This window comes from Acinetobacter sp. PW68, assembly GCF_020982655.1.
In the GTDB taxonomy this organism is placed as follows: domain Bacteria; phylum Pseudomonadota; class Gammaproteobacteria; order Pseudomonadales; family Moraxellaceae; genus Acinetobacter; species Acinetobacter towneri_A.
Genome location: NZ_JAHZSX010000001.1, coordinates 576,714 through 634,384, shown reverse-complemented (window position 1 = coordinate 634,384; position 57,671 = coordinate 576,714). Strand labels below are relative to the sequence as shown.

Below are 57,671 nucleotides of genomic sequence, written 5' to 3'. Positions count from 1 at the left end.
CTGCATAAGATGCCAATTCATACAAGGGATAGACAAAGACCAAACCATTGGCACCATAATAAAAATTATCGCTCAGTTTAAATTTTTCAAGGGAAATATCATGTTCGTCTAGCCAGTTATAATTATGGTTAAACAATTCTTCGGTCATTTTAGCTTCCGTATTGGGCAGCATAATATCTTGCAGCGCCAAACGCTTTTTCTGTTTTAAATCAAGAGTCACAAATTCTTGGTGATGAATACCATGTGCTGCACCCGCAGGGTAACTGTAGCTTTGCAAACTAAACGTCGCTAAATTGGCATGTTGCCCGATATAACGCACATAGCTTGAACTCTGACTCAGCCGCATAGGATCAGTTTCTTCTACTTTTGGCGTTTCAGTTGATGCTGCAGCCTTGGAAAATGCAATTGGGTCTGCCTTTTGCAGGCGCTGCATAAAATATTCATCAATCCACGCTACATTGGTTTTTACCGTCTGAATATCGTAAGCAGTACAACCTTCTTCATCACAAATTTGCTGCTGTGGCAATTTTAGTGCCACCACTTTAGCTTGAATCAGAGGAATATCGGCTGTGACAGATGCAGACGCAGCTTGCTCTGTTTCGGCTTTAGAAGTTGCCTCACTCTTTGGCTGACATGCAGTCAACAACAATACTGAACTTAAAGTGACAGCACCCAAAAACACCTGTGATTTTAAATATTGCATTAAATTCCCCCTCAGCCACGATTCACATAGTCTAATGATTAGAAATGCAAACATACATAAATTTTACGATAAAATTTCTTCAATTGAATTAGTCAAGACTATAGATAACTCATACTGTTCAATCCTAGAGCAGTTGTGTAACGGAATAATCGGGTGATAAAGTTGCTTAAAATTTCTGATCAGATTTTTGCGTAATTATTTTTATTTTTTATTATAAATCAAAATGCTATCAGCACTTCATTAATGCATAATAATGATCTTTGATGACTCAGTCTATATCCTGCTTACAGCAAAATGTGAATTATCCCAAGATTTATCCACAGAAATTGTGGATTTCTTCGAGAAGCTGCTCAAATAAATTTCCGCTATGCTGAAGCTGTAAACCTTCTCCCTGTGGAAGAAGGCTAGAAAGGGATAGCAAATTATGCTTTAAAAGAACGTATAAAAACATTCAGTTATTGATCAATAATGTCCGTGCCTTTTGGCGGCGTGAAGTTAAAGGTCGATGCAGGAATATTGGCATTGACTTTCACATTGTTAAAACGCACATGCGTGGTTTGACCCAATGAATCCTGCAGAATCATTAAAGTTGGCGCGTTACGTGCACCAAAACTAATGGTTAAACTCTGAAATACACCATCATCACTTTTTGGGTATAAAGTGTAATAGGTTTTTGACTTATTCGGCTGGGTCACACGATACGACTGCATGATTTGATTGGTATTGCCCGAAAGCAACAATGCAGGTGTATTTGCCACTTGATCATCTAGGCTTTGACGTACCGCTTGCTGTAAGTCTGGATCATAAATCCATACGGTTTTACCTGTGGTCACAATTGTCTGTTTGGCTGGACTGGTGGTTTCCCAAAAGAATTTACCCGGACGTTCAACTTTCATAACCCCTTTAAAATTCTGGTTCATGTGTTGTGCCGATAAACCACGGTTTGGCAAAGCCTTACCATTGTTGCTAACTTTTGTAGTTTGCTCAAAGTTGGCAGTAAAACTTTTAATGCCATTCAATTGTTTAACAAGATTTGCTGTCGCTTGTTGCTCCGATGCTGCCACTGGCGCAGCAAACACTGTAGTACTCATGATTGGCGCTAAAGTGGTTGCACCCAATGCCACAGCACACATCGTTTTACGAAGCATATTCATAGATTCACCTTTTTATATTTGCTCAATCGCAATGTTTTGGATGTCCCATCTTAAACCAATTTCTGGCGCTAATATGATAGAAAATAAGAAGTTTTGTATGCTTATTAATATAAAATGTAGAAATTTATCCATCATGATGAAGAACTAAAATTTATCTTTTGACCCTAACTCTCCATCGTATAGACATAAAAAAACCCACAATCACTTGTGGGTTTTTTCACTATTTCAGCTTACGCTTCAACAGATACGTAGCGACGGCCAAATTGACCTTTCACTTCGAATTTTACTACGCCGTCAGCAGTAGCAAATAAAGTATGGTCGCGGCCCATACCTACGTTTGCACCAGCGTGGAATTCTGTACCACGTTGACGAACGATGATGTTACCAGCAGTTACAGTTTGACCACCGTAAACTTTAACACCTAACATCTTAGGATTCGAATCACGACCGTTCTTAGTCGATCCACCGGCTTTTTTAGTTGCCATGTCTATTTACTCCTAGTGATTAGCCTGCAATACCAGTAATTTTCAACTCGGTAAACCATTGACGGTGACCTTGTTGCTTACGGTAGTGTTTACGACGACGCATTTTAACAATACGGATTTTGTCGTGACGACCATGACCAACCACTTCTGCAGTTACTTTAGCGCCAGCAACAACTGGAGCACCGATTTGAACGTTGTCACCGTTTACAACCATTAATACGTCATCAAACGTAATAGTTGCGCCAGTTTCAGCTTTCAATAATTCAACTTTAAGGGTTTCACCCTCAACAACACGGTGCTGTTTACCACCGCTTTGGATTACTGCGTACATAATGTACTCCAAACATGCCCGTGTCGTCGTGCCGATAAAGGGATATATCGATCTTAAAACGAACGCCACTGGGGGTTATTCAAGGGCAAGGATTTTAAGCCATATTGACACAAACAACAAGCCATTTAACGGCAATTATCGCACAACAAGGTTGATTATTTAATACCCAGCCACGTTAATGACTTTTGCCGCCTTATTCATCTTCAAAGGATCAATTAATATAGACAGATTGTGTTGGCGTAAACTGCCTGGCTTGTTAAAATCATACCAAGTTAAGCAAACATCTGAATTTACCCATAAAGTTATTGACTTCGTTTTCAAGTAGAATTAACAATTACAGCATTTGACAGTTGACTAACTATTGCATTCATTGTGTTATTTTCGCAGACTTAAGCAGTTTTCTTAACCCTAAGATACGTTACAACTGATTCAATTACGTTGTCATTCAATATTATTGAGGTTTCTCTTCACATGACCATCGACTTTAAGCAAGACATTCTCGCCCCTGTTGCTTCTGATTTTGCTGCGATGGATACATTTATTAATGAAGGGATTACCTCTAAAGTCGCGTTGGTGATGGCAGTCAGCAAGCATGTGGTCGAAGCTGGCGGTAAGCGGATGCGTCCAATTATGTGTCTACTTGCGGCCAAAGCTTGTGGCGCAGAAGATTTAGAACGTCAACGCAAACTGGCTGCGATCATTGAAATGCTGCATACAGCAACTTTGGTACATGATGATGTGGTGGATGAGTCTGGCTTACGTCGTGGTCGGCCTACTGCCAATGCAACTTGGAATAACCAAACAGCAGTTTTAGTCGGTGACTTTTTAATTTCCCGCGCCTTTGACCTATTGGTCGACTTAAACGATTTGGTGTTGCTGAAAGACTTTTCAACAGGCACTTGTCAAATTGCCGAAGGTGAAGTTATGCAATTACAGGCACAGCATCAACCTGACACCACAGAACAAATTTATTTAGACATTATTCACGGCAAAACTTCACGTTTATTTGAACTTGCCACCGAAGGTGCAGCAATTTTAACAGGCACGCCACAGTACCGTGAGCCGTTGCGCTTATTTGCAGGACACTTTGGCAATGCCTTCCAAATTATTGATGATATTTTAGATTACACGTCAGACGCTGAAACATTAGGTAAAAATATTGGCGATGATTTAATGGAAGGCAAACCCACTTTGCCTTTAATCTCTGCATTAAGAAATACCACTGGCGAACAACATCAAATTATTCGTCGCAGTATTGCGACAGGTGGTACTTCAGACCTCGATCAGGTCATTGCCATTGTGCAGTCCTCTGGCGCTCTCGATTATTGCCGCCAACGTGCCACAGAAGAAACTAAAGCCGCAATTAACGCTTTAGAAGCATTGCCAGATTCAGAGTCTCGTCAGGCTTTAAAGAATTTAGCCTTAATGGCTTTACATCGCATTCAATAATTTAAGCAGCTTATGCATATAAAACTCAACGATTTACTTAGAAAAATGCAAGAACAGCTAGATACACCCAAAGCTGTTCTGGATGAAAGTCTGCTGATTGAACTGGTCAATCGTATCCGTCCAACTGACACTCAAGATTTAGAAGAAACCCATGAAAAGTTTCAGGCTTTTTTGCAAGCACTTCTGCTAACGCCTGATGCCAGCTCAACCTTGCAACATTTTGTTTTACGTCTAATCAATCAATACAAACAAACCAGTTTATTTGCCGACACGGGTATTTTATCGCTCGATGGCTTTTGGAATCAGTTATTTCAACGTTTAGGCGCACATTTTTTACCGCTGATTCATGATGAAAGCCAACTGCAAGATTTAGTCCGTCGGGTTTTTCCACTACGCAGTGACAAATACTGGCTCGACAATATTGAAGATGCCGAATGGCAGCAATTGTTTACTTTGCTGAATCGCGGACATGGTGGACAAACGCAAAAACGCCTGATCCGCAGTGAAATTATTAAAGCCCTGACAGTGTTGTCGTATCGGGTCAGTGGCATTGGTTTGTATCCTGAATTTATTAATGCCTACCCTGAACTGAGTGAATATGATTCACCTTTTTTGGCACAAAACCGTGAAATCAACGAATTTATTCAGCTTTATAAAGTTGCCGATCAGCAACACGATCAAATCAGTGCCATTCAACCACCCGATGCCTCTCAAGCTTTGGTAATGATTGACCAATGTCATGATGTCAGCAGTAAAATTCGTCGTGCGACTAAACGTACTGGCGTCAGTATCAGCCTGACCTATTTATTGTCTTTACTGGAACAATGTTTAGAGCGCATTGAGCTGTTGCTAAATTTAATCGTGGCGCAAGACAATGTCGCTTATGTTTCCGCAGGACAGTTACTTGTAGATGTAACTTCGGCGTTGTATAGCGAACGCAGTGTACGTTCCTTGCTTGCAGAAAATAGTGAGTTAATTGCCTTACAAGTTACTGAAAATGCCAGTAAAACGGGTGAGCATTATGTTAGTACCGATAAAGATGGCTTTTGGGGCATGTATAAAGCTGCAGCAGGTGCAGGTGTTTTAATTGCCATAATGGCGACTTTAAAAACCCTCGCCTCGCGTTTAGTCCTTGCCCCGATGATGCAGGCTATCATCAACAGCATGATTTATTCATTTGGTTTTATGCTAATTCATGTCTTGCACTTTACCGTTGCCACTAAACAACCCGCAATGACAGCAGCAGCACTCGCCTCGACGGTTCAACACCGCAAAGGCTCTAAGATGGCGCAAATCGCCGAACTTGCAGCCTTAATTATTAATATTATCCGTACGCAATTCGTCGCTATTTTGGGCAATATTTCGATTGCAATTCCAGTTGCAGCCTTAATTGCGTTTAGTTGGGATGCCATGTTAAATGAACCGTTGATGTCACACGCCAAAGCATCCCATTTGCTACACGACTTAAATCCGTTTACGTCACTTGCCATTCCGCATGCAGCCATTGCCGGGGTATTTTTATTTCTGTCTGGTTTGATTGCGGGTTATTTCGATAACATGGCCGTATACCGTAAAGTCGGGCCACGCCTAAAAGCTCATCTGCATTTAAAAAAGTTACTCGGACAAGAACGTCTCAATACATTTGCCACCTATATAGAACGAAACTTAGGGGCTTTAGCAGGTAACTTCCTGTTCGGGATTATGCTCGGTAGTACCGCTACACTGGGATATATTTTGGGTTTACCTATTGATATTCGCCATATTGCCTTCGCTTCTGCCAACTTTATTCAGGGTTTAATGAATATTAATGGCTCACCTGAAATTGGCCTGATTATTGTGTCATTCTTAGGGGTGCTGCTGATTGGTTTAACAAACTTATTTGTCAGTTTTAGTTTAACCATTATCGTGGCATTACGTGCACGTCGGGTGCGTTTTGAACAGTGGAAACCTCTGGCAAAATTAGTGATGACTCACTTTTTAACCCGTCCGAGTGATTTCTTTTGGCCACCGAAACAACCCTTAACTGTAGATGATGATTCATCCTCAAATACTGATCAGAATGATAAAATTTAGTGTAGATTTAAGCTGCGCAACAAGTAAAAAAATCTTCTTGTTTATATTGGCTTGAAATAAAGTGTACTGACTAGTACACTTTATTCCATTCATGAACCGTGCGTAAATCGGTTAAACTTTCAGGGATTTCAGCATGCCCAAAATACTGCTTTATCTCGGTGGTTTACTATTTATAATCAGTGTTTTAGTGCTAAATATTCCAAGTTGGCAACAGGTTGATTTTGCCATTGTGGAGTTTGTAAGTACTCAACGCACCGCACATTTGAATCAATTGGCAATCACACTTTCTGTATTAGGGGGCTTGCCATTTGTATTATTTTTAACATGCCTATGCTTTTTCTATTTGGCATGGTATAAAAAATACGCAAAAATTGTTTTTATCAGTGTAGGACTGGTCGTAAGTATTGCGCTGTCGTGGCTGCTCAAATACCTATTCGCGCGACCCCGCCCGCCTGAAGCATTGCATTTGGTGGAAACTTTTGGCGATTCATTTCCTAGTGGCCATAGTTTTTATGCTGCAACTTTAGGTTGTTTGGTGATTTACCTGAGTTTGCAACATCCAGCACATAAAAATTTATCTGTGTGTGCATGGTTATGGATGTTGCTGATGGGCATTTCCCGTGTGTATTTGGGAGTGCACTATCCTTCAGATGTCCTCTCCGGTTGGAGCATAAGTTTTATTTGGATCACATTATGGTATCTGTTTTGCGCTCATTATCTGCAAGACAAACCAATACATAAGTTTAGATAAAAATCTAATAGAGGTGAAAGAATGATGTCTGCAAAGCTTTGGGCACCCGCCCTGACTGCTTGCGCATTAGCCACAAGTTTAGCGCTTGTGGGTTGTAGCAAAGATCCAAAAGATGCACAGCAAACAGGTGCAGCTCAGCAAATGCCACCGACTGAGGTTGGTGTACTAGTGGCACAGCCACAAAGTGTGGAACAGTCTGTAGAACTGTCAGGACGTACCACAGCCTTTGAAATTTCAGAAGTTCGCCCACAAACGAGTGGTGTGGTTCTGAAACGCTTATTTACTGAAGGCAGCTACGTACGCGAAGGTCAGGCACTTTATGAAATTGACTCGCGCACCAACCGTGCCAGTTTAGACAGTAGCCGTGCAGCACTCACCCGTCAACAAGCACAACTGAATGTGTTGCGGGTTAAAGAAGGTCGTTACCGCCAACTGGTGGGTAGCAATGCCATTTCTAAACAAGAATATGATGACATTGTGGCACAGGTCAAACTTGCCGAAGCCGATGTTGCTGCGACTCAAGCAGAAGTACGAAATGCCGAAATTAACTTAGGTTATTCGACTGTACGCGCACCAATTTCAGGGCAAACTAACCGCTCTACGGTAACTGCAGGTGCACTGGTTACGGCGAGTCAAGCGGAACCCTTAGTGACTATTCAGCGCTTAGATCCAATTTATGTAGACATCAATCAGTCTAGTGCAGAATTACTTCGCTTACGTCAGCAACTGAGTCAGGGCAGTTTAAACAGCAGCAACAACACCAAAGTGAAGTTAAAACTTGAAGATGGTAGCTACTACCCTGTTGAAGGTCGTTTGGCTTTTTCTGATGCCAGTGTGAACCCAGAAACAGGCACGGTGACATTACGCGCCGTGTTCCCTAATTCAAATCACTTATTGTTGCCTGGTATGTTTGCCACTGCGCAAATTGTGCAAGGTGTAATTCCTAACGCGATCTTAATTCCACAAGCTGCGATTAGCCGTACACCTACTGGTCAGGCAATGGCGATGATTGTGAATGCTAAAGGTATCGTTGAACCGCGCCCTGTAACCACAGTTGGTACGCAAGGCAGCAACTGGATTGTGACTGAAGGTCTGCAAACCGGCGATAAAGTGATTGTAGACGGTGTTGCTAAAGTAAAAGCTGATCAGCAAGTGGTTGCTAAGCCGTATCAACCTCAAGGCGCTGCTCCACAAGCCGCACCTGCTGCACCAGCAAAATCGGGTGATGCAAAACCAGCCTCAGAAGCCCAAGCCACTGAACCAAAAACTACTTCAAATACATAAGGAGTAGACGTTAATGGCTCACTTTTTTATTCATCGCCCCATTTTTGCATGGGTGATTTCATTGGTGATCATGTTGGCGGGGATTATTACCCTCACCAATATGCCAATTGCCCAATATCCGACCATTGCACCGCCAACGGTCACCATTGCTGCAACCTATCCGGGTGCATCTGCTGAAACTGTGGAAAACACGGTAACACAAATCATTGAACAGCAAATGAACGGCTTGGATGGACTGCGCTATATTTCATCCAACAGTGCGGGTAATGGTTCTGCATCGATTACATTAAACTTTGAACAAGGCATCGACCCAGATATTGCACAGGTTCAAGTACAGAATAAATTACAATCTGCTACGGCGCTGTTGCCTGATGATGTGCAACGTCAGGGCGTAAAAGTCACCAAATCAGGCGCAAGCTTCTTACAGGTTCTCGCTTTTTACTCACCTGATGAAAGCCTTTCTGCCGATGACATTAAAGACTATGTTAACTCTAACATTTCTGAACCGCTGAGCCGTGTTGCAGGTGTGGGTGAAGTGCAAGTCTTTGGTGGCTCATACGCTATGCGTATTTGGATGGATCCTGCCAAAATGGCAAGTTTGCAAGTCACACCAAGTGATATTGCTCAAGCCATTCGCACCCAAAACGCACAGGTTGCGGTAGGTCAATTGGGCGGCGCACCTTCAATTCAAGGTCAAGCTTTGAATGCGACGGTTACTGCGCAAAGCTTGCTGCAAACACCTGAACAATTTAGCAATATTTTCCTAAAAAATACCGCTTCGGGCGCTCAAGTGCGCTTGGGTGATGTCGCACGAATTGAACTTGGTGCAGACAACTATCAGTTTATTTCTAAATACAACGGTAAGCCTGCAGGCGGTGTCGCAATTAAATTGTCTACAGGTGCTAACGCCCTCGATACTGCTGCAGCTGTCGAAGAACGCCTCAAACAATTACGTCCAAACTACCCTACAGGTTTAAAGGATGAATTGGCCTTTGATACCACACCATTCATTGAACTTTCGATTAAGAGTGTTGTTAAAACTTTAATTGAAGCGATCATTTTGGTCTTTATTGTGATGTTCCTATTCTTACAGAATTGGCGTGCCACAATTATTCCAACTATGGCCGTACCTGTGGTAGTACTGGGTACTTTTGCCGTGATCAATATGTTTGGCTTCACGATTAACACTCTGACCATGTTTGCCATGGTACTGGCGATTGGTTTATTGGTTGATGACGCAATTGTTGTGGTGGAAAACGTAGAACGTGTCATGGTCGAAGAACATCTTGACCCTGTAGCGGCGACTGAAAAGTCAATGAAACAGATTTCAGGCGCACTGATCGGGATTACATCGGTATTGTCTGCAGTATTTATACCTATGGCATTCTTTGGTGGAACAACAGGCGTTATTTATCGTCAATTCTCTATTACTCTTGTGACTGCAATGGTGTTGTCACTGGTGGTGGCGTTGACCTTTACCCCTGCCCTGTGTGCCACGATTCTCAAACAGCACGATCCAAACAAACCTGAAAGCAACGGTATTTTTGCGCGTTTCTTCCGCTGGTTTAACCGCAGTTTTGATAAGCTCTCGGTTAAGTATCAAGGCGGTGTTAACCGCATGACGCATCATAAAATCTTCTCGGGGGTTTTATATGCAGTGGTACTGGGCATTATTGTGTTATTGTTCCAAAAACTACCATCATCATTCTTACCTGATGAAGATCAGGGGGTGGTGATGACATTGGTACAACTCCCGCCAAATGCAACTCTGGAACGTACTGAAGCCACCATGACCAGCATGAGCAACTTTTTCAGAGAAAATGAAAAAGAGCATGTGGAGTCGGTATTTAGTGTTTCGGGCTTCTCTTTTACAGGGATTGGTCAAAACGCAGGTATGGCATTCATTAAGCTAAAAGACTGGAGTGAGCGTACGAGCCCTGAATCACAAGTCGGTGCAATCATCCAGCGTGGTATGGCACTGAACATGATTGTGAAAGATGCCACTTACATCATGCCATTACAGCTTCCTGCGATGCCAGAATTAGGGGTCAGCTCAGGCTTTAACTTACAACTGAAAGATGCTGCGGGCAATGGTCACGAAAAACTCACCATGGCACGTAATATTGTCTTGGGTGAAGCAGCGAAAGACCCACGCTTAATGGGGGTGCGTCCAAATGGTCAGGAAGATACGCCACAGTACCGTATTATTATTGACCAAGCGCAAGCAGGTGCGGCAGGTGTCAGCATTGCTGAAATCAACAGCACCATGAGCATGGCTTGGGGTGGTTCGTACATCAATGATTTTATTGACCGTGGTCGTGTGAAAAAAGTCTATGTTCAAGCTGAATCAGACTCACGCATGATGCCTGAAGACCTGAACAAGTGGTATGTCCGCAACAATAGTGGTGATATGGTGCCATTCTCTGCCTTTGCAACAGGTGAATGGACTTATGGTTCACCGCGTTTGGAACGCTATAACGGCGTATCTGCCAAGAACATTCAGGGTTCACCTGCGCCAGGTGTCAGCTCTGGTGAAGCCATGCAAGCAATGGAAGAAATTGTCGCAAAACTACCTTCTATGGGCTTAAACGGCTTTGATTATGAATGGACAGGTTTATCGCTTGAAGAACGTGAATCGGGCGATCAGGCACCATTCCTCTATGCACTGTCATTACTGATTGTATTCTTATGTTTGGCAGCCTTGTATGAAAGTTGGTCTATTCCATTTTCGGTGCTGTTGGTGGTACCGTTGGGTATTGTCGGAGCATTATTGCTCACCTTCAGTGGTATGATTTTGTTCAAAAACCCGAACCTATCCAACAACATTTACTTCCAAGTGGCAATTATTGCCGTGATTGGTTTATCTGCTAAAAACGCGATTTTGATTGTGGAATTTGCCAAAGAGCTACAAGAAAAAGGTGAAGACCTGTTTGAAGCCACTTTGCATGCTGCAAAAATGCGTTTACGTCCAATCATTATGACCACGTTGGCCTTTGGTTTTGGTGTATTGCCGCTTGCACTTTCATCAGGTGCGGGTGCAGGTAGCCAACACTCGGTCGGTTATGGTGTTTTAGGTGGTGTGATTAGCTCAACCTTGTTAGGTATCTTCTTTATTCCTGTATTCTATGTCTGGATTAGAAGTATCTTTAAATACAAACCAAAACAACAAAATCATCAGGAGCATGTATCGTGATGCAAAACTTATGGTCGCATACAGGCCGTGGTATTGCGGTTTCTGCCCTCGCGCTTGCTTTGACAGCTTGTCAAAGTATGCGTGGGCCAGAGCCCGTCGCTCAGGCAAGTATTCCAAGCAGCTATACTGCTGCTGCATCGGGTATTTCTGTGGCTGAACAAGGTTATAAAGATTTCTTTGCCGATCAACGCTTATTACAAGTCTTAGATATGGCATTAAACAATAACCGTGATTTACGCACAGCGACGCTGAATATCCAACGTGCCCAACAAGCCTATCAAATTACCGAAAACAACCAGTTACCCACAATTGGTGCTAGCGGTGGCGTACTACGTCAAGATCAAGGTACTGCTTTAGGAACTCACACACGCTATAACGTTGGTTTAGGTGTGACTGCCTACGAACTGGATTTTTGGGGTCGTGTACGCAGCCTAAAAGACAATGCCTTAGATAATTTCTTGGCAACTCAAAGCTCGCGTGATGCCACACAAATTTCTCTGATTGGTCAGGTCGCACAAGCATGGCTCAACTACTCGTTTGCCAATGCCAATTTGAAACTGGCAGATCAAACTTTAAAAGCTCAGCTTGAATCTTACAATCTGAACAAAAAGCGTTTTGATGTGGGTATCGACAGCGAAGTACCTGTGCGCCAAGCACAAATTTCGGTAGAAACAGCACGTAATGACGTTGCCAACTATAAAACCCAAGTGGCTCAGGCACAGAACTTACTAAACTTGTTGGTGGGCGAACAAGTTCCAAGTACGTTATTGCCAACGCAGCGTGTAACACGTATTACTAACAATACCGCAATTGGCGCAGGCTTACCTAGTGACTTGCTAAATAACCGTCCTGATATTCGTACTGCAGAATATCGACTATCGGCTGCGGGTGCCAATATCGGCGCAGCAAAAGCTCGTTTATTCCCAAGCATTAGCCTTACGGGCAATGCAGGCTATGCGTCAACTGACTTGAGTGATTTGTTTAAATCAGGCAGTTTTGTTTGGGCAGTGGGCCCGAGCATCGACTTGCCAATTTTTGATTGGGGCACACGCCAAGCCAACATCAAAATTTCTGAAACGGATCAGCAAATTGCTTTGGCAGACTATGAAAAATCAATTCAGTCTGCGTTCCGTGAAGTAAATGATGCCTTAGCAGTTCGTCAAAATATTGGTGATCGTTTAGCGGCACAAAAACGCTTGGTTGATGCGACCAATACTACTTACAAATTGTCTAATGCACGTTTCCGCGCAGGCATAGATAACTATTTAACCGTGTTGGATGCACAGCGTACATCTTATGCAGCAGAACAAGGTTTATTGTTGTTGGAACAAGCCAATTTGAACAATCAGGTGGAGTTGTATAAATCTTTGGGTGGCGGTGTAAAAGCCAATACTTCAGATGCCACTTCGCAACCTGCATCATCGGCAGAACGTAAAGCGCAATAAGCCTTTGCGTCTACCTAAATTTGCTGCTTAACAGCTCAGACACAAAGACTAAATCAGCTCACTTCGGTGGGCTTTTTTTATTGCTTTTTGCCAATACATTTCATATCTTCAATACGTCTTGTTTTTAAATATTAGAATCTTATGTTGCTCAGTAATCTTGAATCTGTACCGGGTCATCGTATTTCACGGCAAATTGATGTGGTCTATGGCAGCACCGTACGCAGTAAGCATGTGGGGCGTGACTTGTTGGCAGGACTCAAAAATATTGTCGGTGGTGAATTAACGGCTTATACCGAATTACTAGAAGAATCACGCCAAGAAGCAATGGATCGTATGATTGCTAAAGCACGTGGTTTAGGTGCCAATGCCATTGTCGGGATTCGCTTTTCTACCTCAAATATTGCCCAAGGTGCTTCGGAATTATTTGTTTATGGTACAGCGGTGGTGGTCGAAGCAGATATTCCTAAACTTCCAGACCCATTTCCAGCATCACATTAAAGCAAAGATTATTGGACAGGAATAACATCACATGGATAATTTAATTCTGCAAATTGTTGTCTTTGCGATTTTATTTGCCGTAGGTTTTGGTTTTGGCCGACACAACGAACGCAAGCATTTCAAATATTTAGCCGAACAAGAACTGCGTTTAAGCTATATTCAAATTGATAATAACCGCTTCCAGACCAGTCCCAATTTTGGGCAATTGATACATAGTAATGTGGTCATTTCTCACGATTATTTTAAGTTTGTGATTGCCAATATTCAGAACTTCTTTGGCGGGCGTTTGAGCAGTTATGAAAGTATTGTCGAGCGTGCGCGTCGAGAAGCAATCGTCCGTTTAAAATTAGAAGCTGAAAAAAAGGGCGCAAATCATATTATGGGGCTGCGTTTAAGCACCACAGAATTGAGTATGCAAGGCGGTATGGTCGAAGTTTTTGCTTATGGAACGGCGGTTCAGAAATAATGTTATCCCTCTCCTTAGAAAGTGACACTTCTTATCTTACGGATGAGAAGAAGTATCATGTACTTTTGTGGATGAGGAAGTCTAACAATCAAAATTCCCTCTCCTGAGCAAGTTTTAAAATACTGGTTAAAACAAAGCGCAGATGAGGGTTAGGCAGAAACACTTCTTTAATTTCACATATCAATAAACAAGTTACTTCACTTTAGTTTTACGAATCATTTTATATAAAACACTTGGCGATAAACGCGACACCCACACGCCCAATTTTTCTTTAGCGCCCCCGACCACAATATATTCATCGCCTGCCATGAGTGCTTTAACAGTGTCTTTAGCAAAAACATCGGCATCTAAACCATTTTCAATGGCTTCATCTTGATGTCCTTGTGGTTTGCCTTCACCATTCAACGCATTAAAAGACACATTGGTATTTACAAAACCAGGGAATACAACTGAAACCTGTACGCCCTGCTCTGCTACTTCTGCGCGCAAACTATTCGCCCACATGTGAATGGCACTTTTCGCTGCAGAATATGACGCGCGATATTGCGTGCCCAATAAGGCCGCAACACTAGACACAAAAATAATGCGGCCATGTTTTTGCTGCAAAAAGGTCGGCAATACAGTTTTGGTCAGAAAGACCTGAGAAAAATAGTCCACTTCCATAATGGTGCGTTCGGTTTGCATAGAGGTATCAGCAATTAAAGCGCGCTGACTTAAACCTGCATTATTGATTAGCCAGTCAATGCGTCCTTTACGTGCCAAAACTTGCTCATAGGCATGTAACACCTGACTTTCATTGGTAATGTCTGCACGTATAGAAAGATGACGTTCAGGATTCAGCAAACTCATGCGTACTTTTTCAAGTTCTTCATAACGACGTGCGGTTAAAATCACTTGGGCTCCTTGTAAAGCACACTCTTTTGCCAATGCCTTACCAATGCCAGAAGATGCACCAGTAATCCACACCACTTTATGTTCCAAGTTTTCCCGTTTTGCCATACCCTTTGTCCGCGTTATTGAAAAATTTATGTCATCAACATTTAAGTCTTAGGCTTTTCAGGATGCTGTAAAAACCCAAGAAAATGGTTTAAATATATTTCTGCACTTTCTAAATCGAATTGCGCACCCATTTTTTCTAAGCGTTTATACCCCAGTTGTGTAGTCAAATGAATCACACCGTTTAAAGTTTTATCGACCACTACATTAAATTTCAGCATTTTTTTCGGATCGCGAATTAAATAACCTACGCCCTGATCAATAATTTGAGCAAACCCTTTAAATGCAGGCGCAATGCATGCACTGTTGCCCTGCCGAATTTGCTCAATGCAACCCAAAGTTTCTTTCATAACAATACTATCGACAGGATAAGTCACAAAAGCTTGCTCTTCCTGCTGATCCATCATGCTTGCCAGATAATTCACCATAGGTGTTAAACGTTGATTGCCAAAAAACGATACCGACCATGGCATATATTTTTGCATGGTTTGTATGACTTGCTGAATAATTTTTTCAGACTCACCATCTAGTGAATGGCTAGAACGTGACATTTCACCAAAAAGCTGCTCAATAATTTCACAAGAAATATCGGTCAGTACCGCCCCCAAAGCTTTAGATAAACTCTCCAATTCACCCGCATTGAGTTGTTGATGAATGCGTTGAAATCTTTGATATGTGTCTGGTTTTAATTCTAAAGATACAGCATAAGTCATAACTGAACTTGCCTATTTTGACCGTATTGATGTGTTTTCATCTATTTCTAAAAACCGTTGCTTAAACCTAGTTTAAAACAGTGTTGCAGGCAACGGAGAACTTGCAGTTTTTATCATACTTGACGTCCATCATACGATGAGTTTACCGACATGCCAATTGCGATAAGTTTGGCTGAGTTGAATCTCGCTTAGCGGGCCATTTTTTTGCTACAATAGTTGCAATTTTTTATTCACTTTTAACCTGTTCTTACTATGACTGATTCAGCGCAAAATATTGCTACAACCTACGATCCTACCGAGATCGAGAAAAAATGGTACAAGACTTGGGAAGACAACGGCTATTTCAAGCCGTCAGAAAAAGGCGAATCATTCTGTATCATGATTCCGCCGCCAAACGTCACAGGTAGCTTGCACATGGGTCATGGTTTTAACAACGCCATTATGGATGCCCTTACACGCTTTAACCGTATGTCAGGCAAAAATACCTTATGGCAACCGGGTACAGACCACGCGGGTATTGCCACACAAATGGTAGTAGAGCGTCAATTGGGCGCGCAAAATATCAGCCGCCATGACTTAGGTCGTGAAAAATTCATCGAAAAAGTCTGGGAATGGAAAGAACAATCTGGCGGTAACATCACTCGTCAAATCCGTCGTTTAGGTTCCTCAGTAGATTGGTCACGTGAACGCTTCACCATGGATGAAGGCTTATCGAATGCAGTGAAAGAAGTTTTCGTGAAACTGCATGAAGAAGGTTTAATTTACCGTGGTAAACGCCTTGTAAACTGGGATCCAAAATTACAAACTGCCCTTTCTGACCTAGAAGTTGAGTCTGATAAAGAAGAACAAGGTTCATTGTGGCACTTCAAATATTTCTTTGAAGATAAATCGCTTCGCACACACGATGGTAAAGATCATATTGTGGTGGCAACCACTCGTCCTGAAACATTGTTAGGTGATACAGCGGTTGCGGTTGCGCTTGATGATGAGCGTTACTCGCACCTTGTTGGTCAAAACATCATCCTGCCAATTACAGGTCGTGCCATTCCAATCGTTAAAGATGAATATGTGGATAAAGAATTTGGTACTGGCTGTGTGAAAATCACGCCTGCACACGACTTCAATGACTATGAAGTGGGTAAACGCTGCGAATTGCCAATCATCAACATCTTCAATAAAAATGCGGAAGTATTGGCTGAGTTTGAGTACATCGCAAAAGCGGGCGAGCAAATTTCTAAAACCATTGCTGCACCTGCAGACTACATTGGTTTAGAGCGTTTTGAAGCACGTAAGAAACTGATTGAGCAAGCGGAAGCTGAAGGCTGGTTAGATCAGATCCAACCATACACGCTAAAACCACCTCGCGGTGACCGTTCAGGCGTGATTGTTGAGCCATTATTGACCGACCAATGGTATGTCAAAATTGCACCGTTGGCGCAGCCTGCAATTGAAGCAGTGAAAGATGGTCGCATCAAGTTCGTGCCTGAGCAGTACAGCAATATGTACATGGCGTGGATGAACAACATTCAAGATTGGTGTATTTCGCGTCAATTGTGGTGGGGGCACCGTATTCCCGCTTGGTATGATGCTGAAGGTAATGTATTCGTTGGTCGTGACGAAGCAGAAGTTCGTGCGAAAAACAACATCCCCGCTGACGTTGAATTGAACCAAGACGAAGACGTACTCGATACATGGTTCTCATCAGGTCTGTGGACATTCTCAACTTTAGGCTGGACAGGCGATGCTGAAAAAGACAAAGCCAACTACTTCTTAAACACCTTCCATCCAACAGATGTATTGGTCACGGGTTTTGACATCATCTTTTTCTGGGTTGCCCGCATGATCATGCTGACCATGCACTTCATGAAAAATGAAGATGGTACGCCACAAGTGCCGTTCAAAACTGTGTATGTACATGGTTTGGTACGTGACAGCGAAGGTCAAAAAATGTCGAAGTCTAAGGGCAACGTACTTGACCCATTAGACTTGATTGATGGTGTTGATCTTGAAACTTTAGTACAAAAACGTACCACAGGTTTGATGAACCCGAAACAAGCGGCAAAAATTGAAAAATCGACCCGCAAAGAATTCCCAGAAGGAATTCAGGCTTACGGTACAGACGCGGTTCGTTTTACCTTCTGTGCATTGGCAAACACGGGTCGTGACATCAAGTTTGATATGAAACGGGTGGAAGGTTACCGTAACTTTGCCAACAAAATTTGGAATGCAACTCGTTTTGTATTGATGAATGTTGAAGGTCAAACGGTTGGTCAAGAAGCACGTCAAGACCTTTGGGAATTGCCTGAGCAGTGGATTGTGAGCCGTTTACAAAAGGCAGAACAAGCTGTTCATCAAGCGTTTGCAACGTATCGTTTAGACTTGGCTGCGCAAGCGATTTATGACTTTATCTGGAATGAATACTGTGACTGGTATGTAGAGCTGACCAAACCGGTTCTGAATGATGAGTCTGTTTCTGAAGAACGCAAAGCCGAAGTGCGTCGTGTATTGCTTGCGGTGATGGAAGCCTCTTTACGTCTTGCTCATCCAATCATGCCGTACTTGACTGAAGAAATTTGGCAAACCCTTGCGCCAATGATTGGCTTGGGTGGCGAAACCATTATGTTGGCAAACTACCCTGTTGCAGATGAAGCCAAAATCAACGAACAAGCCGAAGCAGATATGCAATGGCTTCAAGGTTTGATTGGTGCGGTACGTAACATTCGTGGTGAAATGGGTCTAGGTAATGCACGTTTATTGCCTGTGCTTTTACAGAACACGACTGAAGCAGAAAAAGCACAAATTTCTCGTATTGAGCCGTTGTTTAAAGCATTGGCGAAAGTTGAGAGTATTACCTTCTTGGCAGATGGTGAACAACCGCCATTGTCTTCTTCTTCTGTAGTGGGTCACGTATCTGTTTACGTTCCAATGAAGGGCTTAATTGACCCGAAAGCAGAATTAGGTCGCCTACAAAAAGACTTAGACAAGGTTCAAAAGCAGCATGACCAAATTGCAACTAAACTTAGCAATGAAGGTTTTGTGGCAAAAGCCCCTGCTGCTGTGGTTGAAGGTGAGAAAGCCAAACTTGCTGAGTTTGCTAATCAATTAGCGAAAATTAAAGCGAATATGGAGCAGATTGCGGCGCTTTAATGTGTTGTTAGTTTGATCTAAAATCCCCTCAATTGAGGGGATTTATATTTAGTCATCTTCCCAATCAAACTCATCATCCCAATTGATATGAGAAGAATCATCTAAATAACGAGTAAAATTAAATTCATCCAAGTTTGCATAAAATTGAATTAGCTTGTTCACTTCTTGATTAACTATATTCTCTTGCTCTAATTTTACTTTAGGTAAATGTATATCATGGCGACCACTTTCAGCTGCGAAAATATTACCTTGATCATATATTGCTTCTGTCTTGTAATTACCTTTTGCTAAATCATAACCAAGATACTGAGCAAATTTTTGCCATTTCCATGCTTCAATCAAATTATTCTCTTTTAATTCTTTGATTTCATCAAAGCTATCACAGACGATTCGATCGAATATTTCTCTCAGGCATCCTTCATCACCACGTTTTGCTAATGCCAATTCTATATCTGATGGATAAGTTGAATAACTATAGTTCTCTATATCTTCATCAACGTCTACATAATCATCATTATCTCTAAATTGGTAAAGTTCTAGCTGAGCAGGAAAACTTCCTAAATCAGCAGCTATTTTCAAATACTTTACATAGTTCTCTTTATATTCATCATTCTGCTCTTTTTCTTGAATAAAATGATCTAAGTCTGGCTTCCAAGTTGGACTAATTTCTTGACCTTGCAAATATCTATGATACAGATAGTTCATATCTTTATTTTGTTCATCAAAATCATTTTCACAATCACTATAAAATTGTGCAATCAAATATGGATAAATCGAATATTCAGGAAACTCTATAAAAGTTTTTTTTAGGCGGGTTAGTACATTATTTCGTATTGATTCATCATCTAGGGCTTCTCGAACAAGCTTACTAATTTCTTCAGCTGTTAAATATAAAAAATGATAATCTGAAATATATTTTTGAAACACTGGGGCTACAGTAAGTGATATATTTAATTCCCCACAACGTTCTACAAACAACTCTGCATTCAATTGATCATCTATTGAATCTATATAAATTGGGTAAGAACTTAGTTTTAAACTATTAAATGTTTTAAAACCAAAAAGTGCTGCAACTATTTCATTTATATGAGAACGTTTAATCTCTATATTATGAGATTTAATAGCTTGTTGGATTTCAAAAGCTAATGTGCTAATAGTAGACATGTTTATCCTTAAAATTGTTTCTTAGAATCAAAATTGGACACACGTTTAAACTTTTGAATCTAATAACGAAACAAAATAAAGAAAACATTTAAGAAGATTTGATTACTCAATATAAGAATTGATTTGTCTTTTTTTACTCGTGTGTAAGTAAGGTGGACACCTATACTTCATAATAACAATCAAAAGATAAAAATCAAGTCTTTTATAACTTCCCAATTTTGCTTATTCCCAACTCAATGACTAAGCCAATCTCATGACAGTAAAAACTTACAATATACGGCTCAATGACCTGCTGACGTCTAAATTTAAGCGCTATAAAGCTTTTGGCACAAAGTCGCTGCCACAGCAAATTTTCAGCATCCGTAGCAGCATGGCGCATAGATTTGGCAAATTGTAAGAGTTGTGAATTCATCCTCTGATTCATTATTTTTTGTATTTATAGTTTTTAGACAATATTACAGTTTTTTTGTTTTCCTAAACCACTCAAATAATTGCAGTTCTTTACTCAAAACCACTATTTTACCCACGCAATTTAAGCATAGTATCAAGCATCAAAATAACAAAATAGACAATCTATGGATTGGTTCACCATCTTTATTCACGATACGACATGGGCATTTGTTGCCGAATTAATGATTCGGGCAGCACTCATGTTTAGCATGATTATTCTATTTTTGCGCCTTACAGGGAAACGCGGAGTACGCCAGCTTTCTATTTTTGAATTGGCCATTATTTTATCGCTCGGTTCCATTGCGGGCGACCCTATGTTCACTGAAGATTTACCTTTGGTACACGCCTTGGTGGTGATGACAGTGGTGATTGGAATGTATCGCCTGACCACATGGCTCATGATGAAATACCAACCCTTTGAAGATTTGATTGAAGGTAAATCGCTATATATTGTAGAAAATGGCGAACTGGTCTTAGAAAAAATTAAATACGGCAAAATGTCGCATGATGAATTCTTTGCCGAAATGCGCCAACAAGGTGTGGAGCATTTGGGACAAGTACGTGTCGGTTTACTAGAAAGTGATGGCAAATTCAGCATGTTATTTTTTCATGACGGTGCCACACGCTATGGTTTACCCTTATTTCCTAAAGCTTGCCAACCCGTGTACCGCACAACTCCAAACACATATTATGCATGCATGTATTGTGGGCATGTCCGTTTACTTGAACACGCCAATGAAGCCTGTCCGCGTTGTAATCACCAACAATGGACACTGGCAATCAATACTGCGTACCGCAGCTAGAATATGTTGATTTTAGCTGCAACACACCTCTATGCGACTTAAATTGTCGCAGGATTGTCATAATTCAAAGTTATACTGCCTGCGCTGCCGAAGTGAAGCACTGAAAGCGCAAATAATAATTTTTGAAAATACAAAAACGAGATCGGTATTGGCTTCAATGTAGATACCTTTTTTACTCCAGCGACTCTTTAAGGGTCGCTTTTATTTTTTCCACGCAATGACTTTTTAACGTGGTTGAAGCCTATTATTCTGCATTGATGATCTACCTTATTATTCAAGTGCTGACGAGCGAGCGCCTTTCGCAAGCTTTGCCCATTTCCAGATCGGTACAATACAAAAAATCGCAACAACACAAATCAACAGCAAGTAATTCGCGTAGCCTAAAGCATCGCCCAACATTCCACTCAGGGTATAGAGTACCCCACTCACAGTCGCCATAATCGCAACCTGAAATGTAAAGTCAGTCCCTGCATATTGTTTACGGCTGTATTGCATAATCAAGGTCAGCATCACCACAAGTAACATGGCAGAACATAAATCTTCCGCAGCATTAATGCTATAAATCAGCCAATGTGCCACATCAACCTGTTGTTCATATAAATGAGCCAAATAAGCATAGGCCACTAAACTCAAAATTTTAAGCACAGAAAAAATGATAAGGGCATGCGTTCTAGACCACCATTTCAGCATCAACCCTGCGATGCCTGCACCCAGTAAAGCGGCCATTGCCCCCAACATGGTCACGTAAATGCCAATTTGAGAAAAGCTTAAGCCTAAATCCACCATTAAAGGTTTTAATAAGGGGCCAGCTAAACCATCGGCAATTTTAAAGCTGAGTAACACCCACAGCCATGCGTACAGAACAGGCGTTTCCACAAAATAGCACAGATATTCACGAATCGCAGCAAGGCGTGCGGGAAATGACATTTTTCTTTGAGCTTGAACAAGCACTTGTTTGGCAGCATGTTGTGGCTCTTTAAACATTAAAATGGGTAGAGTATTTAAAAACACCAATGCCGCTAAAATCAGAAAGGTTTTTTGCCAATCTAGCCAATCCAATGCCCACAGCATTGCTCCACCACCCACAATAAAGCCCAGTCGTGAACCAACCACCTGAAAAGTATTGCCCCAATGTTGCTGTTTGGCTTGTAAAATATTGACCGCCAAACCATCGGTAGCAATATCTTGAGTTGCACCGACCAAATTCATACTGAGCAAAGCTACAAAAAACACCCACAAATAGATTGGATGATTTAAAGACTCAATCGGTAAAAAGGACAGCCCGATCAGCACCAAAACACTCAGCCATTGGCACGGCAAAATCCAGCTACGATAATGCCCCAAATATGAATATCCAAAGCGATCTACCAATGGCGCCCAAAATACTTTGATTGACCACGGCAGCATTAACAAACCAAAACCGCCAATGTGTGCCAAAGACACTCCTTGCGCACGTAAAATCACAGGCAAGGCATGAGTCATAAAGCCAACAGGCAAGCCCTGCGCCCAATACAGAGAAAATAACAACAAATAGGTTTGGCGCAAATTGGGCATGGCATCTCGGTTAAACAGGGACAAAAGATCAAAATAACGCAGTACTACACTCTTTTTTGAATAATGGATTGTTATTTTTCATCACTTTCACATTCAGATTTCGACTATTTTGCCAATGTATCAGACAAAGCGAAAGTCTAATATCTTGAATAGATTTAGATTCATGCGTCATGATATTGGATCTTTTTTGTTGTTAATCACGCACGTCAGGATGACATCGCATTCATGAAATTCAGCAATCCTTTTACACGCAGAGTACGGCAATTTCCACAGTTACCCGACCAAGTGCCACAACGTGGAACAGCCAGTAGTCGTGCTTTATTTAAAAATATCTTTTTGGCGCAAGGCTGGCAAATGGTGGGCGAGTTTCCTAACTTGCCCAAAGCAATCGCCATTATTTCTCCGCATACGTCAAATATTGATGCGTGGCATGGTTTTACCGCCCTACTCGGTTTAGGTATTCAAATTACTATTTTTGGTAAGCACACTTTATTTGAAACCCCACTCAAGCCACTTTTAAACTGGATTGGGGTCATTCCTGTGGTGCGACATTCTCCACAAGGTCATACCCAAGATATTATCGAGATTGTACGAAAAAAAGAAAAAATCTGGATTGGTATGGCGCCCGAAGGTACTCGCAAACAAGCCGAAAATATTCGCAGTGGCTTTTACCATATTGCCTACGGTGCCAATATTCCAATTGTGATGTTCTCTTTTGATTATGCACATAAAACTATTCATATTTTGGGCGTGTTTGTTCCTACAGGTAATTATGCTCAAGACTTAGATGCCATTTATGCGCACTATAACGGCAAATTTTCGGCTAAAAATCCACATTGGTTGGCGAAACCGTTACAAAAGCTTTTGAAAAAGGGCTAGTCAAAGTTTCTATTTTTTGTTCAGATGGGCGCAATATTCTTTGATCTAAATTTAGATTTGATATGCAACTAATTCGTTATTCTTTAGTGGGCGTACTTGCTCTAACTTTGGCTGGCTGTGACAAAACAACAAAAACACCGCCAAATACCACACCTATCCAAGCACGTGAGCCTGTGATTGCACTGGCTTTAGGTGGCGGCGGTGCCAAAGGCTTTGCACATATTGGCGTCATTAAAGTTTTAGAATCTCACGGGATTAAACCCAAAATTGTCACAGGCACCAGTGCAGGCAGCTTTGTCGGCAGTTTATATGCCAGCGGCAAAAGTCCTTATCAGCTCCAACATATTGCCCTAACCTTTAAAGAATCCGACATTCGTGATTTAACCTTAAACCGTCAGGGTTTTATTGCAGGTCAAAAGTTACAAGACTTCGTCAATCAACACGTGGCGAATAAACCGATTGAGAAATTTCCAATTCGTTTCGCTGCCGTTGCCACACGTTTAGATAATGGACGTAAAGCCGACTTTATTAAAGGTAATGCAGGTCAAGCTGTGCGCGCCTCTTGCAGTATTCCGAATGTTTTTGTGCCTGCCACCATTGGCGGAACGCAATATGTGGATGGCGGCTTGGTCAGCCCGATTCCCGTACAGACGGCTAAAGCCATGGGTGCCGATTTAGTCATTGCGGTGGATATTTCTGCACGTCCAACAGGCAATCAACCTGTCAGCATGTGGGGCTTACTCGATCAAACTTTAAATATTATGGGGCAGCAAAGTATTCATCAGGAATTGGCGCAAGCCAATATCGTGATTCAACCGAAAGTTGGACATATTGGCACACTGGATTTAAAAGCCAGTAACCAAACCATTTTAGAAGGTGAAAAAGCTGCGCAATTACAAATCAAAGCAATTCAGCAAGCCATCACTCACTTTAAAAAATCACCTGCCGCGCTGAAACCTGCACCGCGTCCGAAATTTTAAGATTCAGTGATTTTTTTAATATTCATAAACTTATTGATCTGTTAAAGTGATGAGAGCGCATCTTTTTAAGTCGATGCGTTTCTCTAAGCAACTAGAATCAACCTATCGTAAAAATACGCGAGTAGATGTATGGAATTCGTTCTTGAACCTTGGCACTGGTTTGTACTAGGCGTTTTATTAATGCTTTCAGAACTGCTCTTGCCTGCGTTTGCCGCTTTATGGTTTGGCATTGGGGCAATCATGGTCGGTATTTTATACTGGATGTTCCCCATGATGGGCACCACAACCCAATTAGTGATGTGGATTATCTTGTCGGTACTGTGTACCCTGGCGTGGTTTAAGTTTATCAAACCCTTATCTACAGATAAAACTAAAGCAGGTTTATCACGCGAAGCCACCATTGGACAAATGGGCATGGTCATTCAAACCAACTTGGAACATGATCAAATTAAAGTCCGTTTCCCCATGCCTGTGCTGGGTTCAGATGAATGGAACTGCCGTACCACAAGCCCAGTACAAGTGGGAGATCGGATTCGCGTGATTGATATTTTGGGAAATGATTTAGTGGTGCAGCCGCATCACAGCGCACATGACAACGAAAAAGTGAGAAATTAAAATGTCTGGTGGATCTATTATTGTTTTAGCGATTTTAGCCTTTGTTGGAATTACGATTTTTAAAGGCGTGCGAATTGTTCCGCAAGGTTATAAATGGATTGTGCAACGTCTGGGTAAATACCACACCACACTTGCACCAGGACTCAACTTCGTCATTCCTTATGTCGATGAAGTGGCCTATAAAGTCACCACCAAAGATATTGTGTTAGATATTCCATCTCAGGAAGTCATTACCCGTGACAACGCAGTTTTGCTTATGAATGCAGTGGCGTACATTAACCTCACGACTCCTGAAAAAGCAGTGTATGGTATTGAAAACTATACTTGGGCAATTCAAAACCTGGTTCAAACCTCATTGCGTTCTATTGTAGGTGAAATGGATTTAGATGACGCCTTGTCTTCGCGTGATCATATTAAAGCTAAACTCAAAGCAGCCATTTCTGATGATATTTCAGACTGGGGGATTACCCTTAAAACTGTAGAAATTCAGGATATTAAACCATCACATACCATGCAGGCAGCGATGGAAGAACAAGCTGCAGCAGAACGTCAGCGTCGTGCTACCGTAACCAAAGCCGATGGTGAAAAACAAGCGGCTATTTTAGAAGCCGATGGTCGTTTAGAAGCTTCGCGTCGTGATGCTGAAGCACAAGTTGTATTGGCAGAATCTTCACAACGCGCTATTGAAATGGTCAGCTCTGCGGTAGGTGATAAAGAAATTCCTGTGGCCTATTTATTGGGTGAGCAATACGTAAAAGCCATGCAAGACATGGCGAAATCGAACAATGCCAAAACTGTGGTCTTACCTGCAGATGTCTTGAATACCATTCGTGGTGTTATGGGTCGCAATAATCCATAAGCAAATCAGCAAAACATCAAGAAGATAGGCAGCTTTCAAGCTGCCTATTTTTATGCGTATTCAGAAAAAAGTCTGAAATATTTTTTAATGTATGTTTAAATTTCGCGTTTATTGATGAAATCAGTACCGCAAATAAGATGTCTGCACTCACCAAATTGAGTGACTTACATCTAGCAGCGGTCTGTATTTTGATCGACTGTCCAAAACCCAAATGGATACTGTATGAGCGCACTCAACCCCACCATCATTACTTTCCTGTTTTATATTGTCGCCATGATTGTCATTGGTTTATTGGCTTATCGCGCGACTCGAAATTTCTCGGACTACATTTTAGGTGGTCGTCGCCTGGGCAGTTTTGTTACCGCACTTTCTGCAGGCGCATCCGATATGAGTGGTTGGTTGCTGATGGGCTTGCCTGGTGCCATTTATCTTTCAGGTTTATCTGAAATATGGATTGCAATTGGTCTGGTTATTGGCGCATGGTTAAACTGGCTTTTGGTGGCAGGCCGTTTACGCGTACACACCGAAGTACAGCACAATGCTCTGACTTTGCCTGACTATTTTTCAAATCGTTTTAATGATCAAAGAAAAATCTTAAGAATTGTATCTGCCTGCGTAATTCTAGTTTTCTTTGCAATTTATTGTGCTTCGGGCATGGTCGCAGGGGCGCGCTTATTTGAAAGTATGTTTGATTTGCCTTACAGCACTGCATTGTGGATTAGTGCCATTGCGACCATTAGCTATGTGTTTATTGGTGGTTTCTTGGCAGTCAGCTGGACGGACACCATTCAAGCTGGCTTGATGATTTTTGCGCTCTTGCTGACCCCAATCATTACCCTACTCAGCTTTTCTGACCTCAGCCAAGTTACACTTGCTTTAGAAGCAGCTCGCCCGCAAGCGCTGAATTTAGTCGGTGATTTAAGCTGGGTGGCGATCATTTCCCTCATGGCATGGGGCTTAGGCTATTTTGGACAACCACATATTTTAGTGCGTTTTATGGCGGTTGATTCAGTCAAGTCTATTCCGAATGCACGTCGTATTGGCATGACATGGATGACATTATGTTTAGGCGGTGCGGTGGCTGCAGGCTTTTTTGGTATCGCCTACTTCCAACAACATCCTGAACTGGCAGGTGTGGTCAATGCCAACCCTGAAACAGTATTTATGGAACTTACCAAAATTCTGTTTAACCCGTGGGTAGCAGGTGTGGTACTGGCGGCAATTTTAGCTGCTGTGATGAGTACCCTAAGCTGTCAACTTTTGGTCTGCTCAAGTACTTTAACTGAAGATTTTTACAAATCTTTCCTGCGAAAAAATGCTTCACAAAATGAATTGGTCTGGGTCGGACGCGGCATGGTTCTCATGATTGCACTGCTTGCTATTTGTATGGCGGGTAATCCTGAATCGAAAGTCTTGGGATTGGTTTCTTATGCTTGGGCAGGCTTCGGTGCAGCATTTGGTCCACTGATTATTTTGTCTTTGTTCTGGAAACGCATGACTTTAAATGGTGCATTGGCGGGGATGATTGTCGGCGCACTTATGGTGATTCTTTGGAAAAACCTTTGGGCAGATACGGGTATTTATGAAATTATTCCAGGCTTTGTGTGTTCTTGGATTGCGATTGTTGTGGTGAGTTTATTGGGTAAAGCACCAAGTCATGAAGTGACAGAGCGTTTTGAACAGGCCGATCAGCAATATAAAGAATCGCAATCAGCTGTAGATTGATCTGCATAGAGATAAAAAAGCAATTAAAAAACCAGTGCCTTGAATTGCACTGGTTTTTTTATGTCTAAAATTAGTTTTGATGCACTCAAATCAAGTCAATGAATCGGTGGTTTTTTCTTTCTCTGCTGCGGCTTTTTTTCTTGGCTTACGAAACCGTTTGGCCGGCCAAACCATCGTAAAACGTGCACCGCCCAAGTTCGGACTCTGATCGACTTCAACCTTCCCACCAAACCAATAAGCAATGCGGCTCACAATAGGTAATCCTAAACCGTAACCACCTGAAGCGCGGGTACGGCTGTCATCCAAACGGGCAAAGACTTCAAATACACGTGCACGGTCTTGTTCAGGAATCCCTGGCCCATCATCTTCCACACAAACATAGGCCATGCCTTGCTCGTTAATGCCGCCACTGATCAAAATTTTATGCTCACAGTAACGGACTGCATTGCCCACCAAATTCTGTACCACACGGTGCAGGTAACGGCGTTCAGCTTCCACTTCCAACGTTACAGGTGGTGCAAGCAACTGAATATCTTTTTGAGTTTTCAGCGCTTCGGTTTCCGTAACCACCTGCTCTAGCACTTCAACCAAAACAATTTTTTCAATCTCTAAAGATGGCATGCCCTGTTCAAGCTTGGCATAGGTCAGGATCTCATCAATCAAGGTGTTTAAAGCCTCGATATCTTTATCAATCATTTCGACTTGCTGTAAGCGGTATTCATAATCATCTTCTTCTGCCAGCATTTCCATACCAAAACGGATACGTGCCACAGGCGTGCGCAGCTCATGCGAAACAGCACGCATCAGTTCACGCTGCGCCTCAATCAAACGCTGAATATGGTCGGACATGCTGTTATAGCTCGAAGCTAAACTTGCCATTTCATCTGTGCCATCTACAGGCAAACGCATGTTTAAATCGCCCGATTTGGTACGGTCTAAGGCATAGTTCACTTGGCGAATCTTACGCTGCATAGGCAAGATCAGACCGTAAACCCCTAAGCTCAACATAAACATACTGAGCAAGGTAATGCCTGCTGCCAACTGGAATGGCATCCAGTTAAATAACGGTACAGGCCCTAAAACCAAAACTTCTGAGGGGGAGTTTGGCATCGGTGACACAATCGAGATGGTTGTACCACGCACAGTGGCATTATCACGATATAAAATAATGCTGTGATCGAGTCTTAAACGACCAATCTGCTCTGAATCGAGTGGAAGTTCCTGAATATTTTTAATATTGATCGGGTAAGAAAAATGCTGCTGAATTTTGGCCAGATATTCTTTTTCCTGACCCGGGTAATACACCAAATAATCTAAAACAAAAATCGGCAATGCTTTCATTTGCCGTTCTGTGATTTTATCTGCCTTGATATATAAATAATGACTTGGATCATCTTTCATGCCCAAAATAATATAGGCAATCATATTTTTGGCATCATAGCGCACAGCGGCTTTACGTTCTTTAATCCGTCTAAGCTCTGCGCGCGACAAATCTACTTTGTCTGCCTGCACATAATAGATGGTCAATTCCAGCAAATCGGATGCGTCAGAAATCCAGTCTTTCTTTTGCTGTTCGTTTTGCTGTCGTGCAATCCCTTCACTAATAATATAAGCCATACCATCAGTTAAAGATTCACGATATTCTTGCGCACGCTGATAGTTGATGATTTGCACCAATAAGTACGCCAAAATGGCAACTACTGCAACTAAGATCACCAATCCTGCATAGATACGCAAGAATATACTGTGTTTAAGCACAAAACCTGCCCTATGTGACTTACTTTATATTTGAGTCGATATTATTTGACTCAGTAAAAATGCATATTACATGCCGTTGGTTTCTTTGACAAACAAATAACCTTTACTGCGTACAGTTTTAATACGTTTTGGATTCTCAGGATCATCACCAATTTTTGGACGAATACGCGAAATACGCACATCAATTGAACGGTCTTGACCATCATATTCAATGCCCCGCAGACGCTCAAAAATATCTTCACGAGATAAAATACGCCCTGCATTCGAAGCCAATAACCATAATAAGTCATATTCTGCGCTGGTGAAATCAACCAATTCACCATTTAAAGTCACAGAACGGCCGCCGTTATCAATCACTAAATCATCAAATTCAATGCGCTGTGCGACTTCATCTTCAGTCACATTGTCGGTACGGCGTAATAAAGCACGAATACGCGCCAACAATACGCGCGGCTGCACAGGTTTTGCAACATAGTCATCGGCACCCATTTCCAAACCTAGCACCTGATCCATATCTTCGGTACGTGCAGTCAACATCAAAATCGGTTGGTGATAATGTGGACGAACTTCACGGCAAATAGTTAAACCATCGGCACCTGGTAACATCACATCGAGCACCACAAGATCTGGTTGCTCGGCAATAATACGGCGAATCGCGCGGTTGCCATCTGGTTCTACCCCAACTTCTAAACCATTACGAATTAAGTATTCCTGCGTAAGTCGTGCAAGACGTTCATCATCTTCAACAATTAAAATTTTTGTTAACTTTTCTTCTTGACTCATAGTCTGTCCCTTTATTGGATTCAACCTATCCTTTTAAAATCTGAGAGATAGGGCTTGATATAGTTTGCAATATACACACGTTTACATTGTAAACAAGATACTGTTCACCAAAATGATACATCTGCGTAGTATTTTGTTGTATTTTTATTAAGCATTGAATTTATAGTATTTTTCTAGTTTTAGTGATTTTTGGGCACATTTAAGAAATATTAAGTTACAAAATGGGTATTTTTTGCACTAGATCAAGCCCTTGCTTGATTTAGAAAAATTATCTCCTAACTTTTCAAGTTATCCACAAGGTTATCTATAAGCAGTTTTTCCGAGCTTTGCTATGCTATGCCCTTGTCTGATAAGGCTTATAGCCAATAGGACAAAATTCGGTATTTTTGAGATAAATTTTAATTCAGAAAAAGTCAAAATTTAAAAAAAAGTCAATATTGATCTACCCTCAATTTTCCCGTATCTTGTGTTCAATTCAATTTTAAACCACTAAGTCTTGTGTTTATTCCTCAAACGCTGTGGCCTAAATTTTGCCCAGTTTAAATGGTCCATAAACATAACAATAGATGACAATGGAGCTATGCTGACATGAGCGTAATCACATCAACCCCCGGTCAATTACAAGTGATTAAACGCACTGGTGATGTTGCCGCTTTCGATGCTGAAAAAATTGCAGTTGCAATTGGCAAAGCGTTTCTGGCTGTAGAAGGTCAACAAAGCGCCGATTCAAGCCGCATTCATGATCGGATCGAACAACTGACTGAAATGGTGTTGAACACATTCAACCGCCGTTTACCGTCTGGCGGAACCATTCACATTGAAGAAATTCAAGACCAAGTTGAACTTGCGCTTATGCGTACAGGCGAGCAAAAAGTTGCTCGTGCTTATGTCATCTACCGTGAACAACGCTCAGAAGCACGTAAGCAAGCAGGTGAAAACCATCACCCGACTTTACAAGTGACCGACGCAAACGGTCAGCTTAAACCACTAGATTTAGGTGCTTTAAAAGCAACCGTGAATAAAGCGGCAGAAGGTTTAGAAGGCATTGATGTAGATGCCATCATTGATGAAACCGTGAAAAACCTCTACAACGGTGTAAAAGAGTCTGACATCTCAACCACCATGATGATGGCGACCCGTACCCGTATTGAGCAAGAGCCGAACTATACTTATGTGACTGCGCGTTTATTGCGTAATGACTTGGTGGCAACAGGTTTAGAGTTTTTAGGTTTAGCAACAGATACACCTGAAGGCGAAGCATTAGAAACTTTCCTGAAAAAAGGTGTTGAGCTTGATTTGCTTTCTGCAGACTTACTTGAGTTTGACCTTGCCAAACTTGCTGCAGCGATTCAACCTGAGCGCTCAAACCAGTTTACCTATCTAGGTCTGCAAACTTTATTTGACCGTTATTTCATTCACTCAAATGGCGTACGCTTTGAACTTCCACAATTGTTCTTCATGCGTGTGTCAATGGGTCTGGCGCTTAATGAAGATGACCGTGAAGCACGTGCAATCGAGTTCTATAACTTATTATCTAGCTTCGACTACATGGCGTCTACACCTACCCTGTTTAACTCAGGCACGCTACGTCCACAGTTATCGAGCTGTTACTTGACTACCATTTCTGATGACCTTTACAACATTTATGGCGCAATGCGAGATAACGCAATGCTGTCTAAATGGGCAGGTGGTTTAGGCAATGACTGGACACCAGTTCGTGCCTTGAACTCATACATCAAAGGAACAAACGGTAAATCTCAAGGTGTTGTTCCGTTCCTTAAAGTTGCTAACGATACAGCTGTTGCGGTCAACCAAGGTGGTAAGCGTAAAGGTGCGGTATGTGCGTACTTAGAAACTTGGCACTTAGACATCGAAGAATTCCTAGAGCTGCGTAAAAACACAGGGGATGACCGTCGTCGTACCCATGATATGAACACAGCCAACTGGGTGCCTGACTTGTTCATGCAACGTGTCTTTGAAGATGCAGAATGGACATTGTTCACGCCGTCTGAAACACCAGACTTACACGACTTGACAGGCGAAGCCTTTGCCGAGCGTTATGCGTACTACGAAAGCATTGCCAAAGAAACTAACATGCTGCATAAAAAACTTCGTGCGAAGGACTTATGGCGCAAAATGTTGTCGATGCTGTTTGAAACAGGTCACCCGTGGATCACATTCAAAGACGTATGTAACTTACGTTCACCACAACAACACGTTGGTGTCGTGCACTCATCTAACTTGTGTACTGAAATTACCCTCAATACTAACCAAGATGAAATTGCAGTATGTAACTTGGGTTCAATCAACCTTGTGCAACACGTTCAAGGTGGTGTGTTAGACCGTGAGAAATTGGCACGTACTATTAAAACTGCAGTGCGTATGCTCGATAACGTCATCGACATCAACTACTACGCTGTACCACAAGCACGTAATTCAAACTTGAAACATCGTCCTGTAGGTATGGGCATCATGGGCTTCCAAGATGCGCTTTATGAAATGAACTTGGCTTATGGTTCAGACGCTGCAGTTGAATTTGCCGATGAATCTATGGAAGTGATCAGCTACTACGCGATTCAAACGTCTAGCGATTTGGCGGTTGAGCGTGGTACTTACGAAACATTTAAAGGTTCATTGTGGGATCAAGGTATCTTACCAATTGACTCTTTAGACATTGTGGCGAAATCACGTCCAGAACGTATGTTTGAAGTAGACCGTACACAGCGTTTGGATTGGGACAGCTTACGTGCCAAAGTTCAAAAAGATGGTATGCGTAACTCAAATGTGATGGCGATTGCACCGACTGCAACCATTTCAAATATTTGTGGCGTTTCTCAGTCTATTGAGCCGACATTCCAAAACTTATATGTGAAGTCGAACTTGTCTGGTGAATTTACAGTAATCAACCCTTACCTCGTTCGTGCATTGAAAGCGCGTGATTTGTGGGATTCTGTAATGGTGAATGACCTGAAACACTTTGAAGGTTCAGTACAAAAAATTTCACGTATTCCTGAAGAATTGAAAGCAATTTTCGCGACAGCGTTTGAAGTTGAGCCACGCTGGATTGTAGATGCAGCATCACGTCGTCAAAAATGGATTGATCAGGCGCAATCGTTGAACTTGTATATTGCAGGTGCAAACGGTAAGAAACTTGACCTGACTTATAAAATGGCATGGTTACGTGGTCTGAAAACGACTTATTACCTACGTGCATTAGGTGCGACTTCTGCAGAGAAATCGACCATTAACACAGGTGCATTGAACGCAGTAAAACCTGCAACCGTAACTGCAGCTCCTGTGGCAGCCGTTGCACCAGAAGCAGCTGCAGCAGTTGATGAAGATTTTGCTCAAGCAGCGCCAGTGCCAATGGCATGTTCAATTGACAACCCTGATTGTGAGGCATGTCAGTAATTAACTAAAGGTATCGACATCGGAAAAAGGCTACCTCTGTAGCCTACTGATGAGTCTTCAGAGCATGGGCTACATGTAGCATAAGTTTTCTATATTGAGGATTTATGAAGAAGAAAGATATCTTTGGTAAAGAGCTTAAGCTTACCAAAAAGGAAAAAGCAAAACATAAAAGTCGCATGGAAAAATTTGAAACACTTTCTTTGTCTGTGATTCAAATTCAAAGACTCTTAGAAATGCTGTATAAATATTTAATTCATATTGGAAAATCAGTTTTTCCAGATGAAAAAACTAAGCAAAAACTTTATAAAACTGCTTTATGGTTTGTTAAACAGTTTGTTTGGTTCATTGTCTTGCCAAGCATTTATCAGATCATTAGCAATATATTGGTATCAGCTTACTCAAATAGTTTTATGTTTTGATAAATACTATTTAGCTAAATAAAGGAAAAGCTATGTTCCAAATGACTCATAACTATCAGTTAGGACTAGCGGTTCTAGTTTTTTCCTTTATTTTCTTTTATGTACCGATGGTTTATGCATTTTTAGCCATTCGGAAACAGCAGCGTAAGCAAGATCAATAAAGTGATTGCTTAGGAAGATAAGATGACACTTCAACTTGATTTAGAAAAATATGCTAACTCAAATGCAGTTCTCATCCAGATTTATATAAATCGTATGGTACTTGGTGTTTCCTCTGTTACAGGGCAAATGGCTGAGTCCGCTTCCTTTTCACATCCTCGTTCTTTATTGGGTAACTACAGCATAGCTGAAGACACACTGACCAAGCTGATAAAACAAGGCAAATTTAGCTTTTTAGATTCAGCACCCATTATGTTTATTCAGGCTATGGAACGAACAGAAGCAGGCTTAACACAGGTGGAAATACGGGCATTGCAGGAATTAGGGTTAGCGAGTGGCGCAAGGGCTGTGGCTGTTTATGATGAAACAGGCAAATTATTAACCCCAAACTCACTTCCCTCTCCAGTCAATCTTAAACGTTTAAAAAACATGTTGGGATTAACGGTTGGAGTGATGGTATTGCTGTGCCTGATCTATGTTTTAGTGTTTAAAACTGTCACATAAATAAATTAAGATTAGAGTGAGATAAATTATGTCTATCCTAAGTTGGGACGATTTCGAAGATGATTCGCAAAAACCGGCTGCTCCTGAACACAAGTCTGCGCCCGTCGAGCCGCAAAAAGCGCATGATACGCAGATGGTATCTCATGCAGAGCAACCACAGAAGACTGTGGCAGCTGCACAACCCGCTACAGCCCCTAGAAGTGGAGCAACAGATTCAACCGATCCGTTGGCAAGAGCATCTAACGCTCTAGAACAACTGGATGTTGCTCCAGGTCTTGAAGAGTTGGAAATGGGTGCGTCACGCGTACAGGTTGATGATAAAGCCATGATCAACTGTCGTGCAGACTTAAACCAGCTTGTACCGTTCAAATACGAATGGGCATGGCAAAAATATCTAGATGGTTGTGCAAACCACTGGATGCCGCAAGAAGTCAACATGAACCACGACATCGCATTGTGGAAGTCTGAAAATGGCTTAACTGAAGATGAACGCACCATTGTTATGCGTTCACTTGGTTTCTTCTCTACTGCAGACTCATTGGTTGCTAATAACTTGGTATTGGCAATTTATCGCCACATTACCAACCCTGAATGCCGCCAGTACATTTTACGTCAAGCCTTTGAAGAAGCGATTCACACTCACGCTTACCAGTACTGTATCGAATCTTTAGGTATGGATGAAGGCGAAGTCTTCAATATGTACCGCGAAGTACCATCGGTTGCGCGTAAAGCAGCATGGGGCTTGAAGTACACGCAATCTTTAAGCGATCCTACTTTCAAAACAGGTACACCTGAAAACGACCAAATTTTGCTACGCAACTTAATCGCATTCTATTGTGTACTTGAAGGTATTTTCTTCTACTGCGGTTTCAGCCAAATCTTGTCGATGGGTCGTCGTAACAAAATGAACGGTGTTGCAGAGCAATTCCAATACATTTTACGCGATGAATCTATGCACTTGAACTTTGGTATCGATATGATTAACCAAATCAAGATTGAGAACCCGCACTTGTGGACTGCAGAATTCCAGCAAGAAGTGATTCAAATGATTCTTGAAGGCACGATGCTTGAAATTGAATATGCGCGTGACACTATGCCACGTGGCGTATTGGGTATGAACGCAGGTATGATGGAAGAATATTTGAAATTCATCTGTAACCGTCGTTTAAGTCAGCTCGGTTTACCTGAACAGTTTGTTGGCGTAAACAACCCGTTCCAATGGATGTCTGAGATGATGGACTTGCGTAAAGAGAAGAACTTCTTTGAAACGCGTGTGACCGATTACCAGACTGGCGGTGCATTGAGCTGGTAATACCGCGCGTCACGTCTAAATTAAAGCATAAGTTGAAATTTATAAAGCATAAGCTGAAATAAATTAAACTATAAGCTGAAATCCAGAAAAAACAAAAAGATAATGTCATAAATTATTATGGCATTATCTTTCACTTCAAAATATTAATGAAATAATCCCAACAAATATAAGTAATTTTCGTAAAAAACTTCTAAGAAAGCCATAGTTAAAAATTATTTCATCTTATGGTTTTAATTTTATGCCACCAAAATATTTCACTCACCTCATGTGACATATAAGCAGTAAATGATAGTTGCTATGAGATTTTTGACACATATTTCGAAATTATTACATTAACGTAAAGTGATCCATTTAATGCTATTTTCTACAAATGGATGTTATCGACAGATAATATAAAAGGAGCCTATTAATTAGTCTCCTTTTATATAGATAGAGAAATAAAACTTACCTCCCTAATAATCAGTTTTGAAGAAACCTGGCAGAGTAAAACTTGAAGTGCGACATAAACCACCTAATTAATTTAAAGGGTTTATGGAGTATATAAAATTGTCATACCATCATCTTAACTTTGAAGATCGTACTGCATTAATGCTTGAGTCAAGAAAAGAAGGCTTTTCAGCCAGAAAATTTGCTGAACTTATTAAAAGACATCCTAGTACGATCTATCGTGAGCTTAAAAGAAATAGCATCAATGACGTTTATCAAGCTCGATATGCTTCTGATAACACTTTTGCTAGACGTAGACGTGGTCACAGAAAACTCAAAATCGATTCAATCCTCTGGAAATTTATTGTTGAAGCGATCCGTTGTTTATGGTCTCCTCAGCAAATAGCAAAGCGTTTAAAGACATTTCCTGATTTGGATCAAACAATGAATGTAAGCCATACAACGATTTATTCAACGATACGAGCATTACCCAAGGGTGAGTTGAAAAAAGACTTATTATCCTGTCTACGTCATGAAAATAAAAAGCGAAAAGCTAACGGTGAACCTAAAAAAGATTCTATATTACAGGATATTAAAACTATTCATGAGCGCCCAGCCGAAGTTCAAGAAAGAAAAATACCGGGTCATTGGGAAGCTGATTTAATTAAAGGTAAAGACAATAAAAGTTCGATAGCAACACTTATTGAACGAAATACACGGCTCTGTATCTTGGCAACATTACCTGATGCAAAGGCAGAATCAGTGCGCAAGGCTTTAACTGAAGCTCTGAAATATTTACCTGCAGAACTGCGTAAAACGTTGACCTATGACCGTGGACGCGAGATGGCAGAACATAAAATACTTGAAGAAGATTTAGGCATAGATGTATATTTCTGTGACCCACATTCACCCTGGCAAAAAGGCACATGCGAAAATATGAATGGTTTAATTAGGCAATATTTACCTAAAGGGATTGATTTAAATCAGGCAGATCAGCATTATTTAAATCAAGTTGCCATGTCACTGAATACTCGTCCTAGAAAAGCGTTAGATTGGCTTACACCATTAGAGAAATTTGCTCAGCTTGTTGATTATCATAAGACTTTTCAAACTGTCGCACCTCATGTTTGAATTCGCCGAGTTAATTTTTAAAAACAAAGCGTCAAAACCATCATTAAGACAATTAGTTCCCAAATTTATACGTAGTGATGCCTCAAAAATGTCAAATACAATTATGTATTTGCACAAATCTACCTCTCCTCGTGAATATGAACCGATTTTTTTGTTTTTATTTGGATTTCCAGAACCTACTCTTTTTTCTAACAAAAGCAGCTTATCTAGGGAACAAAAAGACTATGAAAAAAGATTATCTGTTTATGAAAAACCTCATTCAAAAAATGTAATTGAGCAAATGCTGAATGTTGTTAATGGAAATATTGTATCCGAAGAAATAAAGATCAATGAATTTCGCCTAAGTGATGCTTATCATCATGAGCTTGAAAATATTAGACAAATCAAATCTAAAATATCTAAACTCTCAACGAGTATATCAGAAGTAGATCTACGTATAGATCTCAACCAACAAACGATCGAAGAACTCACTGAATCATCTAATGAAATTGATTCTGATTATGTTCAAAATTTCTATGATGATGCAGCTATCTATTTACCAAATTTGCAGAAGAAATTTGATGATGTACTAAATTTTCACTCAAAAATGGTTGAAAATAAAGTAAATTTCATCGAAAAATATCTTTCAAAATTGAAACAAGATAGAAATGAACTCCAAAAAGATCTAGATAAAGCATTATTTGAAGAAAGTAGTTTATTGCAAGCCCTCAGTAACAGTGGAACATTGAATGATTTAGAGGTTATGCGCCTGGAATTGAACAGACTTCTTGAACAAAAAGGTGGATTAGAAGCTTCTCTACAAAAAATTAATGAAACGACTGAGCAATTACAAAAAATTTCTACAAATTTAGAAGAAATCAACGGAAAAATTGAAAGATACATTGCTGACTTTAATGAGAAAGTTACTGTATTCAATACTTTTTTTCTAAGTATTCTAAAAAGCTCTAAGTTGACAAAAATAACTAATCATGCGAAAAAGTTTTTTTAGTTAACAGATGTTCACACATGCCTCGAATTGTTTCTGTACCACTTAGTTTAGAACAGCGAGAACGACTCATTTTTCTACCAAGCATGCAAAACATTGGCGTGAAAGACAACGTGCCCAAACTATTCTCTGGCTTTCTGAAGGTAAAAGTGTTGCGGAAGTTGCCACTCTACAAGAACGCATCCCAGAAACCATAAGGCTACAACGCCGACGTTGGGAATTGTATGAGTTTGAATCGATTAAAGAAGGTCATCGCTCAGGTCTACCCAATACATTGATCTCAGACTATCAGGCGAAAATCCTAGATTGGGTCAATACAAGTCCACTCAATGCAGAACAAATCCGAGTCAAACTACATGAAGAATACGAAGTGTCCGTGTCTGTTGAAACCATTCGTAAGTTTTTACGAGATTCAGGTATGGTCTTCAAGCGTACCCGTCATAGCTTGAAAAAAGAGATCCGATTGCATTTGAACAAGCAACACAGCAGATTGAAAAATTACGAGAGCAAGCGGCACGTGGTGAAATTATATTAGGTTATGTTGATGAAACAGGGTTTTCATCTACACCTGATAACCGCTATGCGTGGACAAAGATAGGTGATGTTCATGCGGTTGATGCAATAAGATTAAAACGAGTTAATGTCATGGGGTGTTTGCTTTCAACGGGGAAACTGGTGACAAGTTGTTTACAAGAGTCAGTTACAAGCACTTGGTTTTATGCCTATTTAACTGGAATAGCTCAACAAGTAAAACAGACTTATAACCTTCCATTGGTTCTTATTGTTGATAATGCCTCGATTCATAGAAGTAAAAAGATGGCTGATTACAGAGAGCTACTTAAAAGTAACTTTTCGACGAATTTGTATTTTATTCCAGCTTATAGCCCTGAGTTAAATCGAATCGAGATGGTATGGAAGCAGATGAAATATTATTGGCGAGATTTTCAAGTCATGACAGCTGATAAAATAGAGCAATGGGTGGAGAGAGTATCAAACCAATTCGGAAAAGAATACATGTTTACTTTTTAATGACAGCTTATGAAGAGGAATATATATTTTCATATGAAAAGAAAGATAGCGATGAGTATTACAAATTTAAAATAGCCAATATCAGCGGAAACGTTGGTGGTGGTAAGAAAAAGGGGCAAGTTGCTGCATTTGATTTAGCATATATTTCATTTATAAATGAAGTTGGCCTTTTGTTCCCTCAATTTGTTCTACACGATAGTATTGAGGATATTCATGCCAACCAAATAGAAACTTTATTTAGTCTAGCAAATGAAATTAATGGGCAATATGTAGTCGCTGTACTTAAAGACAAAATTAAATTTCTTGGAAATGATTATATAAACCAAAATACTATATTGTGCCTAGATCAGCATAATAAGTTCTTCCGTATCTAGCAATATTATTGAAACAGAATTTTGAACTGGGCTAGGTTTATCAGAGACAGTTTATTTGTATTTAAATTAGGCCTCCTAAACATGCACGTTAATCTTATCTGTAGTAACTCAAATAGCAAAACATATCTAATTGCTATGTAGCATTTTTGATTAAATCACCCCACCCAGTATAACGTTTCTAACTCAACATCAACTCACCCCAAAACCCCTTATTAATTATTAATTAATTGATTTAATAAGATTTTTTTTGATCATGATCAATCAATGTAGTGTTTCATTTATTGAATTTATAAAAATTTCATTTTATGGTTTATAAATTGTATTTTATTTCAATTTATTCTTTAGATTTTACTTAAATAAATATATTTTAAAATTATGCTTTCTGCTCTAAGTCGCTAATTATTAAACAAAGATAGAAGTTAAAAAATTTCACTTTATGATTGAATCCACAGTTGTCATTTGCGACACATAAAATGTCATTGCGCGACACATGAGTTATCATTGAGAAAACCGCCATTCATGGCGGTTTTTTAAAGATACGATCGAGTATTTAATTCTTTGTGGCACAAACACATAACACTATGCTTTATTTAATTTATTTATTTTTAAAAATTTCCACAAACCTTTAAAATCGTTATCTTACAAAATATTTATACAACAATGCCGTTTTTTTACTTCTTTTATTCATTATGAGAATAGGACAATAATCTAACACCCCAAAAACGATAAAAAACAAAATAAAGAAAGGCGCATCACGCGCCTTTTTTATTCAGGCTGCTCACATTTATGCAGGAATACGCAACACTTGACCAGGGAAAATGTCATCGGCATTTTTCAGTAATGGACGGTTAGCTTCAAAGATTTTGTTGTATTGGTTGGCATCCCCATAAAACTCTTTAGAAATTTTAGATAAGGTATCGCCTGATTTTACTGTATAGAACTTACTTTCTGGTTCTGGAGTTGCAACGGTGAGTTGATCATCCACTTGTGCAACGTGGTCAATATTACCCACAGCAAGAATAATTTTTTCACGATCTGCCTGACTGTTGACCTGTCCACGCACTGTCGCTAAGTCCGTGGTTGAGTTATAACTCACAGATAAACCTGTCACAGGTAAACCTAAACTTTTCACATGCCCCAAAAGCTTATTTGCAATTTCTTGTGCTGAAGGTTCTACTGGTGTACTTGGTGCAGCTTGTGGTTCTGCAGCTGCTGTATTTTTCTTACCAATCCCTTTTACAAAATCAAAAAGACCCATGAGGTGCTCCTATTTTTCTGCTGTTATAAATCGTCGCTCATTTACATAAGCACGTTGCGGTTCTCATTCATTTATAACCAAAAAATAAGCCGCTTCGGTTGTGATTAGACACGAGCTTGGTAACAAAGCGTAAATCACATCACACATATAAAAAGATGCGTTTTTTCATGTTCGCGTGCAAATTTGCAAAAATGACAGCGCATAAAAAAGCCACCTTGCGGTGGCTTTCATTTCAGCAGTGCTGAAATCAACAATTAACCAAGTTTTTTAGTTACGTAGTCGATTGCTGATTGAACTGTTGTGATTTCGTTAGAATCTTCGTCTGGGATTGTGATGTCAAAATCGTTTTCGAAAGACATTACAAGCTCTACTAAGTCTAAAGAGTCAGCACCTAAGTCATCCATAAAAGATGCTTCGTTTTTGATTTCTTCAGCTTTAAGACCAAGTTGTTCTGCAACCGCTTGTTTAATGCGTTGTTCGATATCGCTCACAGGAATTCTCCTCATTGCTTGTGGCGTTTTTAATGCCGTTAGTTTAATTGAATCTATAAAATTTTGAAAGTTTATAGTTGAGCTTAGCTCATGTATAAACCACCATTTACGTGTAACACTGTACCAGTGATGTAACCAGCTTTGTCTGAAGCCAAGAAACTCACTGCATTTGCGATATCTTGTGGATCACCTAAACGGTTTAATGCCACTTGCTCACTCATTTTTTTGCGAATTTCTTCACTTAGCTGATCTGTCATTTCAGTTGCAATAAAGCCCGGAGCAACCGAGTTTACTGTAATTTGACGACTGCCCATTTCTTTGGCAAGGCTACGGCTGAATGCTTCAATACCGGCTTTTGCCGCAGAATAGTTCGCTTGTCCTGGGTTCGCAAAATGTGCTACCACAGAACTAATATTAATAATGCGTCCAAAACGTGCTTTGGTCATGCCCTTCAAGACACGTTTAGATAAACGGTAAACTGCCTTTAAGTGAATGTTGAGAATGTCATCCCAATCATCTTCTGACATACGCAGTAACAAATTATCTTTGGTAATGCCCGCATTGTTGACCAATACCAAAACTGAACCATAGCTTTGTTCAATTTCAGAAACCAATGCATCAATGGCTGCACCATCACGGACATCCAATACTTTACCTGCACCGTTTTCTACAAAACTTGCCGATAATTTTTCTGCGCCCACTTCAGAAGTGGCAGTACCTACCACAAAAAAACCGTCTTGAATAAGTTGCTGAGCGATGGCGGCCCCAATCCCTCGGCTTGCACCTGTGACTAATGCAACTTTACGTTCTTGTGTCATGCAATTTTCCCTTCTGCCACCAAAATGGCATTTAGCGCATCTTCCATACGACTTTGTGTGTCGAGTGGGAATGCTTTTTCGATATTCGGTAAACGCTTCGCAAGATTCGCCAATACGTTGCCTGGCCCACATTCCACGATATATTCAATACCTTGATCTTGTAGGTATTGCATAGTTTGTGTCCACTGCACCGATTGATACAATTGCGCAGTGAGTGCCTGACCTAATTGCGCAACATCTGCCGCGATTCCAGCGTTGACATTTTGTATTACAGGAATACGCGGTAGCTCAATGGCAGTTTGTTCCAAAGCTTGTGCAAACTGTTCTGCCGCAGGTTTCATCAATGAACAGTGCGAAGGTACAGATACTGGCAGCGCAATGGCTTTACCACCATTTTCTTTGGCCAATGCCATTACAGCTTCGACTAAAGTTTTATCACCTGCAATGACCAATTGCCCTTGCGCATTGTAGTTGGCTGCTTCTACTGAGCCACGACCTTGCACATTCACTTGCTCGCATAGCTCAAGCACTTTGGGATCTTCTAGACCCAAAATAGCCGCCATTGCACCCTGACCTTGTGGCACAGCGTTTTGCATTAATTTGCCGCGCAAGTTGACCAGTTTAACGGCATCGCCCAAGCTCAAACTGCCTGCAGCAACTAATGCACTATATTCGCCCAATGAGTGTCCTGCCAAGTATTTTGGTGCAACACCACCCAACTCTAACCACAAGCGCCATAAAGCAATACTTGCAGTCAGTAATACAGGCTGAGTAAATTCTGTTTGATCTAAACCTTCACCACTTTGTGCAATGTGCCATAAATCAAAGCCAATCGCCTCAGAGGCTTCAGCAAATGTTTCGCGCACACCGCTAAACTGTTCTGCAAGCTCAGCCAACATACCGGCTTTTTGGGAGCCTTGACCAGGGAAGACAAATGCAGTTTTGGTGGCTTGAGCTGCTTGCTCGAGTCGTTTAGCAGACATAAAAAATCCTTTAATTAAGATGTACAAATTGTAGTTTTTTACAGCTACAATCCACACCTTCTCATGTAAGCTCAGTTATGGAGCGAAAATTTAACACTTAATTTTGCTTTTAGTAATTGCCAAATACAACAAAAATCGGGCACAAAAAAAGGGAGCTTACGCTCCCATTTTTTCTACTAAGCTTGACGCTTAATACATCACCAATTATTCAGCATCTGCTGCTTTAGCGAATAATTGACGACCACGGTAGAAACCATCTTTAGTTACGTGGTGACGACGATGAGTTTCACCAGTAGCTTGGTCTACAGTTAATGCATTCTCGGTTAAAGCGTCATGTGAACGGCGCATGTCACGGCGAGAGCGACTTTTACGGTTTTGCTGAACGGCCATGATGGCTCCTTACAAAGATCGAAAAAATGGATCAGAACAAATTGAGTTGTCTTAACTGGAAATTATAACATAATTTTCAGTTAAGTTTACCTTTCAAACTTGCCAAAACATCAAACGGATTATCACGTTTTTCTTCGGCAATGTTCTGAATGGCAGGTTGATGCTTATGCTCGCAAGCGTCATGCTTAGGAGATAAGGGCAACAACAATAACAATTCATCTTCTATAAGTGACAGTAAATTAGCCGTCGCAGGCGAATCATAATCGCCTTTGGTGGTGGCTTCACTTTCACCTAATACAATGAAATCAGCATCCTCATCCAAGCGCTCTATCAGTGACTCATCATCCACAAGAGCTAGATGAAAATCTAAAACGAGGTCTATTTCTACAGAACCCAAGCAGCGCTGGCATTCCATTGGAACTTTCGTTTCAATATGACCATCTAGCCATACAATGCGATGATACGCATCCATTGATAGCTTACAGTCTATGTTAACCAATTGATCATCAATTGATCCAACAGCTTCACGGGCGATACGAGCAAAGCGATACGATGGCAGGTTACCTGACCATGTAAAGCCCTGTTCAGCCCATTTAAACGGCTCAATCTGTGCCGGAAAGGTATTTGCTGACATAATTAAGGCGGCAATTCTACAAATTCATCAGTACTCTGTCAAAGATTAAGATACAATTTTGTACTTATTTAGACAGACCAATTTTGGATAACACAGTCATGCATCTGTTGCAGCCGCAAACAGAAGTGAATTTTTCATCACTTGTGAGCACACTTCCAACCACCAATTCTGACACTTCGCCCCCCCAAGTGCAACTCTCGGACTGGGCCAAACTGAATACAGAAGCGGAACAGGTGGACTGGCTCATCTTACACTTTAATCACTGGTTTTCCCACCTAAATGTGAACTTGGTCAAAGGTGACTTTGAACCTGAGTACTTTCCTGCAACAACAGGCCAACCTGCACGAATTCAATTTGCGCATGGCTTCTTTAATAGTGCACTGCATGAAATTAGCCATTGGTGCATTGCAGGTGAACAAAGGCGCTTATTACCAGACTTAGGCTATTGGTATGCCCCCGATGGTCGTACTCAAGAGCAACAGACCTTGTTTGAACAAGTCGAAATTAGGCCACAAGCCATAGAATGGCTATTTGCTCAAGCGTTTGGGCGTAAATTCCGTGTGTCTTTAGATAACCTAACAGGTGAAGGTGGAGATGGCCGCACATTTAAAGACAATGTCTTTGCCCAAGTACAGCGTTATTTTAACGGAGAAGCCAAACTGCCACGCGATGCCAACCGCTTTATTGACTGTATATGTTACTGCACCCGAGGTGGCAAAACATTACAAAGTGCAGAGTTTGAACGTAAAAATTTAGATTAAATGCAATAAAGCACAAGACAATGATTGCAAGTGACATCAATCCCCTTTCATAATGAGCCTAACGTCACACTTACGCTACTGAGGAATTCGCATGTTGCATTTAAGAGTACATCCTGAAAATCCACAGCCGCGTCTCATCAGCCAAGCGGTTGAACGCATACGCGCAGGCGATGTGGTGGTTTATCCAACCGATGCTGCCTATGCAATTGGTTGCCAGATTGGAAATAAAAACGCGATGGAGCGCATTTCACAAATTCGTGGTTTAGGCGCAAAACATCAATACGCCATTATTTGTGCCGATTTATCGGATATTGCTACTTACGCCAAAGTCGACAATGCTATGTATCGTCTACTGAAAAACAATACCCCTGCTGTCACGACCTTTATTTTACCTGCGACCAGCGAAGTGCCACGCCGCTTAATGCATCCCAATAAAAAAACCATTGGTTTACGCATTCCAAGCAACCCTATTTGTCGCATGCTGCTTAAAGAACTGGGCGAACCTTTACTGACCAGCACCCTGATTTTACCAGGACAAGAAGATCCTTTAGATGATCCATACGAGATTGATCTACAACTCAACAAACGCATAGATGTACTGATTGATGGTGGCTTAGGCACACTCAGCACCACCAGTATTGTTGATTTGTCGGGTGACAATCCGAAAATTGTGCGTCGTGGTGTGGGGGATGTGAGTGCTTTTGAATAAGCATTCACTACCTTCAAAGTGATTGACAGCACGGCAGTTTAAAAGCCTTGCTTGCATGAATTAAACCGATGACTTTATTTCAGGTATTGTTAAATTTGCAGCAGTTCTCGGATGAGATGCACATTTATGTGCAACATCCTTGGACATTAGAGTCCGATGCAATCGTATGTTCCAAAACTGCATTCACAGCAACAATGCCTGAACCTCCCGCTACTTATACTTATTTTTTAGATGCAGCATTATGCAAAGCACTTTTGGCACAATCAGAAAGCCGTAATCTTTGCCTGCAAGACAGCTGCATGGCAATGATTGAATACGCATTACAGAATAAACAGAAATAATTACTTAAAGATTGAATGAGTTAATTTTTACAACTTGCCTTAAATCTCCCTCAATCCCGATTTATTTTAGGCTTTTTTTGATATTTGGTCGTAGAACAGATTTATTTCAATCACGATATCCTTTAGACTAGCCGCTATTAATTCTGAGCTATTTCTCCATCTCCTTCTTATCTGAAGCGGAAATAGCATTTGCATGCTTTTGAAAATTCGCGTGGCCCAACACTGTAATGAATCAATCCCTCCACAATGCGATGGAACCTGCCCAACACATTCGTGTGTTAGATGAATGGCAAGAGTCGATTCCAGAGGATTTGTATATTCCTCCTGCAGCATTTGAAATTCTATTAGAGCATTTCGAAGGACCACTCGACTTTTTAATTTACCTGATTCAAAAAAATGGCTTCGATTTACTCCAGTTAGATATCGCCCCAATTGCATCGCAATATCTGTCGTATATGGATGCCATGAAATCACTGAATATTGAACTTACAGCCGACTATATGGTGATGGCTGCACTATTGGCCGATTTAAAATCACGGCTGTTATTGCCAAAAGCACCAAGCGCCAGTGCAATTGAGAAAGACCCGAAACAAGAGCTGATTGACCGCCTAGAAACATATTTAAGAGTCAAGCAAGCGGCGGAACGCCTTGGGCAAATGCCAGTTTTAGAACGTGATACCTTTGCCACCAATGTTGGCTTAGGACACACTGCTGTGAATAATGTCGGCTATGCAGCCGATCAATTACGTGATGCCTTATTCTGCATTTTTAACCGTCCTGAACCTGTCACGCATCAAATTTTGCAAGAACCTGTCTTACTTGAAGAACGGATTGCATTTATTGAAGCCAAACTCGCCTCGGGTGAAGTACTGAGTTTTGAGACCTTGCTTAAACCAAGTCAGGGTCGAATGGGCATGGTGGTGACCTTTATGGCGATTTTAGAACTGACCCGCCAGCAAAAAGTGTGCATTATCAGTAGCGGCATTGAAGCACCATTGAGCATTCAAGGGGCGCAAGCATGAATCCAGAACCAATGATTTCAAGTTTGTCCGATGGCGAACAACAGCATGAAGTACTGATGCAACTTGAAGCCATTATTTTTGCCAGTGATAGCGCCGTATCTTTGGCGCGCTTAAAAGAAGCCTTTCAGGACAAATACAGCAAAATGCAATTACGTCATTTTTTACAACAACTTGCCATACTGCAACATGGTCGCTCGATTGAACTGATCGAAACCGCACAAGGTTTTCGTTTTCAGGTACGGGCAAAGTATCGTACAATAATTACACAGGTATGGCCTGAACGTCCGACCAGACTTTCGCCGTCACTACTAGAAATACTGGCAGTGATTGCCTACCACCAGCCTGTGACCCGTGCGGATATTGAACAAATTCGTGGAGTATCAAACAATAGTCAAATTTTACGAACATTATTTGACTGGAACTGGATAAAAGAATCTGGTTTCCGGGAACTCCCAGGAAGACCTGCGTTGTTAGTTACAACGCCCCAATTTTTAAATGCGTTTGGCTTGAATTCCTTAAGTCAATTGCCTCCCCTACAGGATGCCAAGGAAGCTTTCATGGCACTCGATGCATCTGCATCTGTGTCTTGAATAGGTAAACTGTTGATGATCATTTCTAAGGTTGTGCTGTTATGAGTGAAAAGTTGCAAAAGGTACTCGCACGAGTAGGCTTGGGTTCTCGCCGTTATATGGAAGAAGTCATTGCCGCTGGTCGTGTGAGTGTCAACGGCCAAGTTGCCCAAGTGGGTGAACGTATCGAACCAGGTGATGAGCTTCGCATCGATGGTCGTAAAGTTCAGTTCCAAATTGAAGATGAAATTCGTCGTCGTGTTCTGATTTACTATAAACCAGAAGGCGAAATTTGCTCACGCAACGACCCTGAACAACGCCCGACTGTATTTGATAACTTACCTGCAATTGCCAATGATCGCTGGGTGATGGTTGGTCGTTTAGACATTAATTCGACAGGTTTATTACTATTCACCAACGATGGTGAATTAGCCAACCGTTTAATGCACCCATCGAACGAAATTGAACGTGAATATGCGGTTCGTGTAATGGGTGAAGTAACACCACAACTAAAAAACAACATGCTACGCGGTGTAGTGCTAGATGATGGCCCTGCCAAGTTTGAATCTTTCTCTGAAATTGGCGGTGATGGTATTAACCGCTGGTATCAAGTGGTAGTAAAAGAAGGTCGTAACCGTGAAGTTCGTCGTATTTTTGAATCACAAGGTCTGAAAGTCAGCCGTCTATTGCGTACCCGTTACGGTACAGTGATTTTACCACGTGAATTGCGAACAGGTCGCTGGATAGAGTTGGATAAAAATGACATCGACAACCTTGCCAAAGCAGTTGAATTAAAACCACGTCAAGGCACAGGTTTGTACGGCATGGCAAAACGCCGCAATGAACGTATGCAGGAAAAACCTTTGGCCGCACGTCGTGGTGGTTTCTTACGTCAGCAACGTCGTGATACTGAAGAAGCTGCGCAAAATACAGGTTTTGCACCGCGTGAACGTCGTCAGGATGGTAACAGCTACGGCAACCGCGAACCACGCCAAGAAGGGCACAGTTACGGCAACCGCGAACGTCGCCAAGATGGCAACAGCTATGGCAACCGCGAGCGTCGCCAAGATGGTAATAGCTACGGCAACCGTGAACAACGTCAGGATAGTAACAACTATGGCAATCGCGAGCGTCGTGATGAAAATGCACCACGTAAACCGTTTGGCAATAAAAGCTTTAAGAAATTCTAAAAGCTGAATATGCTAAATTGACTAAAAAAGCCACACATTCATGTGTGGCTTTTTATTAGGCAAATTTATTGAACAAAAAATAATAACCATTAAATATTCGGCAATACAGGAATTTCAATCCACTGTGCATTCGGAAAGCTTTTTGCCAAATAATTTTTTAAATACTTGGCAGTATCCTGCGAAATTAAAGGGTCTTGTGATTCATCGTTCAAATTATATGCCAAGGCATGCAAATTCAAACCACGTGTTTTTAAAGCTTCCAAACTGAGCAAAGTGTGGTTAATACTGCCCAAGCGCCCAGAACTCACCAAAATAACAGGATACTGTTTTTTCGCAATATAGTCGATGGTGAGCAAGTCCGTGGTCAGCGGCACCATGAGCCCACCTGCACCTTCTAATAATACCGCATCATACTTTTTTGCCGCCAATTGCGCAGTTGCAGCCTCAATTTTAGCAAAATCAATCTCACGACCATCAATTTGTGTGGCCAAATGCGGTGAAGCAGGGTAACTAAAAATTTCAGGCATAGTGAGCTTGTCATCATCTTCAGGTAACCATTCACTGCCCATAATTTTCCGATGCTGTTCAATATCTTCTGAAACATCTTGATTGCCTGTTTGAATCAACTTTTGGGTAATGGTTTGAATACCCTGTTCATTCATAGTTTTGGCCAAATAACCTGTGGCATAGGTTTTGCCAATCCCTGTATCAATACCACTCACAAAATAAACTTGAGCTGTCATGGCATTCTCCGTGCAAGACAATAAATAGGATGATACGTGAGCGTATAATTTTTTTGCTGTGAGCTATGCTGCTGACTAAACTGTTCATAGCCCCGATAAAACTCGGTTAAAGTCGTTTTATTCCAACGCTGCCCTTGCGCTGTACCAGTGACACCTGTGGCTTTTAAGTGCTGCAAAATCTGTTTGGGATGTTCAAAACTTAATGATTCAAGCTGCTCTGAACAGTGTAATACTTCAAAGCCGTACTGTTTAAGCTGTTGTTGTAACGCATCCATACTCAAATAATGTAAGCCCTGACCTGTTAATTGCTTAATTTCATTCAAGTTTTGAGGGCCAAACGTCGAAAAGCACAAATACCCTTGCGGCTTTAACGCTTGATTCGCCTTACGCAACAATGCTCCAAAATCTTCCACCCATTGCAAAGCCGAGCTTGAACAAATTAAATCCAAAGACTGCGGAAAGTCGAGCTGTTCTATATCGCCAATTAAGCCAAGTATTTGCGTAGTACTTGACTGCGGATGATGCAGATACGCTTGTAACACTTCGGCATATAAATCATTTAAAATCAGGTGTTGAATTTGAAATTCACGCAGTAACAAGTTGGTTAAGTTTCCCGAACCACAACCGATTTCTAAGACTTTTTTAAAGTAAAGCTGAGATTGATCTGACAACTTTTGCTGCACAATATATTTTTGCATTTTTGCCATTAACTGCTGACAAATGTGCTGTTGTACCACGGCATGCGTTTTATAACTCTGATGTGCGCGGGCAAAACGCTGTGCAACTTGTGCTTTATCTATACGCATATGCACACTCAAAGCAAATCCAGTAACGGAATTAAATCTACCGTTTCAAATTGCGTATTTAAACAAATACGCAGTCTGGAGCTGCCTTGCGGCACAGTCGGTGGACGTACAGGCATCACATAAAAACCTGCCGCCTGTAATTGTTGGGCTTTGCTTACAGTTGCAATAGAGTCGCCAATTATCACAGGCACAATTTGCGAAGTAGATGGGCAAGCAAAACCTTTGGCCCGAATCCCCTGCTGCATATATTGGCTCAAGGCAGCCAAATGCTGACGCTGTGTCTGCATCTGCACAATCTGATTCAGCGTAAATTGCGTCCATGCCATGCAAATAGGTGGCTGCGCAGTACTAAAAATTAGCGGACGCATCCGATTAATCAAGTAATCACGGATAATCGGATCACAGATCAAATATCCCCCAATTGAAGCAACGGCTTTGCCAAACGTCCCGACCAGAAAATCAATGGCATCAATTACGCCATATTGTTCGGCACAACCTAAACCTTGCTGCCCACGTACGCCAATGGCATGTGCTTCATCGACATATAACATGACTTTGGCAAATTGCTGTTTCAGCGCGACCAAAGCGGCTAAATCAGTTTCATCACCATCCATACTAAAAATAGATTCAGTCACCACAATAATACGTTCATAATTTTCATCAGCATGATATTGCGTCAGCAATTGCTGCAAATGCGCCAAATCATTATGTCGATAACGCAAATATTTGGCAGATGACAAACGAATGCCATCAATCATGCTGGCATGTACCAGTTTATCGGCCAAAATGAGAGTTTTCGCATCTGCTAATGCAGGTAAAATACCAATATTCATGTGATAGCCGCTATTAAACAACAAGGCAGCTCGTCCATGAAATAATTGCGTTAATGTGTCTTCAAGCTGTTCATAAGCAGGAAAATTTCCAGTCAGCAAACGTGATGAAGAGGCACTCATTAAACGCTGTGCATTCGGTATTTCATCAAAAAACTGTTCACGCAAGCGCAAGTCAGAAGCTAAACCCAAATAATCATTGGAAGATAAATTCAGCATGTGTTGTTGCTGAATTTCAATGGTTTTACCTTGCTGCTGATTGCTGCGAAATTGACGAAAATTGCCCTGTTGACGAAGTTGATCAAGCTGTTCTGCATAGTGATCGAGTAAACTCATACGCTCGCTCCTTGCATGCCTGTCACCACTTCAACCAATTGTTGTAATAAGGTATTCAGTTCTGCAGCTGTAATCACAAAGGGTGGCATCACATAGACCAATTGACCAAATGGACGCACCCAAATACCGCGTTGCACAAATTCTTGTTGCAGGCTTTGCATATCGACAGCATGCTTAAGTTCTACCACACCAATTGCACCTAAAACCCGCACATCTTGCACCCATGCCAAATTAGCCAATGGCGTTAAATGCTGTTCAAGTTGCTGCTGAATACGTTGAATATTGGTTTGCCAGTCTTGTTCTAATAATAATTGGGTACTTTTGACTGCAACCGCACAAGCCAGTGGATTTGCCATAAAGGTCGGACCATGCATAAACACACCTGCCTCACCTTGCGAAATCGTTTCTGCAACAAGCTTCGTGGTCAAGGTAGCAGACAAAGTCATATAACCACCTGTCAGTCCTTTGCCAATACACATGATATCGGGTTCGACCTGAGCATGTTCCCATGCAAACAACTTACCTGTACGCCCAAAACCTGTGGCAATTTCATCAAAAATTAACAACACATCATATTGTTCACACAGCAATTTGGCTTGACGCAAATATTCAGGATGATAAAAACGCATACCGCCTGCACCTTGCACAATCGGCTCAATAATCATGGCGGCAATCTGCTGATGATGCTTTGCTAAACTTTGCGCCAATTCTGCAATATCGGCAGCATTCCACTCTTGATCAAAGGCTGTTTTCGGTGCAGATACAAAATAACGACGTGCCAAACTTGAGCCAAAAACCTGGTGCATGCCTGTAACAGGATCACAAACCGACATGGCATTCCAAGTATCGCCATGATAGCCAGAACGGGTGGTTATAAAATTGGTTTTTTCAGTTTTGCCTTGTGCAGTCCAGTATTGCACCGCCATTTTCAGCGCAACTTCGACAGCAACTGAACCTGAATCTGCATAAAAAATTTTATCTAAACTCGGTGGGGTAATTTCGAGCAACAAACGCCCTAACTCAATGGCTGGGCTGTGGGTTAAACCACCAAACATGATATGTGCCATGCTGTTAAGTTGTTCGGTCACAGCACGGTTCAATTCTGGGTGATTATAACCATGAATCGCGCACCACCACGATGACATGCCGTCAATCAATTGACGATCATCTTCAAGTTCAATGGTGCTACCAAATGCTCGCTTGACTTTGAAAGTTGGCAAAGGCTGAGTCATAGAGGTATAAGGATGCCAAAGATGTTCACGATCAAAAGCCAAATCCATCTGTTCTATCATCCCACCATCACCCTTGAACTTGTAAAAACTTGATGTGCCAAATCTTAAACCTGTCTGTCTGCAAATAAAATTGCGAGATTTATCACTTATACCCGAGTTGACGGATTTTTCTGTAAATATTGGCAGATTTTGCTAGTCAGCTCATTGGCATGGAACAATGGCAGCCCATGTGAGCCTGGTAAAACGTCTACGCTTAAAAACTTTGCAGCTAAATTTTGCAGTTTAGCCCCAACTTTGCAATCAACTAAAACATCCTGCTCGGCAAAAAAATGATACTGCTGACCTGGGTAACTTTTAAAGATCTTCACCAAGTTTAAGTTTTCCAATAAATTTAAACCCTGTTGAAGCAAAGATTGCGGCTGTGGCTGAACCAAACTTTGTAATTGTAATAAGTCAGTTTTACTGCTAGTGACGCCTTGACACACCATAAAACCAAAACGCTTTAGGGTTAGAATCGGGTCTTGTGCAAAAGATTGTTTAAACTGGGCAAATGTCGCTTGTGGCATGGCTGTATCCCAATCTGCTTGTGCAACAAAACACGGATTAGATGCAATGCTAATTAAGGTTTTATATTCTCCATATTGACTGGCAATCGCATCGACCAATAGCGTTGCCAATTGTCCACCTAGTGACCAACCGATAATCACATCAAACTGACGTGCAAATTCGACCTGTTGCTGCATGACCTGCGCATCGGCAGCATTAAAAATATTGATGAGATCAACCCGAAAACCTTGTGCGGTCAAGGCTTGCTGTAACGGATTTAAGAGTGCAATACCACCGCCCCAGCCTGTAATCAATAAAATCTGTTGTTGCACCTAGCTTTTGCTCTCAAGTTAGAAAATCAGCTCAGTATAATACTGATTCGGCTCAATCAACATCTACCAAGCACCAAGATACATCCTTTAAAAAAACCAATTAATCTAAAGAAGCCCATCTATAAAAAAACCCGATTTATCAAAAATCGGGTTTTGGTCTATTTTGCTTTGATCAGATTACATTTGCGATTGAATGTAGTTTTGTAAACCAATCAATTCAATTAAACGTAATTGTTTTTCCAACCAGTACGTATGATCTTCTTCTGTGTCGGTCATTTGCTGACGCAACATATCACGGCTGACATAATCGCCTTTTTCTTCACACAATTTTACGCCTTGCGCCAATTTTTCACGGACTTCATATTCGAGTTTTAAATCGGCTTTTAAGCAAGACACCACATCTTCACCCACGTCGATGTCATCGCGCTGCATATTTGGAGTGCCTTCAAGGAACAATACACGACGAATTAAAGCATCGGCATGCTGCGCTTCTTCCTGCATTTCATGGTCAATGCGTTCAAAAATTTTGCTTAAACCCCAATCTTCATACATACGTGAATGGATCAGGTATTGATCGCGAGCAGCCAGTTCGCCACCAATCAACATATTTAAATAGTCTACGACTTCTGGATTGCCACGCATTTGCTGTACTCCTTTTCTTAATCTAGTCATTATGACCACATTTATGCAAAATTGCAAAAGTTAATTGTTGTAAATATATGATTTTTATAAAATAAAAATGATAAACATACGCATTTGCAATATACCTTAAAAATTCCCATATATAAAACAACTGTTTGGCAAAAATCAGCTTTTAAACTGGCAATACAATGATTTTGCTTCAATTTGTAAAGAGTGAAAGAAGCCGTACTGTGACACTCAGGTATCGTAAAAAATGCCTCAAAAGCAGATTTTAAAATTCAACTGCTATATGATAGTCACGAGTTCCATCAGTTTCCTAAAATAATGACAAATCTAAATACATCAGCACCCATTTTAGTCACAGGCGCAACAGGCTATATTGCCAGTTGGGTCATTAAAAACCTGCTTGAACAAGGACATACTGTACATGCCACAGTTCGTGATCTGAATAAAACTCTCAGTTTTCAACATCTGACGGATATCGCCGAAAAAGGCACAGGAAATTTACAATTATTCCAAGCCAACTTACTTGAAGAAGGCGCTTTTGATGTTGCCATGCAAGGTTGTGAAATCGTGCTACACATGGCTTCACCTTTTGTGGTCACTAATTATAAAGATGCAATCAAAGACATTATTGAACCTGCCGTAATTGGCACCGAAAATGTGTTAAACAGCGTAAATCGTACTGCATCGGTAAAGCGTGTGGTGGTGACTTCAAGTATTGCTGCAACCTACGGCGATGCGATTGATATTTTAACGACGACCAATAACTGTTTTGATGAAAGTCACTGGAATACTAGCAGCAGCCCAGAACATCAGCCTTATCCTTATTCTAAAGTGGCGGCAGAACGCAAAGCATGGGAAATGGCGCAGGCACAAACCCGCTGGGATTTGATCTGCATCAACCCTGCGTTGGTGCTTGGCCCATCTTTGACCAAAAACACCCAATCGGGTAGCGTGGAAGTGTTATTGCAGTTTGCCAATGGCATGACCTTGGCAGGCGTCCCTGCTATGTGGAATGGCATTGTCGATGTGCGTGACGTGGCCGATGCTCACATTCAGGCCGCATTCAACCCAGCGGCTGAAGGGCGCTATATTATTAGCGGTGGTACACTCAGCTTATTAGAAATGGGGAAAATTTTAGCGCAGCACTTTGGACGCAAATATCCATTCCCACGCAATCAGTTACCTAAATTTGCCTTTAAAGCCTTTGGCCCTCTACTTGGTTTTTCCCGTAAATTTGTAGAACTGAATATGGGCTACCCAATTTATTTTAATGCAGAAAAAAGTCAGCGTGAATTGGGGATGCGCTACCGTAATATTAAAACCAGTTTAATCGAACATTTTCAGCAACTCATTGATGATGGCATTGTAAAGAAGCGTTAAATCTTCGATTTCTCTCAGTAAAAACAAAGGCACTTCATCGTTGAATTGCCTTCGTACTTAATAGTGGATAAAAATGTATGGATGCTGTTTATTCAAGTACACCATATTTCTGCATCAGCTGAATAAACTCTGCTTCATTCATAACTTGTACACCCAACTTTTCGGCTTTTTCTAGCTTTGAGCCTGCTTTCTCACCCGCCACGACACATTTGGTTTTAGTCGAGACACTGCCACTCACCCGTGCACCCAAAGCCTGCAACAACTGAGTCGCTTCATCGCGTCCCATTTGGCTCAAGGTCCCTGTAATCACCCAGCTTTCGCCATTCAAAGGCTGACGTGTCGGTGCAATTGGAGCATCCCAGTGAATGCCTGCCGCCAATAAACGATCCAACACTTCTAAATTATGCGGCGCTTGGAAAAAGTCCAAAATCCATTCTGCGGTAATATCTCCCACATCTGGAGTTTTCTTTAATGCTTCTAAATCAGCGTCACGCAAAGCCTCTAAAGTTTGAAACGTATTGGCAAGCATCCGTGCGGTGGTTTCGCCAACACCACGAATTCCCAAGGCATAAATAAATGCTGCCAACGTGGTTTTTTTGCTGTTTTCAATTGAGTCAATCAAGTTTTGAACCGACTTCTCACCCATTTTTTCAATGCCGAGCAAGGTGTCGCGGTGTTCGTGTAAATGATAAATATCGGCCACATTTTGCAGCAAGTTCAAATGCAGCAATGACTCCACCCAACGATCCCCCAAACCTTCAATATTCATGGCTTTACGCGATACAAAATGACGAATCGCTTCAATACGCTGCGCAGCACAATACAAACCACCTGAGCAACGCGCCAACGCCTCACCTTCAGGCATCACCACAGGTGAATCACACACAGGGCATTGTTTAGGTAAATGCACTTCTTGTGCATCGGCAAGGCGAAATTCAGGCCAGACTTTTTCAACTTTGGGAATCACATCTCCACTACGGTAAACACTGACCGTATCGCCTAAACGGACATCCAAACGATGAATTTCACCAATATTATGTAACGTAACATTGGATACCGTCACACCGCCTACGGAAACGGGGTTTAAACGTGCCACAGGGGTTAACGTACCTGTGCGCCCCACTTGCCAATCAATATTCTCAATGGTGGTTAAAGCTGTTACTGCAGGGAATTTATAGGCAGTCGCCCAGCGCGGCTCACGACTTAAAAAACCCAATTGCTGTTGTTGCTTCAAATCATTGACCTTAACCACCATGCCATCAATTTCAACGCTTAAATTCGGACGCTCAAGGTTAATTTGCTCATAGACCGCCTGAACCTCTTGAATGCTCTTACAGACAAAATGACGTTCACCAATTTCAAAGCCAAACTGCTCCAACCATGCCAAACTGTCGGACATGGTACTTTGTCCATGAGGTGGCACACATTGCGCAATGCCATAAGCATAGAATGCCAAAGGACGTGATGCCGCTATATTTGGATCTAACTGACGCAAACTTCCTGCTGCTGCATTACGTGGATTGGCAAAGGTTTTTTCACCTTTTGCTATATTGGCCGCATTGAGTTTCTCAAAACCAAGTTTTGGCATCAACACTTCACCGCGCACTTCCAAAAGTTCAGGAATGGCAGCTTCTGTTGCTGTCA

54 protein-coding genes and 2 pseudogenes (2 of these 56 cut by a window edge) are annotated in these 57,671 nt (G+C 41.3%); 32 read left to right on the top strand and 24 right to left on the bottom strand.

All coding sequences use genetic code 11. The features are described from left to right. From K1T76_RS02930 to rplU, 4 genes are all read right to left on the bottom strand, one after another. On the bottom strand, positions 1 to 703 hold the 5' portion of the coding sequence (locus tag K1T76_RS02930) for an RsiV family protein (RefSeq protein ID WP_230244048.1). Its footprint begins 95 nt before the window's first position; only the first 703 of its 798 coding nucleotides appear in the window; the start codon lies at positions 701 to 703; its stop codon lies off the left edge, out of view. Positions 704 to 1,158: 455 nt separating this feature from the next. Next, positions 1,159 to 1,857, bottom strand: a complete 699-nt coding sequence (gene lolA, locus K1T76_RS02925) for an outer membrane lipoprotein chaperone LolA (protein ID WP_019837053.1) — start codon at positions 1,855 to 1,857, stop codon at positions 1,159 to 1,161. A gap of 230 nt (positions 1,858 to 2,087) precedes the next feature. Then, positions 2,088 to 2,342 carry a 50S ribosomal protein L27 gene (gene rpmA, locus K1T76_RS02920; protein WP_004760935.1) on the bottom strand — a complete coding sequence of 85 codons (255 nt, stop codon included), beginning with the start codon at positions 2,340 to 2,342 and terminating at the stop codon, positions 2,088 to 2,090. A 19-nt stretch (positions 2,343 to 2,361) separates the two neighbouring features. Then, positions 2,362 to 2,673, bottom strand: a complete 312-nt coding sequence (rplU, locus tag K1T76_RS02915; protein ID WP_004972275.1) for a 50S ribosomal protein L21 — start codon at positions 2,671 to 2,673, stop codon at positions 2,362 to 2,364. Between the two features lie 471 nt (positions 2,674 to 3,144). On the opposite strand from rplU, the gene sdsA reads away from it, so the two are divergent. The 8 genes from sdsA (at position 3,145) to K1T76_RS02875 (ending at position 13,832) form a co-directional block, all read left to right on the top strand. Then, on the top strand, positions 3,145 to 4,122 hold the full coding sequence (sdsA, locus tag K1T76_RS02910; protein ID WP_230244047.1) for an All-trans-nonaprenyl-diphosphate synthase: 978 nt from the start codon (positions 3,145 to 3,147) through the stop codon (positions 4,120 to 4,122). Positions 4,123 to 4,134: 12 nt separating this feature from the next. After that, entirely contained in the window at positions 4,135 to 6,195 is a 2,061-nt protein-coding gene (locus K1T76_RS02905; RefSeq protein WP_230244046.1) for a site-specific recombinase, read from the top strand. Positions 6,196 to 6,328: 133 nt separating this feature from the next. Beyond that, a complete protein-coding gene (locus K1T76_RS02900) occupies positions 6,329 to 6,946 on the top strand; it encodes a phosphatase PAP2 family protein (RefSeq protein ID WP_230244045.1) in 618 nt (205 codons plus the stop codon). Between the two features lie 21 nt (positions 6,947 to 6,967). Beyond that, positions 6,968 to 8,230 (top strand): efflux RND transporter periplasmic adaptor subunit, encoded by a 1,263-nt coding sequence (locus K1T76_RS02895; RefSeq protein ID WP_019837049.1) that lies wholly within the window; start codon positions 6,968 to 6,970, stop codon positions 8,228 to 8,230. 13 nt (positions 8,231 to 8,243) lie between these two features. Beyond that, a complete protein-coding gene (locus K1T76_RS02890) occupies positions 8,244 to 11,423 on the top strand; it encodes an efflux RND transporter permease subunit (RefSeq protein ID WP_230244044.1) in 3,180 nt (1,059 codons plus the stop codon). Further along, a complete protein-coding gene (gene adeK, locus K1T76_RS02885) occupies positions 11,423 to 12,868 on the top strand; it encodes a multidrug efflux RND transporter AdeIJK outer membrane channel subunit AdeK (RefSeq protein ID WP_230245610.1) in 1,446 nt (481 codons plus the stop codon). The genes K1T76_RS02890 and adeK overlap by 1 nt, the downstream gene beginning before the upstream one ends. A 141-nt stretch (positions 12,869 to 13,009) precedes the next feature. Continuing rightward, the gene (locus K1T76_RS02880; protein WP_019837046.1) at positions 13,010 to 13,366 is read left to right on the top strand and encodes a YbjQ family protein; all 357 of its coding nucleotides are present in this window, start codon (positions 13,010 to 13,012) and stop codon (positions 13,364 to 13,366) included. A 31-nt stretch (positions 13,367 to 13,397) separates the two neighbouring features. Further along, the gene (locus K1T76_RS02875) at positions 13,398 to 13,832 is read left to right on the top strand and encodes a YbjQ family protein (protein WP_230244043.1); all 435 of its coding nucleotides are present in this window, start codon (positions 13,398 to 13,400) and stop codon (positions 13,830 to 13,832) included. A gap of 192 nt (positions 13,833 to 14,024) precedes the next feature. Here the strand turns inward: K1T76_RS02875 and K1T76_RS02870 are convergent, their stop codons facing one another. Both K1T76_RS02870 and K1T76_RS02865 read right to left on the bottom strand, forming a co-directional pair. After that, on the bottom strand, positions 14,025 to 14,831 hold the full coding sequence (locus K1T76_RS02870; RefSeq protein WP_230244042.1) for an SDR family NAD(P)-dependent oxidoreductase: 807 nt from the start codon (positions 14,829 to 14,831) through the stop codon (positions 14,025 to 14,027). 41 nt (positions 14,832 to 14,872) lie between these two features. Next, positions 14,873 to 15,541 (bottom strand): hypothetical protein, encoded by a 669-nt coding sequence (locus K1T76_RS02865; protein ID WP_230244041.1) that lies wholly within the window; start codon positions 15,539 to 15,541, stop codon positions 14,873 to 14,875. Positions 15,542 to 15,793: 252 nt separating this feature from the next. On the opposite strand from K1T76_RS02865, the gene K1T76_RS02860 reads away from it, so the two are divergent. Further along, entirely contained in the window at positions 15,794 to 18,688 is a 2,895-nt protein-coding gene (locus K1T76_RS02860; protein ID WP_230244040.1) for a valine--tRNA ligase, read from the top strand. 48 nt (positions 18,689 to 18,736) lie between these two features. On the opposite strand, the gene K1T76_RS02855 is transcribed toward K1T76_RS02860, so the two are convergent. Together K1T76_RS02855 and K1T76_RS02850 are read right to left on the bottom strand one after the other, a co-directional pair. Then, complete coding sequence (locus K1T76_RS02855; protein WP_230244039.1) at positions 18,737 to 19,852, bottom strand: hypothetical protein; 1,116 nt, start codon at positions 19,850 to 19,852, stop codon at positions 18,737 to 18,739. Between the two features lie 211 nt (positions 19,853 to 20,063). Continuing rightward, positions 20,064 to 20,276, bottom strand: a pseudogene (locus K1T76_RS02850) (endonuclease domain-containing protein); the annotation flags it as partial. 151 nt (positions 20,277 to 20,427) lie between these two features. Here K1T76_RS02850 and K1T76_RS02845 point away from each other — a divergent pair. Then, positions 20,428 to 21,105 carry a YetF domain-containing protein gene (locus tag K1T76_RS02845; protein ID WP_230244038.1) on the top strand — a complete coding sequence of 226 codons (678 nt, stop codon included), beginning with the start codon at positions 20,428 to 20,430 and terminating at the stop codon, positions 21,103 to 21,105. Positions 21,106 to 21,375: 270 nt separating this feature from the next. Here the strand turns inward: K1T76_RS02845 and K1T76_RS02840 are convergent, their stop codons facing one another. Next, on the bottom strand, positions 21,376 to 22,659 hold the full coding sequence (locus tag K1T76_RS02840; protein WP_230244037.1) for an MFS transporter: 1,284 nt from the start codon (positions 22,657 to 22,659) through the stop codon (positions 21,376 to 21,378). A 225-nt stretch (positions 22,660 to 22,884) separates the two neighbouring features. Here K1T76_RS02840 and K1T76_RS02835 point away from each other — a divergent pair, with 225 nt between their 5' ends. From K1T76_RS02835 to putP, 5 genes are all read left to right on the top strand, one after another. After that, positions 22,885 to 23,538, top strand: coding sequence for a 1-acyl-sn-glycerol-3-phosphate acyltransferase (locus K1T76_RS02835; protein ID WP_230244036.1), 654 nt, complete (start codon positions 22,885 to 22,887; stop codon positions 23,536 to 23,538). A gap of 62 nt (positions 23,539 to 23,600) precedes the next feature. Next, positions 23,601 to 24,518: a patatin-like phospholipase family protein gene (locus K1T76_RS02830; RefSeq protein WP_230244035.1), complete on the top strand. Its 918-nt coding sequence runs from the start codon at positions 23,601 to 23,603 to the stop codon at positions 24,516 to 24,518. Between the two features lie 129 nt (positions 24,519 to 24,647). After that, entirely contained in the window at positions 24,648 to 25,133 is a 486-nt protein-coding gene (locus K1T76_RS02825; RefSeq protein WP_230244034.1) for an NfeD family protein, read from the top strand. Between the two features lies 1 nt (position 25,134). Then, positions 25,135 to 25,992, top strand: coding sequence for an SPFH domain-containing protein (locus K1T76_RS02820; protein WP_004972306.1), 858 nt, complete (start codon positions 25,135 to 25,137; stop codon positions 25,990 to 25,992). A gap of 222 nt (positions 25,993 to 26,214) precedes the next feature. Continuing rightward, positions 26,215 to 27,717, top strand: a complete 1,503-nt coding sequence (gene putP, locus K1T76_RS02815; RefSeq protein ID WP_230244033.1) for a sodium/proline symporter PutP — start codon at positions 26,215 to 26,217, stop codon at positions 27,715 to 27,717. A 90-nt stretch (positions 27,718 to 27,807) separates the two neighbouring features. On the opposite strand, the gene bfmS is transcribed toward putP, so the two are convergent. Then, positions 27,808 to 29,475 carry a sensor histidine kinase BfmS gene (gene bfmS, locus K1T76_RS02810; protein WP_070152996.1) on the bottom strand — a complete coding sequence of 556 codons (1,668 nt, stop codon included), beginning with the start codon at positions 29,473 to 29,475 and terminating at the stop codon, positions 27,808 to 27,810. A 66-nt stretch (positions 29,476 to 29,541) separates the two neighbouring features. Then, positions 29,542 to 30,258 (bottom strand): response regulator transcription factor BfmR, encoded by a 717-nt coding sequence (gene bfmR, locus K1T76_RS02805; protein WP_070152993.1) that lies wholly within the window; start codon positions 30,256 to 30,258, stop codon positions 29,542 to 29,544. Between the two features lie 588 nt (positions 30,259 to 30,846). On the opposite strand from bfmR, the gene K1T76_RS02800 reads away from it, so the two are divergent. From K1T76_RS02800 to K1T76_RS02755, 10 genes and pseudogenes are all read left to right on the top strand, one after another. Beyond that, complete coding sequence (locus K1T76_RS02800; RefSeq protein ID WP_230244032.1) at positions 30,847 to 33,669, top strand: ribonucleoside-diphosphate reductase subunit alpha; 2,823 nt, start codon at positions 30,847 to 30,849, stop codon at positions 33,667 to 33,669. A 104-nt stretch (positions 33,670 to 33,773) separates the two neighbouring features. Further along, positions 33,774 to 34,088: a hypothetical protein gene (locus K1T76_RS02795; RefSeq protein WP_208011915.1), complete on the top strand. Its 315-nt coding sequence runs from the start codon at positions 33,774 to 33,776 to the stop codon at positions 34,086 to 34,088. 32 nt (positions 34,089 to 34,120) lie between these two features. After that, a complete protein-coding gene (locus K1T76_RS02790) occupies positions 34,121 to 34,249 on the top strand; it encodes a preprotein translocase subunit YajC (protein ID WP_180169398.1) in 129 nt (42 codons plus the stop codon). Between the two features lie 22 nt (positions 34,250 to 34,271). Beyond that, on the top strand, positions 34,272 to 34,751 hold the full coding sequence (locus tag K1T76_RS02785) for a hypothetical protein (RefSeq protein ID WP_208011916.1): 480 nt from the start codon (positions 34,272 to 34,274) through the stop codon (positions 34,749 to 34,751). Positions 34,752 to 34,779: 28 nt separating this feature from the next. Then, on the top strand, positions 34,780 to 36,063 hold the full coding sequence (locus K1T76_RS02780; RefSeq protein ID WP_230244031.1) for a ribonucleotide-diphosphate reductase subunit beta: 1,284 nt from the start codon (positions 34,780 to 34,782) through the stop codon (positions 36,061 to 36,063). A 531-nt stretch (positions 36,064 to 36,594) separates the two neighbouring features. After that, entirely contained in the window at positions 36,595 to 37,620 is a 1,026-nt protein-coding gene (locus tag K1T76_RS02775; protein ID WP_010326927.1) for an IS30-like element ISAba125 family transposase, read from the top strand. An 88-nt stretch (positions 37,621 to 37,708) separates the two neighbouring features. Further along, positions 37,709 to 38,608 (top strand): hypothetical protein, encoded by a 900-nt coding sequence (locus K1T76_RS02770; protein WP_230244030.1) that lies wholly within the window; start codon positions 37,709 to 37,711, stop codon positions 38,606 to 38,608. Positions 38,609 to 38,625: 17 nt separating this feature from the next. Then, positions 38,626 to 39,140: pseudogene (locus K1T76_RS02765) on the top strand (helix-turn-helix domain-containing protein). Beyond that, positions 39,068 to 39,634 (top strand): IS630 family transposase, encoded by a 567-nt coding sequence (locus K1T76_RS02760; RefSeq protein ID WP_121533679.1) that lies wholly within the window; start codon positions 39,068 to 39,070, stop codon positions 39,632 to 39,634. The pseudogene K1T76_RS02765 and the gene K1T76_RS02760 overlap by 73 nt, the downstream one beginning before the upstream one ends. Next, positions 39,634 to 40,008, top strand: coding sequence for a DUF2326 domain-containing protein (locus tag K1T76_RS02755; protein ID WP_230244029.1), 375 nt, complete (start codon positions 39,634 to 39,636; stop codon positions 40,006 to 40,008). Before K1T76_RS02760 ends, K1T76_RS02755 begins: the two co-directional genes overlap by 1 nt. Positions 40,009 to 40,792: 784 nt before the next feature. On the opposite strand, the gene lysM is transcribed toward K1T76_RS02755, so the two are convergent. The 6 genes from lysM to K1T76_RS02725 form a co-directional block, all read right to left on the bottom strand. Further along, positions 40,793 to 41,266 (bottom strand): peptidoglycan-binding protein LysM, encoded by a 474-nt coding sequence (gene lysM / locus K1T76_RS02750; RefSeq protein ID WP_070152986.1) that lies wholly within the window; start codon positions 41,264 to 41,266, stop codon positions 40,793 to 40,795. Positions 41,267 to 41,520: 254 nt separating this feature from the next. Beyond that, positions 41,521 to 41,757 carry an acyl carrier protein gene (gene acpP / locus K1T76_RS02745; RefSeq protein ID WP_179993624.1) on the bottom strand — a complete coding sequence of 79 codons (237 nt, stop codon included), beginning with the start codon at positions 41,755 to 41,757 and terminating at the stop codon, positions 41,521 to 41,523. Between the two features lie 83 nt (positions 41,758 to 41,840). Then, entirely contained in the window at positions 41,841 to 42,575 is a 735-nt protein-coding gene (fabG, locus tag K1T76_RS02740) for a 3-oxoacyl-ACP reductase FabG (protein WP_230244028.1), read from the bottom strand. After that, positions 42,572 to 43,558, bottom strand: a complete 987-nt coding sequence (fabD, locus tag K1T76_RS02735) for an ACP S-malonyltransferase (protein WP_230244027.1) — start codon at positions 43,556 to 43,558, stop codon at positions 42,572 to 42,574. Before fabD ends, fabG begins: the two co-directional genes overlap by 4 nt. A gap of 204 nt (positions 43,559 to 43,762) precedes the next feature. Continuing rightward, positions 43,763 to 43,948, bottom strand: a complete 186-nt coding sequence (gene rpmF, locus K1T76_RS02730; RefSeq protein ID WP_000290730.1) for a 50S ribosomal protein L32 — start codon at positions 43,946 to 43,948, stop codon at positions 43,763 to 43,765. A 76-nt stretch (positions 43,949 to 44,024) separates the two neighbouring features. Continuing rightward, on the bottom strand, positions 44,025 to 44,582 hold the full coding sequence (locus K1T76_RS02725; protein ID WP_019837738.1) for a YceD family protein: 558 nt from the start codon (positions 44,580 to 44,582) through the stop codon (positions 44,025 to 44,027). A 98-nt stretch (positions 44,583 to 44,680) separates the two neighbouring features. On the opposite strand from K1T76_RS02725, the gene K1T76_RS02720 reads away from it, so the two are divergent. From K1T76_RS02720 to rluB, 6 genes are all read left to right on the top strand, one after another. Then, positions 44,681 to 45,343, top strand: coding sequence for an elongation factor P hydroxylase (locus K1T76_RS02720; protein ID WP_230244026.1), 663 nt, complete (start codon positions 44,681 to 44,683; stop codon positions 45,341 to 45,343). 91 nt (positions 45,344 to 45,434) lie between these two features. Beyond that, the gene (locus K1T76_RS02715; protein ID WP_070152980.1) at positions 45,435 to 46,052 is read left to right on the top strand and encodes an L-threonylcarbamoyladenylate synthase; all 618 of its coding nucleotides are present in this window, start codon (positions 45,435 to 45,437) and stop codon (positions 46,050 to 46,052) included. Positions 46,053 to 46,120: 68 nt separating this feature from the next. Further along, complete coding sequence (locus tag K1T76_RS02710) at positions 46,121 to 46,393, top strand: hypothetical protein (RefSeq protein WP_096902074.1); 273 nt, start codon at positions 46,121 to 46,123, stop codon at positions 46,391 to 46,393. 227 nt (positions 46,394 to 46,620) lie between these two features. Further along, complete coding sequence (locus K1T76_RS02705) at positions 46,621 to 47,415, top strand: segregation and condensation protein A (protein WP_230244025.1); 795 nt, start codon at positions 46,621 to 46,623, stop codon at positions 47,413 to 47,415. Further along, positions 47,412 to 48,005: an SMC-Scp complex subunit ScpB gene (gene scpB / locus K1T76_RS02700; protein WP_230244024.1), complete on the top strand. Its 594-nt coding sequence runs from the start codon at positions 47,412 to 47,414 to the stop codon at positions 48,003 to 48,005. The genes K1T76_RS02705 and scpB overlap by 4 nt, the downstream gene beginning before the upstream one ends. A 41-nt stretch (positions 48,006 to 48,046) precedes the next feature. Further along, on the top strand, positions 48,047 to 49,174 hold the full coding sequence (rluB, locus tag K1T76_RS02695) for a 23S rRNA pseudouridine(2605) synthase RluB (RefSeq protein ID WP_442780666.1): 1,128 nt from the start codon (positions 48,047 to 48,049) through the stop codon (positions 49,172 to 49,174). A gap of 89 nt (positions 49,175 to 49,263) precedes the next feature. Here rluB and bioD read toward each other — a convergent pair whose 3' ends face one another. The 6 genes from bioD to ftn form a co-directional block, all read right to left on the bottom strand. Continuing rightward, a complete protein-coding gene (bioD, locus tag K1T76_RS02690) occupies positions 49,264 to 49,917 on the bottom strand; it encodes a dethiobiotin synthase (RefSeq protein ID WP_230244023.1) in 654 nt (217 codons plus the stop codon). Beyond that, positions 49,914 to 50,723, bottom strand: coding sequence for a malonyl-ACP O-methyltransferase BioC (gene bioC / locus K1T76_RS02685; protein ID WP_230244022.1), 810 nt, complete (start codon positions 50,721 to 50,723; stop codon positions 49,914 to 49,916). Before bioC ends, bioD begins: the two co-directional genes overlap by 4 nt. A gap of 8 nt (positions 50,724 to 50,731) precedes the next feature. Then, a complete protein-coding gene (locus tag K1T76_RS02680; protein WP_230244021.1) occupies positions 50,732 to 51,889 on the bottom strand; it encodes an 8-amino-7-oxononanoate synthase in 1,158 nt (385 codons plus the stop codon). Beyond that, positions 51,886 to 53,169, bottom strand: coding sequence for an adenosylmethionine--8-amino-7-oxononanoate transaminase (gene bioA, locus K1T76_RS02675; RefSeq protein ID WP_230245609.1), 1,284 nt, complete (start codon positions 53,167 to 53,169; stop codon positions 51,886 to 51,888). The genes K1T76_RS02680 and bioA overlap by 4 nt, the downstream gene beginning before the upstream one ends. 98 nt (positions 53,170 to 53,267) lie before the next feature. Then, positions 53,268 to 53,999, bottom strand: coding sequence for a hydrolase (locus K1T76_RS02670; RefSeq protein WP_230244020.1), 732 nt, complete (start codon positions 53,997 to 53,999; stop codon positions 53,268 to 53,270). Between the two features lie 177 nt (positions 54,000 to 54,176). Further along, positions 54,177 to 54,641, bottom strand: a complete 465-nt coding sequence (ftn, locus tag K1T76_RS02665) for a heteropolymeric bacterioferritin subunit Ftn (RefSeq protein WP_004972356.1) — start codon at positions 54,639 to 54,641, stop codon at positions 54,177 to 54,179. Between the two features lie 324 nt (positions 54,642 to 54,965). Between ftn and K1T76_RS02660 the strand changes: the two genes are divergently transcribed. Beyond that, positions 54,966 to 56,027: an SDR family oxidoreductase gene (locus K1T76_RS02660; protein ID WP_230244019.1), complete on the top strand. Its 1,062-nt coding sequence runs from the start codon at positions 54,966 to 54,968 to the stop codon at positions 56,025 to 56,027. Positions 56,028 to 56,115: 88 nt separating this feature from the next. Here K1T76_RS02660 and ligA read toward each other — a convergent pair whose 3' ends face one another. Further along, positions 56,116 to 57,671 carry the 3' portion of an NAD-dependent DNA ligase LigA gene (gene ligA / locus K1T76_RS02655; protein WP_230244018.1) on the bottom strand. It continues 481 nt past the right edge of the window, so the window shows 1,556 of its 2,037 coding nt (coding positions 482-2,037); its start codon lies beyond the right edge, outside the window; its stop codon occupies positions 56,116 to 56,118.

Bases quoted from the DNA above. Each gene is read 5' to 3' on its own strand.
- lolA (WP_019837053.1), bottom strand. From the start codon at position 1,857: ATGAATATGCTTCGTAAAACGATGTGTGCTGTGGCATTGGGTGCAACC.
- rpmA (WP_004760935.1), bottom strand. From the start codon at position 2,342: ATGGCAACTAAAAAAGCCGGTGGATCGACTAAGAACGGTCGTGATTCG.
- rplU (WP_004972275.1), bottom strand. From the start codon at position 2,673: ATGTACGCAGTAATCCAAAGCGGTGGTAAACAGCACCGTGTTGTTGAG.
- sdsA (WP_230244047.1), top strand. From the start codon at position 3,145: ATGACCATCGACTTTAAGCAAGACATTCTCGCCCCTGTTGCTTCTGAT.
- K1T76_RS02905 (WP_230244046.1), top strand. From the start codon at position 4,135: ATGCATATAAAACTCAACGATTTACTTAGAAAAATGCAAGAACAGCTA.
- K1T76_RS02900 (WP_230244045.1), top strand. From the start codon at position 6,329: ATGCCCAAAATACTGCTTTATCTCGGTGGTTTACTATTTATAATCAGT.
- K1T76_RS02895 (WP_019837049.1), top strand. From the start codon at position 6,968: ATGATGTCTGCAAAGCTTTGGGCACCCGCCCTGACTGCTTGCGCATTA.
- K1T76_RS02890 (WP_230244044.1), top strand. From the start codon at position 8,244: ATGGCTCACTTTTTTATTCATCGCCCCATTTTTGCATGGGTGATTTCA.
- adeK (WP_230245610.1), top strand. From the start codon at position 11,423: ATGCAAAACTTATGGTCGCATACAGGCCGTGGTATTGCGGTTTCTGCC.
- K1T76_RS02880 (WP_019837046.1), top strand. From the start codon at position 13,010: ATGTTGCTCAGTAATCTTGAATCTGTACCGGGTCATCGTATTTCACGG.
- K1T76_RS02875 (WP_230244043.1), top strand. From the start codon at position 13,398: ATGGATAATTTAATTCTGCAAATTGTTGTCTTTGCGATTTTATTTGCC.
- K1T76_RS02870 (WP_230244042.1), bottom strand. From the start codon at position 14,831: ATGGCAAAACGGGAAAACTTGGAACATAAAGTGGTGTGGATTACTGGT.
- K1T76_RS02865 (WP_230244041.1), bottom strand. From the start codon at position 15,541: ATGACTTATGCTGTATCTTTAGAATTAAAACCAGACACATATCAAAGA.
- K1T76_RS02860 (WP_230244040.1), top strand. From the start codon at position 15,794: ATGACTGATTCAGCGCAAAATATTGCTACAACCTACGATCCTACCGAG.
- K1T76_RS02855 (WP_230244039.1), bottom strand. From the start codon at position 19,852: ATGTCTACTATTAGCACATTAGCTTTTGAAATCCAACAAGCTATTAAA.
- K1T76_RS02845 (WP_230244038.1), top strand. From the start codon at position 20,428: ATGGATTGGTTCACCATCTTTATTCACGATACGACATGGGCATTTGTT.
- K1T76_RS02840 (WP_230244037.1), bottom strand. From the start codon at position 22,659: ATGCCCAATTTGCGCCAAACCTATTTGTTGTTATTTTCTCTGTATTGG.
- K1T76_RS02835 (WP_230244036.1), top strand. From the start codon at position 22,885: ATGAAATTCAGCAATCCTTTTACACGCAGAGTACGGCAATTTCCACAG.
- K1T76_RS02830 (WP_230244035.1), top strand. From the start codon at position 23,601: ATGCAACTAATTCGTTATTCTTTAGTGGGCGTACTTGCTCTAACTTTG.
- K1T76_RS02825 (WP_230244034.1), top strand. From the start codon at position 24,648: ATGGAATTCGTTCTTGAACCTTGGCACTGGTTTGTACTAGGCGTTTTA.
- K1T76_RS02820 (WP_004972306.1), top strand. From the start codon at position 25,135: ATGTCTGGTGGATCTATTATTGTTTTAGCGATTTTAGCCTTTGTTGGA.
- putP (WP_230244033.1), top strand. From the start codon at position 26,215: ATGAGCGCACTCAACCCCACCATCATTACTTTCCTGTTTTATATTGTC.
- bfmR (WP_070152993.1), bottom strand. From the start codon at position 30,258: ATGAGTCAAGAAGAAAAGTTAACAAAAATTTTAATTGTTGAAGATGAT.
- K1T76_RS02800 (WP_230244032.1), top strand. From the start codon at position 30,847: ATGAGCGTAATCACATCAACCCCCGGTCAATTACAAGTGATTAAACGC.
- K1T76_RS02795 (WP_208011915.1), top strand. From the start codon at position 33,774: ATGAAGAAGAAAGATATCTTTGGTAAAGAGCTTAAGCTTACCAAAAAG.
- K1T76_RS02790 (WP_180169398.1), top strand. From the start codon at position 34,121: ATGTTCCAAATGACTCATAACTATCAGTTAGGACTAGCGGTTCTAGTT.
- K1T76_RS02785 (WP_208011916.1), top strand. From the start codon at position 34,272: ATGACACTTCAACTTGATTTAGAAAAATATGCTAACTCAAATGCAGTT.
- K1T76_RS02780 (WP_230244031.1), top strand. From the start codon at position 34,780: ATGTCTATCCTAAGTTGGGACGATTTCGAAGATGATTCGCAAAAACCG.
- K1T76_RS02775 (WP_010326927.1), top strand. From the start codon at position 36,595: ATGGAGTATATAAAATTGTCATACCATCATCTTAACTTTGAAGATCGT.
- K1T76_RS02770 (WP_230244030.1), top strand. From the start codon at position 37,709: ATGTCAAATACAATTATGTATTTGCACAAATCTACCTCTCCTCGTGAA.
- K1T76_RS02755 (WP_230244029.1), top strand. From the start codon at position 39,634: ATGACAGCTTATGAAGAGGAATATATATTTTCATATGAAAAGAAAGAT.
- lysM (WP_070152986.1), bottom strand. From the start codon at position 41,266: ATGGGTCTTTTTGATTTTGTAAAAGGGATTGGTAAGAAAAATACAGCA.
- fabG (WP_230244028.1), bottom strand. From the start codon at position 42,575: ATGACACAAGAACGTAAAGTTGCATTAGTCACAGGTGCAAGCCGAGGG.
- fabD (WP_230244027.1), bottom strand. From the start codon at position 43,558: ATGTCTGCTAAACGACTCGAGCAAGCAGCTCAAGCCACCAAAACTGCA.
- rpmF (WP_000290730.1), bottom strand. From the start codon at position 43,948: ATGGCCGTTCAGCAAAACCGTAAAAGTCGCTCTCGCCGTGACATGCGC.
- K1T76_RS02725 (WP_019837738.1), bottom strand. From the start codon at position 44,582: ATGTCAGCAAATACCTTTCCGGCACAGATTGAGCCGTTTAAATGGGCT.
- K1T76_RS02720 (WP_230244026.1), top strand. From the start codon at position 44,681: ATGCATCTGTTGCAGCCGCAAACAGAAGTGAATTTTTCATCACTTGTG.
- K1T76_RS02715 (WP_070152980.1), top strand. From the start codon at position 45,435: ATGTTGCATTTAAGAGTACATCCTGAAAATCCACAGCCGCGTCTCATC.
- K1T76_RS02710 (WP_096902074.1), top strand. From the start codon at position 46,121: ATGACTTTATTTCAGGTATTGTTAAATTTGCAGCAGTTCTCGGATGAG.
- K1T76_RS02705 (WP_230244025.1), top strand. From the start codon at position 46,621: ATGAATCAATCCCTCCACAATGCGATGGAACCTGCCCAACACATTCGT.
- scpB (WP_230244024.1), top strand. From the start codon at position 47,412: ATGAATCCAGAACCAATGATTTCAAGTTTGTCCGATGGCGAACAACAG.
- rluB (WP_442780666.1), top strand. From the start codon at position 48,047: ATGAGTGAAAAGTTGCAAAAGGTACTCGCACGAGTAGGCTTGGGTTCT.
- bioD (WP_230244023.1), bottom strand. From the start codon at position 49,917: ATGACAGCTCAAGTTTATTTTGTGAGTGGTATTGATACAGGGATTGGC.
- bioC (WP_230244022.1), bottom strand. From the start codon at position 50,723: ATGCGTATAGATAAAGCACAAGTTGCACAGCGTTTTGCCCGCGCACAT.
- K1T76_RS02680 (WP_230244021.1), bottom strand. From the start codon at position 51,889: ATGAGTTTACTCGATCACTATGCAGAACAGCTTGATCAACTTCGTCAA.
- bioA (WP_230245609.1), bottom strand. From the start codon at position 53,169: ATGGATTTGGCTTTTGATCGTGAACATCTTTGGCATCCTTATACCTCT.
- ftn (WP_004972356.1), bottom strand. From the start codon at position 54,641: ATGCGTGGCAATCCAGAAGTCGTAGACTATTTAAATATGTTGATTGGT.
- K1T76_RS02660 (WP_230244019.1), top strand. From the start codon at position 54,966: ATGACAAATCTAAATACATCAGCACCCATTTTAGTCACAGGCGCAACA.